Annotated in this window: 52 protein-coding genes (1 of these 52 running past the window's edge); 24 read left to right on the top strand and 28 right to left on the bottom strand. The window is 60.4% G+C overall.

Features of this window, described 5'->3' with window-relative positions; translation table 11 throughout:
* From AACZ55_RS01550 to AACZ55_RS01540, 3 genes are all read right to left on the bottom strand, one after another.
* A protein-coding gene (locus AACZ55_RS01550; protein WP_338607236.1) for a TRAP transporter large permease subunit crosses the window boundary here: on the bottom strand, positions 1-956 show its 5' portion. It extends 430 nt beyond the left edge of the window; the window shows 956 of its 1386 coding nt (coding positions 1-956); it begins with the start codon at positions 954-956; its stop codon lies off the left edge, out of view.
* On the bottom strand, positions 949-1518 hold the full coding sequence (locus AACZ55_RS01545; RefSeq protein WP_338607235.1) for a TRAP transporter small permease subunit: 570 nt from the start codon (positions 1516-1518) through the stop codon (positions 949-951). The genes AACZ55_RS01550 and AACZ55_RS01545 overlap by 8 nt, the downstream gene beginning before the upstream one ends.
* Before the next feature lie 133 nt (positions 1519-1651).
* Positions 1652-2374: a phosphatase PAP2 family protein gene (locus AACZ55_RS01540; RefSeq protein WP_339642288.1), complete on the bottom strand. Its 723-nt coding sequence runs from the start codon at positions 2372-2374 to the stop codon at positions 1652-1654.
* A gap of 170 nt (positions 2375-2544) precedes the next feature.
* Between AACZ55_RS01540 and AACZ55_RS01535 the strand changes: the two genes are divergently transcribed.
* The 7 genes from AACZ55_RS01535 to sulP all read left to right on the top strand — a co-directional run bounded on the left by AACZ55_RS01535 (position 2545) and on the right by sulP (position 8706).
* On the top strand, positions 2545-4419 hold the full coding sequence (locus tag AACZ55_RS01535; RefSeq protein ID WP_339642284.1) for a diguanylate cyclase: 1875 nt from the start codon (positions 2545-2547) through the stop codon (positions 4417-4419).
* A gap of 106 nt (positions 4420-4525) precedes the next feature.
* Complete coding sequence (locus tag AACZ55_RS01530; RefSeq protein ID WP_338607232.1) at positions 4526-5404, top strand: MBL fold metallo-hydrolase; 879 nt, start codon at positions 4526-4528, stop codon at positions 5402-5404.
* Entirely contained in the window at positions 5398-5736 is a 339-nt protein-coding gene (locus AACZ55_RS01525; protein ID WP_339642281.1) for a metalloregulator ArsR/SmtB family transcription factor, read from the top strand. Before AACZ55_RS01530 ends, AACZ55_RS01525 begins: the two co-directional genes overlap by 7 nt.
* 39 nt (positions 5737-5775) lie before the next feature.
* A complete protein-coding gene (locus AACZ55_RS01520) occupies positions 5776-6204 on the top strand; it encodes a YeeE/YedE family protein (RefSeq protein WP_339642278.1) in 429 nt (142 codons plus the stop codon).
* Entirely contained in the window at positions 6204-6647 is a 444-nt protein-coding gene (locus tag AACZ55_RS01515; protein ID WP_339642275.1) for a YeeE/YedE family protein, read from the top strand. Before AACZ55_RS01520 ends, AACZ55_RS01515 begins: the two co-directional genes overlap by 1 nt.
* 5 nt (positions 6648-6652) lie before the next feature.
* Positions 6653-6979, top strand: a complete 327-nt coding sequence (locus AACZ55_RS01510; protein WP_339642272.1) for a TIGR01244 family sulfur transferase — start codon at positions 6653-6655, stop codon at positions 6977-6979.
* 5 nt (positions 6980-6984) lie between these two features.
* The gene (gene sulP, locus AACZ55_RS01505) at positions 6985-8706 is read left to right on the top strand and encodes a sulfate permease (protein WP_339642270.1); all 1722 of its coding nucleotides are present in this window, start codon (positions 6985-6987) and stop codon (positions 8704-8706) included.
* On the opposite strand, the gene cobM is transcribed toward sulP, so the two are convergent.
* The 7 genes from cobM to cobF all read right to left on the bottom strand — a co-directional run bounded on the left by cobM (position 8690) and on the right by cobF (position 14843).
* Positions 8690-9448, bottom strand: a complete 759-nt coding sequence (cobM, locus tag AACZ55_RS01500; RefSeq protein ID WP_339642267.1) for a precorrin-4 C(11)-methyltransferase — start codon at positions 9446-9448, stop codon at positions 8690-8692. The two genes, sulP and cobM, sit on opposite strands and share 17 nt — an antisense overlap.
* Positions 9445-10656, bottom strand: coding sequence for a precorrin-6y C5,15-methyltransferase (decarboxylating) subunit CbiE (gene cbiE, locus AACZ55_RS01495; RefSeq protein ID WP_339642264.1), 1212 nt, complete (start codon positions 10654-10656; stop codon positions 9445-9447). The genes cobM and cbiE overlap by 4 nt, the downstream gene beginning before the upstream one ends.
* Positions 10649-11410, bottom strand: a complete 762-nt coding sequence (gene cobJ / locus AACZ55_RS01490) for a precorrin-3B C(17)-methyltransferase (protein WP_339642261.1) — start codon at positions 11408-11410, stop codon at positions 10649-10651. Before cobJ ends, cbiE begins: the two co-directional genes overlap by 8 nt.
* Positions 11407-12141: a precorrin-2 C(20)-methyltransferase gene (locus AACZ55_RS01485; RefSeq protein ID WP_339642258.1), complete on the bottom strand. Its 735-nt coding sequence runs from the start codon at positions 12139-12141 to the stop codon at positions 11407-11409. The genes cobJ and AACZ55_RS01485 overlap by 4 nt, the downstream gene beginning before the upstream one ends.
* On the bottom strand, positions 12138-12770 hold the full coding sequence (locus AACZ55_RS01480; protein WP_339642255.1) for a precorrin-8X methylmutase: 633 nt from the start codon (positions 12768-12770) through the stop codon (positions 12138-12140). The genes AACZ55_RS01485 and AACZ55_RS01480 overlap by 4 nt, the downstream gene beginning before the upstream one ends.
* Positions 12770-14029, bottom strand: coding sequence for a hypothetical protein (locus AACZ55_RS01475; protein ID WP_339642253.1), 1260 nt, complete (start codon positions 14027-14029; stop codon positions 12770-12772). Before AACZ55_RS01475 ends, AACZ55_RS01480 begins: the two co-directional genes overlap by 1 nt.
* A gap of 64 nt (positions 14030-14093) precedes the next feature.
* Positions 14094-14843, bottom strand: coding sequence for a precorrin-6A synthase (deacetylating) (gene cobF / locus AACZ55_RS01470; RefSeq protein WP_339642250.1), 750 nt, complete (start codon positions 14841-14843; stop codon positions 14094-14096).
* 193 nt (positions 14844-15036) lie between these two features.
* Here cobF and AACZ55_RS01465 point away from each other — a divergent pair, with 193 nt between their 5' ends.
* The 3 genes from AACZ55_RS01465 (at position 15037) to AACZ55_RS01455 (ending at position 18552) form a co-directional block, all read left to right on the top strand.
* On the top strand, positions 15037-16143 hold the full coding sequence (locus AACZ55_RS01465; RefSeq protein WP_339642247.1) for a carboxynorspermidine decarboxylase: 1107 nt from the start codon (positions 15037-15039) through the stop codon (positions 16141-16143).
* Between the two features lie 72 nt (positions 16144-16215).
* Complete coding sequence (locus AACZ55_RS01460; protein ID WP_339642244.1) at positions 16216-17508, top strand: saccharopine dehydrogenase family protein; 1293 nt, start codon at positions 16216-16218, stop codon at positions 17506-17508.
* Between the two features lie 243 nt (positions 17509-17751).
* Positions 17752-18552: an IclR family transcriptional regulator gene (locus AACZ55_RS01455; RefSeq protein ID WP_338607218.1), complete on the top strand. Its 801-nt coding sequence runs from the start codon at positions 17752-17754 to the stop codon at positions 18550-18552.
* 190 nt (positions 18553-18742) lie between these two features.
* On the opposite strand, the gene ggt is transcribed toward AACZ55_RS01455, so the two are convergent.
* Positions 18743-20473: a gamma-glutamyltransferase gene (gene ggt, locus AACZ55_RS01450; protein WP_338607217.1), complete on the bottom strand. Its 1731-nt coding sequence runs from the start codon at positions 20471-20473 to the stop codon at positions 18743-18745.
* A 268-nt stretch (positions 20474-20741) separates the two neighbouring features.
* Here ggt and AACZ55_RS01445 point away from each other — a divergent pair, with 268 nt between their 5' ends.
* The 5 genes from AACZ55_RS01445 to AACZ55_RS01425 all read left to right on the top strand — a co-directional run bounded on the left by AACZ55_RS01445 (position 20742) and on the right by AACZ55_RS01425 (position 27465).
* On the top strand, positions 20742-22238 hold the full coding sequence (locus AACZ55_RS01445; protein WP_339642239.1) for an MDR family MFS transporter: 1497 nt from the start codon (positions 20742-20744) through the stop codon (positions 22236-22238).
* A gap of 266 nt (positions 22239-22504) precedes the next feature.
* The gene (locus tag AACZ55_RS01440; protein ID WP_339642236.1) at positions 22505-23725 is read left to right on the top strand and encodes an NAD-dependent epimerase/dehydratase family protein; all 1221 of its coding nucleotides are present in this window, start codon (positions 22505-22507) and stop codon (positions 23723-23725) included.
* The gene (locus tag AACZ55_RS01435) at positions 23722-25377 is read left to right on the top strand and encodes a hypothetical protein (protein WP_339642233.1); all 1656 of its coding nucleotides are present in this window, start codon (positions 23722-23724) and stop codon (positions 25375-25377) included. Before AACZ55_RS01440 ends, AACZ55_RS01435 begins: the two co-directional genes overlap by 4 nt.
* Positions 25378-25379: 2 nt before the next feature.
* The gene (locus AACZ55_RS01430) at positions 25380-27218 is read left to right on the top strand and encodes a glycosyltransferase family 2 protein (RefSeq protein ID WP_339642230.1); all 1839 of its coding nucleotides are present in this window, start codon (positions 25380-25382) and stop codon (positions 27216-27218) included.
* A gap of 73 nt (positions 27219-27291) precedes the next feature.
* The gene (locus AACZ55_RS01425; RefSeq protein ID WP_338607212.1) at positions 27292-27465 is read left to right on the top strand and encodes a hypothetical protein; all 174 of its coding nucleotides are present in this window, start codon (positions 27292-27294) and stop codon (positions 27463-27465) included.
* Positions 27466-27630: 165 nt separating this feature from the next.
* On the opposite strand, the gene AACZ55_RS01420 is transcribed toward AACZ55_RS01425, so the two are convergent.
* The 5 genes from AACZ55_RS01420 to AACZ55_RS01400 all read right to left on the bottom strand — a co-directional run bounded on the left by AACZ55_RS01420 (position 27631) and on the right by AACZ55_RS01400 (position 40792).
* Complete coding sequence (locus tag AACZ55_RS01420; protein WP_339642228.1) at positions 27631-28332, bottom strand: response regulator transcription factor; 702 nt, start codon at positions 28330-28332, stop codon at positions 27631-27633.
* 136 nt (positions 28333-28468) lie between these two features.
* Positions 28469-29806, bottom strand: a complete 1338-nt coding sequence (locus AACZ55_RS01415) for an HlyD family type I secretion periplasmic adaptor subunit (protein ID WP_338607211.1) — start codon at positions 29804-29806, stop codon at positions 28469-28471.
* Positions 29807-29831: 25 nt separating this feature from the next.
* Entirely contained in the window at positions 29832-31808 is a 1977-nt protein-coding gene (locus AACZ55_RS01410) for a cadherin-like domain-containing protein (protein ID WP_339642225.1), read from the bottom strand.
* A 2-nt stretch (positions 31809-31810) separates the two neighbouring features.
* The gene (locus AACZ55_RS01405) at positions 31811-33523 is read right to left on the bottom strand and encodes a type I secretion system permease/ATPase (RefSeq protein WP_339642327.1); all 1713 of its coding nucleotides are present in this window, start codon (positions 33521-33523) and stop codon (positions 31811-31813) included.
* 156 nt (positions 33524-33679) lie between these two features.
* Positions 33680-40792, bottom strand: a complete 7113-nt coding sequence (locus tag AACZ55_RS01400; RefSeq protein WP_339642222.1) for a peroxidase family protein — start codon at positions 40790-40792, stop codon at positions 33680-33682.
* A 403-nt stretch (positions 40793-41195) separates the two neighbouring features.
* Between AACZ55_RS01400 and AACZ55_RS01395 the strand changes: the two genes are divergently transcribed.
* Entirely contained in the window at positions 41196-42515 is a 1320-nt protein-coding gene (locus AACZ55_RS01395; protein WP_338607208.1) for a histidine kinase, read from the top strand.
* Positions 42508-43158, top strand: a complete 651-nt coding sequence (locus AACZ55_RS01390) for a response regulator transcription factor (RefSeq protein ID WP_338607207.1) — start codon at positions 42508-42510, stop codon at positions 43156-43158. Before AACZ55_RS01395 ends, AACZ55_RS01390 begins: the two co-directional genes overlap by 8 nt.
* Before the next feature lie 56 nt (positions 43159-43214).
* Here AACZ55_RS01390 and AACZ55_RS01385 read toward each other — a convergent pair whose 3' ends face one another.
* The 9 genes from AACZ55_RS01385 to AACZ55_RS01345 all read right to left on the bottom strand — a co-directional run bounded on the left by AACZ55_RS01385 (position 43215) and on the right by AACZ55_RS01345 (position 52406).
* Complete coding sequence (locus tag AACZ55_RS01385) at positions 43215-43604, bottom strand: FCD domain-containing protein (protein WP_338607206.1); 390 nt, start codon at positions 43602-43604, stop codon at positions 43215-43217.
* Positions 43605-43675: 71 nt separating this feature from the next.
* Positions 43676-44896 carry an L-2-hydroxyglutarate oxidase gene (gene lhgO, locus AACZ55_RS01380; protein WP_339642217.1) on the bottom strand — a complete coding sequence of 407 codons (1221 nt, stop codon included), beginning with the start codon at positions 44894-44896 and terminating at the stop codon, positions 43676-43678.
* 270 nt (positions 44897-45166) lie between these two features.
* A complete protein-coding gene (ugpC, locus tag AACZ55_RS01375; protein WP_339642215.1) occupies positions 45167-46219 on the bottom strand; it encodes a sn-glycerol-3-phosphate ABC transporter ATP-binding protein UgpC in 1053 nt (350 codons plus the stop codon).
* A gap of 16 nt (positions 46220-46235) precedes the next feature.
* Positions 46236-46916 (bottom strand): HAD family hydrolase, encoded by a 681-nt coding sequence (locus tag AACZ55_RS01370; protein WP_339642212.1) that lies wholly within the window; start codon positions 46914-46916, stop codon positions 46236-46238.
* Positions 46913-48442: an alkaline phosphatase D family protein gene (locus AACZ55_RS01365; RefSeq protein WP_339642209.1), complete on the bottom strand. Its 1530-nt coding sequence runs from the start codon at positions 48440-48442 to the stop codon at positions 46913-46915. Before AACZ55_RS01365 ends, AACZ55_RS01370 begins: the two co-directional genes overlap by 4 nt.
* 29 nt (positions 48443-48471) lie before the next feature.
* Positions 48472-49215 carry a glycerophosphodiester phosphodiesterase family protein gene (locus AACZ55_RS01360; RefSeq protein WP_339642207.1) on the bottom strand — a complete coding sequence of 248 codons (744 nt, stop codon included), beginning with the start codon at positions 49213-49215 and terminating at the stop codon, positions 48472-48474.
* Positions 49216-49238: 23 nt separating this feature from the next.
* Positions 49239-50162, bottom strand: coding sequence for an ABC transporter permease subunit (locus tag AACZ55_RS01355; protein WP_339642204.1), 924 nt, complete (start codon positions 50160-50162; stop codon positions 49239-49241).
* A gap of 2 nt (positions 50163-50164) precedes the next feature.
* A complete protein-coding gene (locus tag AACZ55_RS01350) occupies positions 50165-51154 on the bottom strand; it encodes an ABC transporter permease subunit (RefSeq protein WP_339642201.1) in 990 nt (329 codons plus the stop codon).
* A complete protein-coding gene (locus tag AACZ55_RS01345; RefSeq protein ID WP_339642324.1) occupies positions 51141-52406 on the bottom strand; it encodes an extracellular solute-binding protein in 1266 nt (421 codons plus the stop codon). Before AACZ55_RS01345 ends, AACZ55_RS01350 begins: the two co-directional genes overlap by 14 nt.
* Before the next feature lie 210 nt (positions 52407-52616).
* Between AACZ55_RS01345 and AACZ55_RS01340 the strand changes: the two genes are divergently transcribed.
* Entirely contained in the window at positions 52617-53570 is a 954-nt protein-coding gene (locus tag AACZ55_RS01340; RefSeq protein ID WP_338607198.1) for a sugar-binding transcriptional regulator, read from the top strand.
* 312 nt (positions 53571-53882) lie between these two features.
* Here the strand turns inward: AACZ55_RS01340 and AACZ55_RS01335 are convergent, their stop codons facing one another.
* The 3 genes from AACZ55_RS01335 to AACZ55_RS01325 are packed head-to-tail and all read right to left on the bottom strand — an operon-like array spanning position 53883 to position 55746.
* Positions 53883-55079, bottom strand: a complete 1197-nt coding sequence (locus AACZ55_RS01335; RefSeq protein ID WP_339642198.1) for a site-specific integrase — start codon at positions 55077-55079, stop codon at positions 53883-53885.
* The gene (locus AACZ55_RS01330) at positions 55076-55252 is read right to left on the bottom strand and encodes a hypothetical protein (RefSeq protein WP_339642195.1); all 177 of its coding nucleotides are present in this window, start codon (positions 55250-55252) and stop codon (positions 55076-55078) included. The genes AACZ55_RS01335 and AACZ55_RS01330 overlap by 4 nt, the downstream gene beginning before the upstream one ends.
* Positions 55253-55260: 8 nt before the next feature.
* Positions 55261-55746 (bottom strand): hypothetical protein, encoded by a 486-nt coding sequence (locus tag AACZ55_RS01325; protein ID WP_339642193.1) that lies wholly within the window; start codon positions 55744-55746, stop codon positions 55261-55263.
* A 115-nt stretch (positions 55747-55861) separates the two neighbouring features.
* Here AACZ55_RS01325 and AACZ55_RS01320 point away from each other — a divergent pair, with 115 nt between their 5' ends.
* The 6 genes from AACZ55_RS01320 to AACZ55_RS01295 form a co-directional block, all read left to right on the top strand.
* Positions 55862-56161: a hypothetical protein gene (locus tag AACZ55_RS01320; protein WP_339642192.1), complete on the top strand. Its 300-nt coding sequence runs from the start codon at positions 55862-55864 to the stop codon at positions 56159-56161.
* Positions 56142-56426, top strand: coding sequence for a hypothetical protein (locus AACZ55_RS01315; RefSeq protein ID WP_339642190.1), 285 nt, complete (start codon positions 56142-56144; stop codon positions 56424-56426). The genes AACZ55_RS01320 and AACZ55_RS01315 overlap by 20 nt, the downstream gene beginning before the upstream one ends.
* Complete coding sequence (locus AACZ55_RS01310; protein ID WP_339642187.1) at positions 56423-56827, top strand: hypothetical protein; 405 nt, start codon at positions 56423-56425, stop codon at positions 56825-56827. Before AACZ55_RS01315 ends, AACZ55_RS01310 begins: the two co-directional genes overlap by 4 nt.
* On the top strand, positions 56820-57023 hold the full coding sequence (locus tag AACZ55_RS01305) for a DNA-binding protein (RefSeq protein WP_339642184.1): 204 nt from the start codon (positions 56820-56822) through the stop codon (positions 57021-57023). The genes AACZ55_RS01310 and AACZ55_RS01305 overlap by 8 nt, the downstream gene beginning before the upstream one ends.
* Positions 57020-57484, top strand: a complete 465-nt coding sequence (locus AACZ55_RS01300) for a hypothetical protein (RefSeq protein WP_339642181.1) — start codon at positions 57020-57022, stop codon at positions 57482-57484. The genes AACZ55_RS01305 and AACZ55_RS01300 overlap by 4 nt, the downstream gene beginning before the upstream one ends.
* The coding region (locus AACZ55_RS01295) for a hypothetical protein (protein WP_339642178.1) at positions 57481-57671 on the top strand (191 nt) is incomplete at its 3' end. The genes AACZ55_RS01300 and AACZ55_RS01295, both read left to right, overlap by 4 nt.

The raw sequence follows: 57671 nt of genomic DNA, 5'->3' as shown, positions 1-57671 counted from the left end.
CCAAACAGGATAATGAAGATCATCGAGGTGATTGTTGCCGTAGCCATGGCGGCATCGCGCAAAACCCTGAATGAAAGCCGCCAGCGCAACGCAGCCAGAATCGTTGCGCCCACAGCCCCCACCGAGCCTGCCTCGGTCGGCGTGGCTATGCCGGTGAGGATGGAGCCGAGCACAAGAAGAATAAGAAGCAGGGGCGGGACCAGCGCAACGACCACATCCTTGACGATGCCCTTGCGGTCTTCCTCGGTCATGGGAGTTGCCGGGCAACTTTCCGGTTCGGTGATCGCCTTATAGATCATAAAGCAGATGTAGAGCCCGACCAGCATCAGGCCGGGAATGAACGCGCCGGCGAAAAGGTCGCCCACGGTTACGGGCACGGGCGCAAAGTTGCCCTGCTCCATCTGCACCTGTGCATTGATCGATGAGAGCATGTCGCCCATGAAGATCAATACGGTCGAGGGCGGAATGATCTGTCCCAGCGTGCCGGACGCGCAGATCACACCCGAAGCAAGCTTGGGGTCATATTTCGCCCGCAGCATGGCCGGCAGCGATATGAGCCCCATGGTGACCACTGTTGCCCCCACGACACCGGTGGAGGCCGCCAGCAATGCGCCTACGACAATGACCGAAATGCCGAGCCCGCCGCGAAGGCGGCCAAACAGCTTGCCCATGGTCAGCAGCAGCTGCTCGGCAATCTTGGACTTCTCAAGCATCACGCCCATGAAGATAAACAGCGGCACCGCCACCAGTACTTCATTGGTCATGTAGCCGATATACCGGCCCATGAGGTTACCCATGTTCGAGAAGTCGAACACGCCGAAGAAATAACCGATCACGCCAAAGATCAGCGATGTGCCCGCCAGCGTGAAGGCTACTGGAAAGCCCAGCAGCAGAAAGCCGATGACGCCGAAAAAGAGGAGGCCCGCGAGAACCTCACCAATCAGAATGCTAGACAACTGGCGTCTCCTCGTCGGTCTCGACCTTGTAGCGGTACAGCGGAGGAAGCAGGTCTTCCTTGTCGGCGAGCACCAGGATGGCGCGCGCGACCATCGCTACTCCTTGCAAACCGACCAGAGCGGCAAAAACCAGAATGAAAGTCTTGAGAACAAACAGTCCCGGCATACCACCGATGTTCTGGGATGCCTCGAAAAAGCTCCAGGAGCGCATCACATAGATCCAGCCCCAGTTCCAGACGACGTACATGAACGGAAGCAGGAAGATGACGACACCGACGATGTCGAGCAGGGCCTTCCGTTTGGTCGAGGCCGGCCGGTAGAAGATATCCACCCTTACGTGATCGTCACGGAACAGTGCGAACCCGGCAATCGCCGTGAACATCGCACCGCTCAGCCAGACATAAAGGTCCTGCATCCACAGAAAGGTCGTGTTGAAAATGTATCGCTGGACAACCACCGCAAAACAGATGGCGACAACGCCAACCGCCAGCCATGAAACGACGGTGCCGACGAGCCGGTTCAAGCCACCAATGGCCTGAACAGCTAAAGCGAGCGCGCGCATTTCGCTCCTCCTCCCACGGAAGGGTTTTGTTTTTATCGATAGTACCGCTAGTTCGCGTGCAGGCAAACAGCAAGCAATCGCCGAACCGGATTCGCAAAAACGGTACTTTTGCCCGTAAAACTGGGTAGCAAGGTCAGACGACACCCCGGCGGCGAAGCAGGGAGGCGAGAGCGGTTGCTGCGAGGGCCCATGCTGCCCCCAGCGCCCAACCGGCGACAACGTCGCTCGGGTAGTGAACGCCCAGAAGGACACGGGAGGTGCCGACCAGTATCGTCAGAACGATGGCGACGCCGTAAAAGAATATCTTTTCCCGCCATCGCTCCGATAGTCTCGCCAGCAGCGCGCCGAGCGTGAGATAGGTTACGGCGGAGATCATCGAGTGCCCGCTGGGAAAACTGGCCGACAATTCCCCCGCCACCGCCGAGAATTCTGGCCTGGGCCGGTCGAAAAATTCCTTGAGCAGATCGGAAAGCAACGCGCCGCTGATGACCGCGCCGGCAACGAGGACCGCCACAGCCGCACGGCGTGTGAGCAGCAGATAGATCACGACGCTGGAAACGACGATCGTCAGAACCGAGAAGCTGCCGAGTGCAGTGATATCGCGCACGGCCTCCTGAAACTGGAATGACCCGATCATCTGGTTGGGGTCGCCCGGAACCCTGAATATCTCGAGAATGGCGATGTCGATCTCGTGGGTTTCTCCATCACTCACTTCATCGGCGACTTCGAGAAACGCAAAGACCAGAGCGGCGGCAATGCCGATGGCGATCAATACCGCCTGCTCGGCGAAAACGAAATCGCGCACGCGCTTAAGCCGGCTGGATGAGAAGTGCTGCTTGAAAAATCCGGGCAACATGGAATCTCCGAAGGGCGGTTGAATGGCCATAAGGGCGTGGCAGCGGTACCGAATTTTTCCGGTCGATCACAGTAAAAACCGGTATTTTAACGATTTGTATAACGCCGGTTGCACGAAGAGCGGGGTAGGGCATAATCACTGAGGGGGCTCCGAGAACGACCGAGAGGTTTGTGCGTAGCGTGTCCGAAATCTGGCAACCCCTCATTGCCAACCTGGCGGTCGTCGCCCTGTTTTCCTCCATTTGGTCTCTGGCGTCCGATTGGCTGGACAAGCAGCGTTGGATCATTCGCAAGCTGTGCATCGGACTTCTGGTCGGCAGCGCAGCCGTTTCCACGATGCTTTTGACCGTCGAGATCGTGCCGGGCGTAGTTTACGACCTCAGGACCTGCGTTGTGGCGGTCGGTGCGTTCTTTAGCGGCCCGGTTGTGGCCATCATTGCCATTCTCATGTCCGGAGCGTTCCGACTGCTGGAAGGCGGGGCAGGGGTCGGGCTGGCCTTTTTCCATCTGGGTACCGCCGCTCTTGTGGGACTTGGCGTTCGTTCAGCGGCGCGCTCTCCTTTGCCCAATCCGTTCTGGATCGTGTTGTTGGCCGCCGCCATGGCCCTGCTTTTGCTGCTGGTTGTTTTCCTGCTGACACGGGTTGTCAGCCTGGAGGAGGCCAGGGATCTTGTTGTGCCTGGTACGGTCCTGACGCTTTTGGCAACCCTCATGATGGGGTTCACCATACTTGCCGCCCGCCGGGCCGGCTACGACCGGTCCATTCTGCGGGCGGCCCTCGCTCAGGCCCCTGAATTCCTCTACGTCAAGGACACCGATGGTCGGTTTCTCACGGTCAACGAAGCGGTGGCCCATCACCATGGATATTCCGAGCCGGCGGAAATGATCGGCAGGTCAGATTTCGATACTACCGATCGGGCGCGGGCTGAAGAACTCCATGAGCAGGAACGCGCCATCATGGAGAGCCGGACCGCACTGCTTGATTTTGAGGAAGAGGTGGTCGACAACTCCGGGCAGTGGCGCTGGTACAAAACCTCGAAGGTCCCCCTGACCGGCAAGGATGGCCGGATTGTCGGGCTGGCGGGGATGACCGTCGATACAACGGCTGTTAAAAAACTCGAACGCGAACTGACCGAAAGTCGCGACCGTCTCTCGCTGGCCATGTCCGAAATGAGCGACGGCCTCGCGCTGTTTGATCGCAACGGGTATCTCGTCTTTTGCAACGACCAGTATCGGGACGCGTTTCCGCGGTCGGCGCATGCACGCGTGCCGGGCAGGCACATCAACGAAATCCTGCTCGAATGCGCACGCGCAGGCGAACAGCTCGGTATTCCCGAAGACGATATCGAGGGTTGGGCCGAACGGGTCGGCAGCCTGCTTCGCGTGCCCAATGTGGTGACCGTCGAACTGTTCAATGGCACCTATCTTCAACTGCGCAACCAGCCGGCCAGCAACGATGCCGCAGTGGTCATTGTTACCGATGTGACGGATCTCAAACTGGCAGAACGCGCTCTCCTCGAAGCCAATGCCGATCTGTCCCGGCAGGCATCGACTGACCCACTGACCGGGCTCGCCAATCGGCGGGTGTTCGATGAGGTGCTGGAGCGCGACATGGCGCGGTGCGGACGCGCCGGGACGCCGCTCAGCCTCGTTCTACTCGATGTGGATCGCTTCAAGCATTTCAACGACGTGTACGGCCATCAGGCTGGCGATCGCTGCCTCATTTTGGTGGCGAACGCCATAAAGACCAGTCTGCTCCGCCCGTCCGACCTTGCCGCGCGGTATGGCGGCGAAGAATTTGCAATCATCCTGCCTGATACCGATCTGACCGGCGCCCGGGCTGTGGCTGAGCGCATTCGCAATGCAATTGCTGAGGCGAGTGCCGACGATCCAGGCGGTGCGGTTACTGCCAGCCTCGGTGTGGCGGAATACGATCTGTCAAAAGGGCCAACGACACCCGAGGGCCTGGTTCGCCGTGCCGATGGCGCCCTTTACTCGGCCAAGGCGGCGGGGCGCAACAAGGTGATGGCGGCGGCAGCTGAATAGGCGAACCGGACCGAAACGTTAAGTTTCAGGTTTTTGATTGCAAAAAAATGCAATCATTATTATCTAGGAGGGTAGTTGATATCTGACCGTCCAGGAAAACCTGCCTATGTCTGCAAGACCCGAAGTCACCGGATTTTTTGAACCGCGCACATTTTCTATCCAGTATGTGGTCGCCGACCCGGAAACCGGGAAGTGCGCCATTATAGATCCGGTTCTCGACTACGATGAAAAATCCGGCTGCACAGGCACCGTTCAGGCCGACAAATTGCTCGCCTTCATCGAGGGCAAGGGGTACGAGCTCGAATGGATACTGGACACCCACCCCCATGCCGATCATTTCTCTGCGGCCCAGTACCTCAAGGAAAAAACTGGCGTAAAAACCGCAATTGGCGAAAAGGTCGTCGATGTCCAGAAGCTCTGGAAGGGTATCTATAACTGGCCCGATTTCAGGGCCGACGGTAGTCAGTGGGACAAGCTGTTCGCCGATGGCGAAGAGTTCACTGTCGGCAACATTTCGGCAAGGGTGATGTTTTCACCGGGACACACATTGGCGTCCATCACCTATGTGATCGGCGATGCCGCTTTTGTTCACGATACGCTGTTCATGCCCGATAGTGGCACGGCCCGGGCCGATTTTCCTGGCGGAAGTTCGCAAGCGCTCTGGAATTCGATCCAGGCCATTCTGGCCCTGCCCGAAGAGACCCGCGTTTTTACTGGCCACGATTACCAGCCCGGTGGCCGTGAACCGCGCTGGGAATCGACGGTAGCAGAGCAGAAGGCCACCAACATTCACATGTCGAAATGCAAGTCCATGGATGCCTTCAAGGCGGTTCGGGACGCTCGCGACAAGACCCTTCCCATGCCAAAACTGATCCTGCACGCCCTGCAGATCAATACCAATGGCGGGCGGCTGCCCGAACCTGAATCGAATGGCAGGCGCTATCTCAAGATCCCGCTCGACGCGTTGGGAGGCGCTCCATGGTGATCGCAACCGGGACACAAGAGCTCGCCTCCCAGACGAGGGTCATAAAGAGCAGGGTCGACGAAGCGACCGCATTTCTCAAGAAACTGGCGAACCGGGACCGTCTGCTCGTTGTATGCGCGCTGGTCGAGGGTGAGCGTAGCGTGCGTGAGCTCGAGGGTCTGCTCGATATCCGGCAGCCCGGCCTTTCCCAGCAACTCGCCGAACTGCGCAGCGCCGGCATGATCGAGGGCCGCAAGGACGGCAAGGCCGTTTTTTACCGGCTGGCCGACCCCAGGGCAAAAGCAATCGTGTCCACCATGTACGACCTGTTCTGCGGGCCGGATGCACAATGATCTTCCTCCCTTTGTCCTAAGTCTATCAAGGTATATTCGATGACCGAATTCACTCCACTGCTCTCGCTGTTTGGCGGGGCGCTGATCGGGCTGGCATCCGTTCTGCTCATGGCGCTCCACGGCCGCGTTGCGGGCATGACCGGCATTCTTTCCGCTGTCATTCCCCCAATGGGCGCCGATTGGGGTTGGCGGGCGGCATTTCTTGGCGGCGCCATTGTCGCCCCGATCACTATCGTTGCCATTTTCGGCGATGTCGTCAGTTTCCATAGCCCGGTCCCCGCGCCCTGGCTGATTGTCGGCGGGCTTATCGTAGGCGTCGGGGTCTATTTCGGCTCTGGCTGCACCTCGGGGCATGGCGTTTGCGGCATTGCCCGTCTCTCGCCACGTTCAATCGTGGCCACCGTCGTTTTTATGGCCTCAACCGCCGCGACGGTATTTGTCATTCGCCACATACTCGGAGGTCTGTGATGCGCAGGATTGTTTTTGCCGGCCTTATTGGGCTGATCTTTGGCTCCGGGATCGCGGTTTCGGGCATGGCCAACCCAGCCAAGGTTCTCAATTTCTTCGACTTTGCCGGTAGTTGGGATCCGTCCCTGGCTCTGGTCATGGGTGGCGCTCTGGCCGTGACCGCCATCGGATACTTCTTCGTCCTCAAGCGACCCGCGCCAGTCTTTGACAAGACCTTCCATCTGCCGACGTCAAGGGAGATCGACCTGCCACTGGTGGCCGGCTCGGTGATCTTCGGCATTGGCTGGGGAATTACGGGGTTTTGTCCCGGAGGCTCGATTCCGGCGCTTGGCCTCGGAGAGCCCGACGCCTTCATTTTCGTTGCCGCGATGATTGGCGGCATCGTGCTGGCGCGCAGCGCGCGCCAGTTTCTGACCAACCGTGAACCCCAGACCGCGAGGTAATTTCCATGAACATCAAGAAGATAGACGACCGTTTTTCAATCACGGGCCAGATTATGCCCGCCGACATCGAAGCGCTCAAGGATATGGGGTTTGTAGGCATCGTGTGCGCTCGTCCCGATGAGGAAGAGCCGGGTCAGCCAAGCTTTGCCCAGATCGAGGCCGCCGCGCGAACCGCAGGACTTGTGGCCTTTCACGTACCGGTATCCGGCCCACTGACGGAGGGCCAGATCATCCGCTTTCACGAGGCAATGGCCAATATCGAGGGGCCTGTTCTCGGCTATTGCCGCTCGGGTGCCCGTGCCGGCAGTCTTTACGCCACGCTCGACCAATAGGGCGCATGGACATGGTTGAAAGATACGTCCCCATTCTCAATTGGGGCAGGCGGTATTCGCGGGACAAGTTCGGTCGTGATTTTCTGGCTGCGGTGATCGTTACGATCATGCTGATCCCACAATCGCTTGCTTACGCGCTGCTGGCCGGATTGCCGCCGGAAGTCGGGCTCTATGCCTCCATCCTGCCGCTTGTGGCCTATGGCGTTTTCGGCTCTTCGACATCGCTGGCCGTCGGCCCTGTCGCTGTCGTCTCGCTAATGACGGCGGCGGCCATCGGGCGCATCGCACAGGAAGGAACTGCCGATTATGCCAGTGCAGCCATAGTGCTCGCTCTGCTCTCTGGCGGCATCCTTACCCTTATGGGACTATTCCGTTTGGGCTTTATCGCCAATTTCCTCTCTCATCCGGTGATCTCCGGCTTCATTACCGCGTCGGGCCTGATCATTGCGACAAGCCAGGTCGGGGGTCTGCTTGGCATTTCCAGCACGGGCCATGCCATGCCCGAATTGCTGGCCTCTCTTGCCGGGCATCTTGAACAGTTCAATCCCTATACATTTGCGGTGGGCGCGGCTTCGCTTGCAGCCTTGGTCTGGGTGCGGACGGGCATGAAGGGGACGCTGGTTTCGGTGGGTCTGCCTTCGACAATCGCTACTCTTGCCGTTCGGGCCGCGCCCGTGGTTGTGGTACTGCTGGCCATTGCAGCCTCCGCGGCCTTCGATCTCGGTACAAAAGGGGTGGCTCTGGTCGGCGAGGTGCCGCAGGGCATCCCCTTGTTGTCGCTTCCCGATCTTGATCTCGATATTGTCAGCGCCCTGATCGTTCCTGCCTTTATCATTTCAATTGTCGGTTTCGTGGAGTCGATTTCGGTAGCCCAGACCCTTGCCGCCAAAAAACGCGAGCGCATCGATCCCGATCAGGAACTTGTGGGGCTTGGCGCAGCCAATATCGCATCGGCCTTCGGTTCGGGATTTCCGGTGACCGGCGGCTTTGCGCGCTCGGTGGTCAACCACGACGCCGGGGCGGTAACCCCGGCGGCTGGAATGTTCACCGCGGTCGGAATTGCCCTTGCAACGCTCTTGCTGACCCCGTTTCTGGCACTCTTGCCCAAGGCGACGCTAGCTGCGACGATTGTCGTGGCGGTGCTGGCGCTGGTCGATTTCTCGATCTTGAAAAAATCCTGGAGCTATTCAAAAGCCGATTTTGCAGCCGTTGCGACAACCCTTGCAGGGACACTGATCTTCGGAGTGGAAACCGGTATCTCCCTTGGTGTTGCGGCCTCGGTGCTGGTGTTTTTCTACCGCAGTTCGCGTCCTCATATGGCGATTGTTGGCCGGGTACCGGGAACCGAGCATTTCCGCAATATCAACCGCCATGACGTTCGGACCGATCCGCATATTCTGGCGCTGCGGGTCGATGAGAGCCTCTATTTTGCCAATGCGCGCTATCTCGAAGAGCGGATTGCACGCGAGATTTCCGGCAGACCGGGCATAACGCAGGTCATCTTGATGTGTCCGGCGGTCAATGCAATCGACATGTCGGCGCTTGAAAGCCTCGAAGCGATCAATATTCGCCTCAAAGAACAAGGCATTGGCCTCAACCTTTCCGAGGTCAAGGGGCCAGTGATGGATCGGCTCAAACGCTCCGATTTCCTCGACCATCTCAACGGCAGGGTTTTCCTGAGCCATCACGACGCCGTGGACGCATTGTCGGTCAGTCCCGTCCCCTGAACCGGCGCTGATAGGCTGGATCATATAGTGCGCTGTCGGAAAATCCTTCTGCGGCAAGGGTTTGGCCAACGAAAATGATCGCTGTCCGCTCTATGGGGTCGGTGGCGACCTTGCCGGCAATATCGCCCAGCGTGCCCCGGACAATTCTTTCGGAATCCCAACTCGCCCAGACGACGATGGCAACCGGGCAATCGGCGCCGTAAAGCGGGGTAAGTTCGGCAACGATGTCATCGAGCGCATGGATGGCCAGATGGATGGCGAGGGTGGCGCCGCTGGCGCCGAAATTGGCAAGCGTTTCCCGCTCCGGCATCGCAGAGGCGCGGCCGGAAACCCGGGTCAGAACAAGGCTTTGCGCGAGCGCCGGCTTCGTCAGTTCCTGGCCCAGCGCCGCTGCTGCCGCGGCAAAGGCCGGAACGCCGGGGGTGAGGGTATAGGGGATGGAACGAGCTTTGAGCCGTCGGATCTGTTCGGCGACGGCGCTCCACATGGACAGATCGCCCGAATGCAGGCGTGCGACGTCGAGACCGGCGGCGTGGGCGGCGAGATATTCGGCCTCGATCTCATCGAGCGACAGGGGGGCGGTATCGACAAGACGGGCGTCTTTGGGGCACCAGTCGAGCAGGTCTTTTGGGACAATCGAACCGGCATAAAGGCATACAGGACAACGGCTTAGGATGTCGCGACCGCGCACCGTGATAAGGTCCGCCGCGCCGGGACCGGCGCCTATGAAATGGACGCTCATTTGACCCACACCCATTGGGTGACCGGCATGGCGGGGCGCCAGCCGCTCATGGTGCCCAGCGGTTCGGCGCGGGCGACCTGGATGCGGGCAAGACTGCCGCCCATCTGCTGATGAAGTAGCGCCAAAAGCGCTTCCATTTCTAAGGTTACTGCGTTGGCGACCAAACGGCCACCGGGTTTGAGAGCCGCGATCGCGGCATCGACGACGCCATCGTCGGTTCCGCCGCCCCCGATAAAAATCGCATCGGGTTGTTCAATTTTTTCAAGGACTTGCGGCGCGCGTCCGACTCTGATTGTCAGCCCCGGAACGCCCATGAGGGCCGCATTGTCCGCAATGCGGGCACTGCGTACGGGATCGGCCTCAATGGCGATGGCTGAAAGCGAGGGGTCCGACAGCATCCATTCGATACCGACCGAACCCGAACCCGCCCCTATATCCCACAACATTTCGCCACGACGCGGCGCAAGGGCGGAAAGGGTCAGTGCCCGGATCTCGCGCTTGGTGATCTGCCCGTCATGGCCGAACCAATCATCGGGCAGGCCGGGCGTGAGCGGAACAATACGCGCATTTTCGTCCGCGAGGATATCTATTGCCAGAACATTGAGTGGACTGATGTTTTCGATATCGAATGACTGCGCGAGGGTGGTGCGAACCCTCTCGTGCGGTCCGCCCAGGGCGTCGAGAACCGTTACCGCGCTGCGGCCAAACCCTGCTTCGGTCAAAAGCCCGGAAATCCGGGCAGGTTCGGTCTCGTCGGAGGTCAGGGCGAGGATTTTCCGGCCCGGATGCAGGTGCGGCAGCACCAGCTCAATTGGGCGTCCATGCAGAGATAATGTGGTCACGTCCTGCAGCGGCCAGCCCATGCGGGCGGCGGCGAGGGAGAACGAGGAAGGGCTTGTAACTACAAGCATTTCTGCCGCCGGAATGCGGCGGGCCAGAGTAGCGCCGATGCCGTAATGAAACGGATCGCCACTGGCCAGCACGCAGACGCGTTTGCGGCCGCGCAACCGGGCGACTTCTTCGATCGAGGTTTCGATCGGGCTTTGCCAGCGGCGCTGTTCGGCAAGGTTCATGTTGCGCACGAGGCGCAGATGCCGCTCGCCGCCAAACACCACTTCCGCATTGGCAATCAACGACTTGGTGAGATCGGTGAGACCGTCGAGCCCGTCTTCTCCTATGCCGACGATGGTGAGCCAGCGGTCAGCCATGTTCGGGCACCCAGCGCGGTGTGTAAACGAGATCGGGCTTTTCGGGGCGCTCGATCACCCGTGTGAGGGCATTGCCGATGATGAGGCAAGTGGACATGTCGATGGTCTCGGCCTTAACCTCGGAGAGCGCCTGATGCCCAATGGACCCTCGGTGCACTCCCACGCCACGCCCAATCGACACCACCGTTTCAGAGGGCAGAACTTCGCGCAGGATTTCAAGCGCCTTGCCCAGTTGCCAGGGCCGCGATTTCGAGATGGGGTTGTAAAATGCGATAGCAAAACCGGCGCCGGCGGCGGCGCGGATGCGCTTTTCGATGATCGCCCACGGCTTGAGATTGTCCGAAAGCGAAATGGCACAAAAATCATTGCCCAACGGAGCGCCGATCCGGGCCGCTGTTGCCAGCATGGCGGTGACGCCGGGGACGATGATAAGTTCGATGCCACGCCACTCGGGTGCGCCTGTGTCGATTGCCTCGCAGACCGCGGCGGCCATTGCAAAGACCCCCGGATCGCCGCCTGAAACCATCGCGACCGTGTTTCCCTCCGTGGCCAGCGCAAGCGCTGCGCGGGCGCGGTCGAGTTCCTCGCGGTTGTCCGAGGGCACGGCGACCTGTTCGGGGGTAAGGTTCAACCGTTCGATATAGGGCTTGTAGCCAAAGAAATGGCTCGATGCGGCAATGGCCGCCTGCGCCTCGAGCGTGATCTGCTCGGGACTGCCCGGACCCGTGCCGATGACGTACAGCGTGCCGCTCATGGGCGCGCCTTCCAGCCGGGAACCAGGATCTGGCTGAAATAGGGGGCGGGGCTATCGTCACGGTCCTTAAGCGGCAGGACGACTGCATTGTCCATGGTGCCGCGCTCGACATAGATGGCGCTGTCGAATTTGCCGGCGGCTTTGAGCGCCTCGCGGATTTTGGGCAGATTGCGGCCGACCTTCATGATGACGGCACTATCGGTCGAGCCGAGACGGGTTTGAAGGTCGGTAAGATCGAGCGTTCCGGGCAGCACGGTGAAAATATCGTCGCCCTGCATGAGCGGCACGCCAGCCTGCGACCAGCAACCCGAAAGCGAGGTGACGCCCGCGATAACCTCTGTGGGGTAGGAGGGGGCAAGGCGCACATGGATGTGCATGTAGGAGCCGTAAAAGAACGGATCGCCTTCCGAGAGCACGGCGACTGTCTTGCCCTGATCGAGATGGTGGGCGATGTGCAGCGCCGCATCGTCAAAGAACGCAGCGATCTGACTCTTGTAGCTTTGATCGTGCCGATGCACTTCGGTGGTCACCGGATATTCCAGCGGCAGTTCGGTGGCATTTTCGGGCCAGTGGGGCGCGACGATGGCGCGGGCATTGCCGGGGCGGCCCCGCTTAAGGAAATGGGCCACGACATCGGCATCGAGAATGGCGCGCACGGCCTTGAGGGTCAAAAGCTCGGGATCACCTGGTCCCGTGCCCACCCCGATCAGTCTGCCTGTGGTCTGGCTCATATGCCGGGCCTCGCAAGCGCATTGAGCGCGGCGGCGGTCATGGCGCTTCCGCCAAGACGGCCTTCGACGATGGCGAAAGGAACGCCGTAGGAATTGTCCTTAAGTGCCTGTTTTGACTCTGCTGCGCCCACGAACCCGACCGGCATACCGATGATGGCAGCAGGTTTGGGCGCACCGTCGCGGAGCAGTTCGAGAAGGTGAAACAGCGCGGTCGGCGCGTTGCCGATGGCAACGACCGAGCCTTCGATACGCGGCAGCCAGATGTGGATGGCGGCAGCGGAGCGGGTGTTACCGTGGTCCTGCGCCAGAAACGGCGTCTCGATATTGTTGATCTCGCAAACCACTTCATTGTCCGCCGGCAGGCGAGCGCGGGTGACGCCGCGCGCCACCATTTCGGCATCGGTGAAAATGGGCTTGCCGCGTTCGAGCGCGCCGCGCGCCGCTTCGACAAAACCGGGGGCGAAATGGAAATGGTTGGCGGCCTCTACCATGCCACAGGCGTGAATCATGCGAACGGCGAGTTCGGCCTCGGCGGGCGAGAAGCGCGAAAGGTCGGCTTCGGTGCGGATGGTGGCGAAGGACTGGCGGTAAATCTCCTGTCCGTCGCGGATATAGTCATATTGCGTCATTACTGCCCCAGCCGGCCAAGAACCGAAAGCGTCGTCTCGCCGGGCTGGCGAGTATCGCGGATTCGATCGGCCAAAGAAACGATGCCGGTTTCAATAGCGGCAGGATCGAGCGTTGCAAGTGGTTTGGCGTCGGGTGCGCGGTAAAGCGTCAATTGGCTGCCATCGAGCACAATGCCCGGACGGCCAGCATGGGGACAGCCCTTGGCACAGGTGGAAACGTGAATGTGGAACGATCCGTCGATCAGTTCAGGTGCGGCGGAATAAAATCCCTGCGCCAGTTCGGCAGCCTGAATGACTCCCGCGTCGGTATCTTCGGCGCCCGAGCAGATCGAGAGTTTCACCCCGGTTGCATCGGGCCGGGTCCAGTAGCCCACGCGGGCAAGGGCCGGAGCGAGGGCGCGCAGGGTCGAGGTATCGAACCCGACAAGAACGAGCGAGCGGTCCGGCGCCGTGCGCGCTTCCGCCACGCCCTGTTCGGCCATGATCTGGGCCAGATCGCGAACCTGGCGCGCGCGCACCTGGCCAAAGGGCAGACCGACGCGCAGCGCCGGGGCATGGTCCGAAAGGCTCAGGGGGCCGACCATGTAGCTCGATGGACGGACGCTGGAATGGTCAAGCGGGCGGAGATTTTTGATTTTTGCTGCAAGCGGGAGAGACGCGATATCGCTGGCCCGGGCCCGCGGGCCTTCGGCCTGAAGCGCTTCGAGGATGACCGCAACGGCGGCGGGAATGTCGGTTTCGTCGAGTTCGCCCAGCGTGTCGGTGCCCAATTCGAGCGCCCACCCGTCGGGGCGGGCGATGAGCCGGATATCGGCTTTGAGGCCATCGAGCAGGACCTGTCCGCCGGTGACAAGCACGATGGAAAGCTTTGGCGAAAGCGAGCCGTGGGCGAGCGCATCGTTGCAGACGGCGCGCAGGGCGCGGGCCAGCGGGCGCGGATCGGCCATGGCCTTGGGATCGTCGCCGGCCAGCGGGGATGTTTCGATGGCAGGCGCGGGCTGGGCGGCGATACCGGCATTGGCAAGCGCGTCGCGAAAGGGAGCGGCCGACGATTCGGAAAGCCCGCGCACCTGCAGATTGCCTCGCGCCGTGACCTCGATCAGCCCGTTGCCGTGCGTGTCCGCCGCGTCGGCCAGCGCCGTGAGCTGGTCGGGCGAAAGCCCTGTTTCAGGGCGAAAGCGGGCGAGCAGGCCATCGGCCACCGCCATGGGGTTTTCTAGGGTCGGGCAGGCGCCGCGCGGTGCTGGAGATGCTGTCATGTGCGTCTCATAGCAAGCGCAGGCGGGGCGAGATAGGGGTTGGCGGGACTTTGCGGCGGCCCTGTCAGGTCCGCCGCAGCAAATAGATGTCCATGATCCAGCCGTGCCGGGCGCGGGCGGCATCGCGGGCCGCCGAAATCTGGTCGCGAACGTCAAGAAGCGGGCCTTCGATGAGGAGCTGGTCGCCCATCCCGGCATAGGCGGCCCAATAGATATGAAGGCCGGTTGGGTCGATGCTGGCATAGGTCTTGTTGCCGTCGAGCATAACAACGACCGTATCGGACCCCTCGGGCCAGCCCGCCGCGAGCTTGCGCCCCGTGGTGATGGTCACTGGGTTGCCGATGGTGTTGAGGGGGATGGTAAAAGCCGCGGTCAGCGCGGCAATTGCCGTGATGCCGGGGATGACCTCGATGGTAAAGGCGAGATCGGACTTTGCCTTGACCGATTCCAGGATGCGCAGCGTACTGTCGTAGAGGCCGGGATCGCCCCAGACCAGGAGGGCGCCGATGGCGTCTTCGGGGGCTTTGGCGAACATTTCGATATAGCTTTGGGCGATCAGATCGTGCCAGTCGAGCACCCGTTGGGTGTAGTCGCCGATGGCCTCGTTGCGGGCCGAAATGGGGTATTCGACAAGTTCGTAAGGGCGCGAGATGTAGCGCTCGCAGATGGTTGTGCGGATCGCGGCCAGCGCCGATTTCTCTTCGCCCTTGGTAGGAATAAAGATCACATCTGTCCGATTGAGCGCTGCGATGGCCTGCATGCTCAGATGCTCGGGATTGCCAGTGCCAATGCCGATAACGAAGAGTTTTCTCATGGCGCGCTATAGACCATGAGATTGCCCGCCGGAAAAGACTCTGAAAATTTTCCGGGTGAGGACTTGTGTCCGGAACCTCCAATCGCTAAATGAGCCGTCTTCCGCGTGTCGTCCGGCGCGGATTTTTTTATGGCCTTAAGGCTGATCGCTTTCATCCCCACCCTTGGGGACCAAGGAGGTTCGAACGCAAGAATTGACGCTACAGACACCTTACTATCTGCTCGACAAATCGGTACTTCTCCGAAATCTGGAAAAAATATCGTATTTGCGTCAGGCTTCCGGCGTCAAATGCGTGCTTGCGCTCAAGGCCTTCGCGACATGGTCGGTGTTCGACATCATGAGCGAACATATGGACGGCACGACCTCCTCATCGCTCAATGAAGTCAAGCTCGGCCGTGAAAAATTCGGCGGGGAGACCCACGCCTATTCGGTGGCCTGGGCCGACCACGAGATCGATGAGGCGATCAACAACTGCGACAAGATCATCTTCAATTCGGTCAACCAGCTCGAACGCTATGCCGACAAGGCAAAGGTGCAGGGCAAGAAGATCGGGCTGCGGCTCAATCCGGGCGTGTCCCATTCTCACTTCATCCTCGCCGATCCGGCGCGGCCGTTTTCGCGGCTGGGCGAGTGGGACATGGAGCGGGTCAACCCCGTGCTCGACCGCATTTCGGGCGTGATGTTCCACTTCAACTGTGAGAACGATGAGTACGACAGCCTTGATATGCTGCTCAAGACCATCGAGGACCGTTACGGCGAAATTCTGCATGATCTGGAATGGGTTAGTCTTGGCGGCGGAATCCGTTTCACAAACCCCGATTATCCGATCGACAAGCTCGCCGCGCGGCTGCGGGAAATGAGCGAGCGCTTTGGTGTCCAGCTCTATCTGGAGCCGGGCGAGGCCTCGGTCACCGGATCGACCACGCTCGAAGTATCCGTGCTGGACGTCGTCTATAACGGCAAGCACGTCGCTATCGTTGACTCGTCGACCGAAGCGCATATGCTCGATCTGCTGACCTATAGCGAATACACGAATGTAGCCCCCAATACGGGGCCCTACACATATATTGTCTGCGGCAAAACTTGCCTTGCCGGAGACATTTTTGGAGAGTTCCAGTTCGAGACCGAACTCAAGGCTGGGGACCGCATCTCGTTCCTCGATGCCGGCGGTTACACCATGGTCAAGAAGAACTGGTTCAACGGGGTCCAGATGCCGTCTATCGCGGTACGTCACCTGGACGGGCAAGTGGAACTTGTAAAAGAGTTCACGTTTGAGGACTACGCGCAGAGCCTGTCGTAACCTGGGGTGAGATCCCGATTTCGAACAGCGTGCGTAGCTTGGTTCAACCTCTGAAAAGGTGTTTCGTGAAAATTGAAAAAGAACGTGCTGATTATCGGTGCTGGAGGTGTGGCGCAGGTCGTCGCCCATAAGGCTGCAATGGCAAATGACGTGCTGGGCGACATCCATATCGCGTCGCGCACGCCGGACAAATGCCAGGCCATCGTTTCGAGCGTGCTCGAAAAGAAGTCCCTCAAAAAGCCCGGTGTTATCGAAGCCCATTGTCTCGATGCGCTCGATATCGACGCGACCAAGGCGCTGATCGCCAAGACACGGTCGCAGATCGTCATCAATGTCGGCTCCGCCTTCATCAACATGAGCGTGCTCGAGGCGTGCATCCAAACGGGTGTGGCCTATATCGACACGGCCATCCATGAAGAGCCCGAAAAGATTTGTGAGACGCCGCCCTGGTACGGCAATTACGAATGGAAGCGGCGCGAGCGGTGCGAGAAGGCCGGCGTGACGGCAATTCTGGGCGCCGGGTTCGATCCCGGTGTCGTCAATGCCTATGCGGCGCTGGCGGTGGACGAGTATTTCGACACTGTCGATTCAATCGATATCATCGACATCAACGCCGGGTCGCACGGCAAGTATTTCGCCACCAATTTCGACCCGGAAATCAACTTCCGCGAATTTACCGGCGTGGTCTATTCCTGGCAGGACAGCCAGTGGCAGACCAACAAGATGTTCGAGGTTTCGCGCACCGACGATCTGCCGGTCGTGGGCTCGCACACCTCTTACCTGTCCGGCCATGACGAGATCCATTCGCTTTCACGCAATCTCGACGTTCCCGATATCCGCTTCTGGATGGGGTTCGGCGAGCACTACATCAACGTCTTTACGGTGCTCAATTCACTCGGCCTGCTCTCCGAGCAGCCTGTGACAACGGCCGAAGGGCTCGAAGTGGTGCCGCTCAAGGTGGTCAAGGCCGTGCTGCCCGATCCGTCATCGCTGGCGCCCAATTACGAGGGCAAGACCTGCATCGGAGATCTGGTGAAGGGCAAGAAAGACGGTGAGGACCGCGAGGTCTTCATCTACAACGTCGCCGACCACAAGGAAGCGTTCAACGAGGTGGGCAGCCAGGGCATTTCCTATACGGCCGGCGTTCCGCCGGTGGCCGCTGCGATCCTTGTCGCCAAGGGCACATGGGATTGCCACAAGATGGTCAATGTCGAGGAACTGCCGCCGCAGCCCTTCCTGGGCCTGCTCAACGAGATGGGGCTTCAGACCTCGATCCGCGACGAGAAGGGCGAACGCGATCTCTCTTTCGATGGCTGGACACCGCCTGCGGCGGCCATTGCCGGCAAGGTTGCCAGCAAGCGCTGACATTGCAAGACGCACGATCGGAAAGGGCTCGCTTCAGCGGGCCCTTTTGGTTTGAAGGGACCAAAGTGCTTTTGCCCAGCTTGAGCGAAGGAGCAGGCCGCTTATGACACCCAGCCGAATGATCGGTTGGGCAAGGGGGGTGTCGCCGCTTGTGACTGGTTGGTGGGCAAAATACGCCTATTGTCGGGGCATCGGGTATTGTGGATGCGATAATGGCAGGCAAATGCTGGAAAGGACGTGGCCATGAATGAAATGGTAACCAGCCCGCCGCCCCGCTCGGGCATCGTGCAGTCGATCGATCGTGCCATGTCCATCCTCGAAGTTCTGGGTGAGGACGAGGAAGGTTACCGGCTGACCGATCTTGCCAAGCGCACCGGCCTTTCGGTTTCCACAGTACACCGGCTTTTGACAACGCTCGAACAGCGCCGCTTTGTGCAGTTCGACCGCTCCGATGGCATGTGGCACGTCGGACGCGGTGCGTTCACCGTCGGCTCGGCGTTCGTGCGCCAGCGCAATTTCGTGGCACCAGCCTTGCCGCTTCTGCGTCGCCTGCGCGACCAGACCCGCGAAACGGTCAATCTCGGCATAGTTGATGACGGGGAGGTCGTGGTGCTGACCCAGGTGGAAAGCCGGGAAATTATGCGCGCCATCACCAGGGTCGGGGGCAGGGCGCCCGTGGTCAATTCAGGCATGGGCAAGGCGATCCTCGCCAGCTATCCCGACGCCGACATCGATGCGGCAATTTCACGACACGGTCTGCACAAGGTGACGGAAAAATCGATAACGCGGCCGGTGCAGTTGCACGCCGACATCGCTGCCATCCGCGAGCGCGGCTATGCGCTGGACGATGAGGAGTTCGTGACCGGGCTCCGATGCGCGGCGGCGGTGGTCTATAACGCACAGGCCGAAGCGCTGTGTGCCATTTCGATTTCAGGGCTTGCGGTGCGCGTCAGTGACGAACGTCTGCATGTGCTTGGACGCTTGATCGCCGAGGCGGCCAAGGAGTTGACAATTACTCTGGGCGGGCAGTCACCGGGACGGTGATATACACGCGACCGGATTTGTTTGGGGCAAAGCCTTGGCTGGGTCCGGCAATAAATGCCGAAATGACAGAATGACATTTGGTTTTGACTGACCGTTTTGCCTCGCCTCCGTCTGTGGCCTCGGGATGACCCGTGGAGAGGCGGCTGACGAAAGCGGCTGGCGGACCAGGGCCCGCCAGCGCTGACAGGGATCAGTCTCCCATCACGACGCCTTCGCGGCGCTTGTCGGCGGCGCCGATCAGGCCCTCATCGGTGAGTTTGATGACGTGCAGGCCGGAGTTGAGGTTGGTGATATTGACCTCATGGCCCAGAGCTTCCAGTCCGCCGGCCAGTTCGGCAGAACCCTCGCCCTCTTCGATATTGGTGCCGCCATTGAAATTGGTCACGTGCGGCAGATCGATTGCCTCCTGCGGATCCATGTCCCAATCAAGCAGTGAGACCAGCGAAAGCGCCGTATAGTGGATAATCGCCGCCCCGCCGGGGCTACCGGTCAGGAGCACCGGCACATCGTTTTCAAGAACAATGGTCGGGGCCATCGAAGAGCGCGGGCGCTTGCCAGGTTCGACCCTGTTGGCGATGGGCGCGCCATCGGCCTCAGGTGCGAACGAAAAGTCGGTGAGCTCGTTGTTGAGCAGATAGCCGCGTGTCATCACCCGGCTACCGAAACCGCTCTCGATTGTCGTTGTCGCCGAAATCGCATTGCCATCGGCATCGACGATGACGAAATGTGAAGTCCCGGCGCGCGGGCGCTCGATATCGGACGCCAAAAGGGCTTCGTCCCATCCCGGAGGAACGCCGGCGGATGCTCTGCCCATGGATGTCTCCGCATCGATCAACGCGCTGCGTTCGGCCAGGTAGGCATCATCGAGATAGCCTTCGGGAATATCGACGAAGTCGCTGTCGCCCAGATAGAGCCCGCGATCGGCGAAGGCCAAACGCGAGGCTTCGGCAAACAGGTGACGGAATTCAACGCCATCTTCCATAGCCGGAATGTCGAACGGTTCGAGCATCCCCATGATCTGGCCGACGGTCAGCGCGCCCGAGGACGGCGGGCCCATGCCGCAGACTTCATAGCCACGATAGTCCATGCAGACGGGATCGCGCATGACCACGTCATAGGCCTCGAAATCCTCCATGGTGAGGATGCCGGGATTGATGTTGGTGTTGAGCGCCGCAACGATGTCCTCGGCGATCTCGCCGGTATAAAAGGGGGCCGCGCCTTCGGCGGCGTAGAGCTTGAGCGTGTCGGCGTACGCCTGGTTGGTCAGCGTCGAGCCTTCGGCAATCGGTTCGCCGCCGGGCAGGAAATACTCGGATGCTTCTACGAACGTATCGAGCCCGGTTGCCCCGGCAACCGAATCCGCCATGCGCTGGGTCACGGTGAAGCCGTTTTCGGCGGTATCTATGGCGGGCTGGAGCAATTCGGCCCAATCCATGGTGCCGTGATCGGAATGGAGGGTTTCGAGCAGCATCGGTGTGCCCGGTACTCCGGCCGAGCGCCCACCGATCACAGCGTCCATGAAGGCCATGGGTTCGCCATTCTCGTCGAGCCAGTAATCGCCATCGGCCGCCAGCGGCGCCTTTTCGCGGGCGTCGTAAGTGGTGAGTTCGCCGCTTGCTGCGTCCCAATAGAGCAGGAACGCGCCGCCGCCCAGCCCTGAACTTTGCGGTTCGACCAGTCCGAGCATGGTTTGGACAGCGACCGCTGCATCGGCCGCTGAACCGCCAGCGGCGAGAACATCGTAACCGGCCTGTGTGGCCAACGGATGGGCCGAGGCGATCATGAAATCCTCTGCCATCACGGATTCGTTATCGGCAATGGCTGTCGTATCTTCTGGTTGGGGAGCGTCCTGTGCCCAGACGGGTACTGACGAAAGGAGAGCGGCGGAAAACAGTGCTCCACCGTGACGTAGAAAATGCATGATAATCCTCATCCTTTGTTTCGAGTCGCTCCAACTCCCCCAAGTCGGCACCGCGGCCCTGTTCTGACAGTGTGGCTGCCCGATGGGCAGCCCGTTCAGTGAAGGCCGATATGGGGGAGAGGGCAAGCGTTATTCGTTCGTCATGCGCGCGGCGAATAAGGGGGGTGAAAGCCGATGGCTTGACTTTCCATTTCAACGGGCTGAAGGAACACGGCCCAATTTTGCGTGCACGCTGGAGCGGCGGGCCCGCCAGACTAAGAGATATCCAATGTCACCGACCGATGTGAACGGCGCATCCGCGCCCCAAGCGCCTTTGGGCGAACCCGACAATACAGCCCGCAACAGGCTCGTCATTGGCCTGTTGCTGGTTTCGGCCTTTGTGGTGATCCTCAACGAAACCATCATGAGCGTGGCCATTCCCCATCTCATGGTGGACCTGGAGATCAGCGCCAGCGCGGCGCAATGGTTGACCTCGGCGTTCATGCTGACCATGGCGGTGGTCATTCCTATTACTGGCTATCTGCTGCAAAGGCTGAACACGCGCCCGGTCTTTATCCTGGCCATGTCCGCGTTTAGCGCCGGCACTCTGCTTTCGGGCATGGCGCCGGGCTTTGAGGTGTTGCTGGTGGGGCGCATCATTCAGGCCTGCGGCACGGCGATCATGATGCCGCTGCTCATGACCACTGTCATGAACCTTGTATCGCCCGAATCGCGGGGCCGCACGATGGGCAATATCTCCATCGTCATATCCGTGGCGCCGGCCCTGGGGCCGACCATAGGCGGTTTCATTCTCGAGCACCTCGAGTGGCGCTGGATGTTCTACCTGGTGCTGCCCATTGCGCTTGCCGCCCTGGCCCTCGGTGCTACCCGGATTCAGAACGTGACGACGCCCTCAAGAGCGCCGCTCGACGTGCTGTCGATCATCCTTTCGGCATTGGGATTCGGCGGGCTGGTTTATGGCTTGAGCAGCCTGGGCGGTGACGCCTCCCATGGCGGCGGTGCGACGGTGTTCCCTGTATGGGTGCCGGTCGTCGTCGGTGTCATCGGGCTCGGCCTGTTCATCGCGCGTCAGTTTGCGCTGCAAAAGCGCGAGGCAGCGCTGCTCGACCTGCGGACCTTCGCGACGCCGGTGTTTACAGTCAGCGTCATCATGATGGGCATCTCAATGATGGCCATGTTCGGTTCACTCATCCTGCTGCCCATCTACATGCAAAACGTGCTGGGGCTCGATGCATCCCAGACCGGGCTGACCCTGCTGCCGGGCGGTCTGGTCATGGGTCTGATGGCGCCCTTCGTTGGCCGTCTTTTCGACAGGTTCGGGCCGACAGTGCTGCTCGTACCTGGAGCCACATTGGTGAGCGGGGTGCTTTGGGGCATGACGACGCTGGATCAGTTCACGTCGATCTATTTCATCCTCGGGCTTCACATCACGCTTAGCCTGGGGCTGGCGCTAATGTTTACCCCGCTGTTCACCTCAAGCCTGGGTTCGCTGCCCCGGCATCTCTATTCCCACGGCAGCGCGGTGATCGGCACCATCCAGCAAGTCGCCGGCGCGGCAGGCATCGCATTGTTCGTTTCGCTTATGACCTTGCGTACTGCCGACCTGGTCGCCGATGGCGCCGAGGCTCTCCCGGCCATGGCGCAGGGAATTCAACTGGCGTTCCTGTGCGGCGCAATCATCTCGATGTTTGCGATCGTGGCGGCATTTTTCATTCGCCGCCCGCCGGCACAACCCATGGGCGCCGAGCCGGTGCCCGGGCACTGATCGGAAGAAACCAGGACTTGAAAAAAAGGCGCTGCCCCAGGGTGGCGCCTTTTTTCTGGCCGACTTTGGCCGATTTGACTGGCTACAAGAACGTACCGTTCACAAAATCCCAACTTGAGTTAAATCGCGTAAGGGTTATCAACGGGGCTGGTTTTGTAAAAGCGCGTACATTGGCCACGAGCCAATAGTCTTGGGGGACAGCTGAAACCGTCAGACGAATTTTCAGTTCGCGGAGTTGAAAGGCTTTGCGAAGGAAGGCCTCTTCTATGTCCAAAACGGTTCTTGTTCTCGGTGGCGATGGCTTTTGTGGCTGGCCGACTTCGCTTCATCTTTCGGCTCTTGGATATGAAGTCGTCATCGTCGACAATTTCGTGCGCCGTACTATTGCGAAAGAACTTGATGCACCGAGTCTGACACCGATCGCCAGCATCGATGAACGTTTGAACACTTGGAAAGATGTCAGCGGGCACGATATCGACGTCGTCGAACTCGACATCGCTCAAGACTATCCCGAACTCCGCCGCTTGCTGGCCTCGGTAAGGCCCGATGCAATCGTGCATTTCGCCGAGCAGCGTGCCGCGCCCTATTCGATGCGTGACGCCGCGCACAAGGCCTATACTGTCGACAATAACGTAAACGGCACCCACAATTTGCTGGCCGCGATGGCCGAATTGGGCCTCGACACCCACCTTGTCCATCTCGGGACGATGGGGGTCTATGGTTACGGGGGCGATGGGCTGGAAATTCCCGAAGGCTATCTCGACGTCACGATCGATGGCCCCGATGGCGCCCGCTATCCACGCAAGATCCTCTATCCCACCAAGCCGGGCAGCATTTATCACCTGACCAAGTCCATGGATCAGTTGATGTTTCAGTTCTATGCCGGCAATGACCATTTGCGGATCACCGATCTGCATCAGGGCATCGTCTGGGGCACCCAGACCGAGGAAACCCGCCTCGCTCCCGCACTCATCAACCGCTTCGACTATGACGGCGATTTCGGTACCGTACTCAATCGCTTTCTGATGCAGGCCGCCGCCGGCCATGCGCTGACCGTCCATGGGACGGGCGGGCAGACCCGTGCCTTCATCAACATTCAGGACACCGTACGCTGCATTGCCCTGGCGCTGGCCAATCCGCCCGCTGCCGGCGAGCAGGTCCGTATCATCAATCAGGTCGCCGAAACCCGCCGCGTGCGCGATCTTGCCGAACTGGTTTCCGAACTCACCGGGGCGGACATCGAATATGTCGATAATCCGCGCGGCGAGGCGGCCGAAAACGATCTGGTCGTCTCCAACGCAACGCTGAAAAACCTGGGCCTCGAGCCGATCCTGTTGCGCGATGCGTTGCTGACCGAGACCGTCGATATTGCCCTGCGCTTTATCGAGCGGGCCAATCTCAACACGATTCCGGCAACGGCGCTGTGGTCCGGCCGGGCCGAGCGTGAAATCTCCCAGCTCGAAGCACCGCGAATCGCCCAGCGATGAAAGACTTTCTGCGGCTGCTGTTTATCGCAGTTCTGAGCTTTATGATCGTCGGCCTCGCGGTGGCTTATACGCGCGATAGCGATGTGCTGGCCCGGCTAACCTCGGCCGTCGACACAGCGGCGCTGCCGCAGCTGGAATTATCGGTCGCGGAGCCCGAATCGGCCGAGCAGGAGTCCGCCACTGAAATCTGGATTCCTCGCCCCCGAGCCGATCAATGGATCGGATTGGCCGGCTTTCCCGATTCGACCGAAATCCGCTTTGCTTTGCCCGCCGGCGTCAATTTTACTGCCGGCGCGCTTCGCCTCGCTTTTGATGTGCAATTGGGCATGCAAGGCGACGGGCGCATGACCATCAACGTTGATGGCGTACGCCGGGGCGAAGTGGTGCTCGATCCGGGACAGTCACGTCACGAAGTCGAAATCGCCCTCGAACAGAACGACTTGCTGTCCGATGTCGTGGTCGTGACATTCGAGGGACGCGGTACGACCAGCACGGGACAGATATGTCCGGCGGATGCCGCCAATTCCGGCGCGGCGGTCACCCTGAGCGATGACAGCGGGCTGGCCCTGTTGACCGACGATCCGGTCGATACAAGGGCTGTCAGGATCGCCACGATGTCCGATCCGGCTTGGTTGGCCCTGGGAGCCGAGACCGGCACACAGGCGCTGGCGATCTGGGCGCGGCAGGATTTCGCCCGCAAGGGTATGGAAGTGCGGTTTGCCGCCAATGACACAGTGCCCGACATCGTCATGGCACAAGGCACCCAGCCAGCTCTCGCGCTCGACGCCGAGGGCCATCTAGCGATAGCTGGGGAAGCGGGGATCGAAGGGGTGCTTGCGGCGCGCATGCCGGCAGCGATACGGCCCGTGCCCGACGCATGGCCAGTAACCGTCGACAAGCTCTCGGCCGAAACCCTGCTCAAGAATTTCCGCGGCTCGCGGCGCTGGACAATCCCTTACGCCCTTGCCGATCTGCCCGACGGCCTGATGCCACGGCGCTTTGCCCTTGAGCTCAAGACTTCGACGCTTGCTCCAGGCAATGACTGGGTGGTGCGCGTTTCGCTCAATGGCAATCTGCTCGAGACCGGGCGCTTTAACGGGCAGGGCGATACCATTTCTCTCGATGTGACATTGCCGTCCGGTATCCAGACCCTGTCGAACACCATTCTTGTCGAACTTATCGACACCACCCCCAATGATTCCATTTGCCGGGTCGGCCCCGATGCCCAGGCCCAATTGCTGCCCACCTCGCGCCTGACCCCGCAAGGTGTCCAGCCTACTGGCGGCTGGCCGCAAATGGTGCGTGCGCTGGCCGCAGAACCGGCCATCGGGCTCGGTGTGACGACCCCGCTGACGCGCGGCGAAGCGCGCACTGCCGCTGCGATGCTGGGACGCTTCCTGCCAGCCGGGAGCGACGCTGTGTTTGGCACGGAACGCGATACCGCGACCGCCAGAATCGAAATCACCACAGCCGATGGCCTGAGATCGGCGCTGCGTCTTGCCGGAGAGTTCGGGGCCGGTGCGCACACGATCTGGCTGGCGGTACCCGATGGGGACAGGGACCCAATCCTGATCGCGATTGCCGACCCGCGCGCCGCTGCGCTGATCGAACGTTTGGATGACAACGCAGCGGTCATTCTGATCGACCTCTGACCATGCTGCAGCGCGCTTCACGGGATCACGACTATTGGTCGGTGGACAGCGCGCCGGCAAAACTGACGCGGCCGCTATCGGTCTGGGCGGCGCCGAGCCTGTTGCTGATTTTCACTGCGATGGCCGCGACTTTGCTGGCCGTTGTCAGCGCCGAACCGTTTGCCACGTTTTTCCCCAATGGCGACGTTGTGTTCTCGCCCTATCTGGGTACCCACTCCATTCCCCTACGCATTTTTATCGTTTCGTTCATCGTCGCCTTTTCGGCTGTGGTTGGCGCCAGAGCACCCCAGCGGCTCCGTTTTTTCCTGGAAGTCACGCTCTATTACATCGTTGTTTGCGCTGCATTCGATCTCATCAACATAGCGGCCTATCGACTGACCGGGTTTGTCTATTCGATCCATGTGGTTGAAATTCTCTCTGGGCTGTTCGGCTTTTATATCTTTTCGATCCGCCTGCTCGACCAGGGAACGATGCCCCGCAGAGCTCCTTTCGCGCCCTTCAGTGCGCGCTTCAAGGCGACGTCGTTCGTCATGATCGTGCTGGCCGTGGGGGCGGCGATTGCAGTTTCGCTGTGGATCGACACGCTTGATCTGCCTCTGGTGGGCGATCTTCGCTCCGTCGCGCTGCTGGGAGGGACGGGACCGGGGGTCTTCCTGTTCCTGCCGGTGCTGTTCTTCCTGCTTTACGTACTCGGGACGATCCGCGCCTTGATACGGAGCAGGCCCAAATATTGTCCTCCGGTGACAGTCATCATTCCTGCCCACAACGAAGCCCACATCCTGCCGCACACGCTGGCCGCGCTTGAGAAAGCGGCCGCCCAATATGACGGCGCCGTGCATGTGTTGGTGCTCGATAACTGCTCGACCGACGGGACCGCCCAAATGGCAGCGCGAACCTTTGCGGAGATGCCGCACCTGCACGGGCGGGTGGTGGACGTGCCGGTGCCAGGCAAGTCGAATGCGCTCAATGCGGGTATCGGCCTGACCGCCACCGAAATCGTCATCCGTATCGATGCCGATACCCAGGTTTCCCCTGCTGCGGTTTGGCGCGCGGTGCGCCATTTCTGGCGCGGCGATGTCGGTGTGGTGGGAGGACTGCCGATTGCTCCGGGGACCGGCAAGTTCGATAGGGCCCGTAATCTCGAAACGCTGCTCAAGCACGGCTATTATCAGGTGGCGCATGGAGCGGTTGACGCCATTGTCGGTGTGCCGGGCATGTTTGCCGTTTATCGGACAGAGGCCGTGCGCGACGCCGGGGGTTTTACCGGCGGCATGAACGGGGAGGACACCGACATGTCGTTGCGCATCGGCGAGATGGGCTTTCGCATCGTCGGCGACCCGACCGTGACCTATGTTTCCGAGGTGCCCGCAAGCTGGAAGCATCTGCGCGAGCAGCGCATGCGCTGGTTCCGCTCGGTCTACCACGTCTCTTCGCGCAACCGCGATTACCTGGACGGCTGGATGCCCTCGGTGCGTGGCAAGATCATCGTGCCCTTCATGCTGCTCAATTCAGGCCGCCGGGCCATGACGGTGCCGTTGGTGATCTTTGGCGTGCTCTATTATTTTGCTGGGTTCAACCCCCTCAGCCCGCTGACCATTCAGGCGGTTGTCGCTGTCGTTCTGGGTGCGCCAGCGCTTATGGCGGCTTTTGCGGCTCTGGCCAATGGCCGGATCGGCGCACTGATCGGGTTGCCCGAATATGTGGTGTTCAGGCTGGTAAGATCCTATCTGACGCTCGAATCCGTACTCTCGATCGCCTTCAGCCAGACGGCTTCACATGAGGGTGCGCTCCTGCTCCCGCCTCCATCTGCAACACAAGATAAAATGCAACCGACTTCTTAAAGCGCCCGTTGGTTCACCAGGGGTCATGATGTTTCCGCTTCATCCCGTTGGATAAAGCCGGAGAACCGGTGCCATGCGCTACCCCCTTTGGGCATTTCTTTTCGTCTTTCTGCTGCCGCCCTTCACGCTGCACGCAGCGCTTGCCGGCAATGCAGGATCAGATCCCTGCCTTGCGCCTGTCGAGCGGTTCGAGACGGCGTTCTTTCCCGAAATCGACCCCGTTCCCCTCCTGCGGCACGCGTTCTAGAGCGTGTCCAGCAAAAGTGGAAACGGTTTTGCGGTTCGGACACGCGCCAAAACAAGGGGTTAGAGCCGAGGATTTGATTCAATCAAATCCTGAACCGCTCGAGGTCTCCGACCGAATGAACAGGCGGCAGGTGTCGGGCGACCAACCCAGATAGAAACAAAGGCCTTACTGCGTGGCGCTGGGGCTTTGGGCCTCTTGCTGGCGGCGCGCGGCGATCACGACTTCCACGCGATTGCGGGCCTTTAGCTTTTGCATGAGGCTGGACATGTAGTGCTTGATCGTCTTCTCACTCAGATTGAGGTGACGAGCGATTTCCTTGTTGGTCTGCGCTTCGAAAAGATGGGCGACGATCTGCTTTTCGCGAAGGTTTAGCCGAACGGCGTCGTTGATCTCACGCCGCTTGCTGCGTTCGCGCAGGCCGGTGAGCACGCTGGATGCGAACTGTCGGCTGATATACAAATCGTTGGAGACCGCGGACCGAAGCGCTTCTGTGAGCTCGGCCATGGGGCCGCCCTTGAGCACAAAACCGATAGCGCCCATGTCCATCGCCTTGACTGCCGACTCCGTGCTGGAGAAAGCCGTATAGATGATGACCTTGGTTTGCGGGTGCCCGCTTGCTATCGACTTGATGGTTCCGAAAACATCCCCCGGCATCGACAGATCCAGGAAGATGACGTCCGGCGCCTGCAGTTTCACGATTTCGAGCGCGTCGTCTGCTGTGACGGCGGTCGCGATCACCTCATATTCGGCATAGTCTTCAAACACGGAAACAAGTCCGCGCAACATTGCCGGGTGATCATCCGCAAATGCCAGCTTTAGACGATGTGTCATCACCGCTCCCCCTTGGTTTTTTCTGCCCCTCCTCATATAGAAAACTATATTTGACCGTAAACAAACAGTAAATAAGCAACCGGAGACCTGTTCCTTGAAAGTTGATTAATTATCGAAAATTAATCTGGACCTTGGACTAGGCCTTTTTGACAAAAATCAAAACTTGATTGTCTTACTCTTCCCGGAAGGCGCGTGTGACCTGATCGGTGAACGGCTTGAGGAAGTAAGCAAGCGCTGTCTGTCGCTCGGTTTCGACGAAAACTTCTACCGGCATGCCGGGTACGAGCTGGCCTGCACCGAGCGCCACTTCGGGGTCCTGGGCATGGACCTGGGCGACGTAAAAGCTTTCGCCGGTCTGGGTGTCCTGCTGGGCGGCGGCGGATATCCTGGTGACCGTGCCTTCGACTTCGGGCGTTGTGCGGTGATTGAAGGCACTGAAGCGCAGTGTCGCCGGCTGATCGACATGGATCTGGTCGATGTCGTTGAGCGCCACGCGGAACTCGATGGTAAGATCGGCATCCTCGGGCACTATCGTCGCAATGCGCTCGGCGGGGGAGATAACGCCGCCGATGGTTGCGATGTTGAGTTCGTTGACCACGCCTGTTGCGGTTGCAAGAATTTCCGTGCGCGCAAACTGGGCTTCGGCGGCTCCCAGGCGCTCCTCGACTTCGGCGATCTGGGCCTCTACGGCGCGCAATTCGCGCTGGGCTTCGGTCTGACGCGTGCCATCGAGATCGAGAATCTGAAGTTCGACATCGGCGATCCGCACACGCGCCCGGGCAATGGACGTATTGAGGTCACCTGTTTGTCCCTGAAGCCTGACCACGTCCCGTTCGGCGGCGGAGACCCGCGCCGTTTCGACAAGGTTGTTTTCGGCCAGTCGACGGAATCGGTCGAGTTCGGCGCGGGCAAGTTCGAGTTCCGAACGGGTGGCGGTGACCTGGAATTCGAGGCCTTCGATCTCCTGGTTGAGCTGATCGATCTGGAGAGCCAGTTGCTCACGCTGAGACTGGTGGCGCGCCAGATTGCCCGTAAAGACCTGTTGCTCGCCTTCAAAGATTTGGGCGACGGCGGGAAAGGCGGTCAGCAATTCTTCAGAAAGCGTCATGTCGGGCGTACTGTTGGCCTCCGCAAAAAGGCGCGCGCGGCGTACCTCGAGTTCCGACAACTGTCCTTGAAGGATTGTGCGCTCGGCGCGGATCTGCGCGTCATCGAGGCGGACAAGCACCTGCCCCTCGGTGACGAAGTCACCCTCGCGGACGGCAATGGATTTGACTACGCCCCCATCGGGATGCTGGACGAGCTTGATGTCCTGATCGACGAGAACGGTGCCGACCCCGATGACAGCGCTCGAGAGCGGGGCGGTAGCCGCCCAGCCACCGACCCCGCCAATGAGAAGAACGCCGAAGATGGTAGCGAACACCACCCGACCCCTGAACGAGTAGCGCTTGTCGTCAGCGCCGCTTCTGGCGCGCCGATGATTGAGGTTGGCGATTTCGATGGCACTCATGATCTGGCTCCTGGGTACGCGTTACTCATGCCGAAAGGGTGTCGTTGGCGTAGTTGAGATGAAGACCGAAAATGTTGAGGGTGAAGTCCATGACCGCATCTCCATTGATGTCGGCTGCCACGACCGTCACGTCGGTTCCATCGACCTGGTCGTGGGTGACGAGCAGCGGGAACTCCGAGCGCAACCAGTTGTCGTCATCATCGCCATAGACCGTGCGGAACATGTCACGCTCTGTGGCGCGGACGTCCCGGCTGATGTCGTAATCACGCACCCGCACCCGATCGCCGACAACGAAATCCAAAATGTCATGAACCAGATCGTCGCTCATGATGGGGCTGTCGTCGGTAACCTCGAAAACGAACGTATCCCGACCGCGACCACCGGATAGCACATGCGCCGATCCGGTGATCACGAACAGATCGTCGCCGGCTCCTCCGGTAATTTCCTCAAAGCCGTTGAACTCATCGTCGCCGATGGAATCGCCACTCGCCTGGCCCGTTCCTGTGTGAATAAGCAGGTCTTCGGCGCTTTCGGAATAATCGAGGACATCATAGCCCTCACCACCGGCATTGGTGTCGTCTCCGGCCCCTCCGATAACGACATCGTCGCCTTGGCCGGCCTCGACAACGTCATCGCCCGCGCCTGCGCGCAGGACATCGTTTCCGATGCCGCCTTCGAGGCGGTCATTGCCGGTGCCCGCATCGAGCACGTCATCACCGTCATTTCCGTGCAAACGATCGTTGCCGGCCCCTCCGACGAGGACGTCGTGGCCCGTGCCGCCGGAAAGAAAATCGTGCCCGGCGCCGCCTTCGAGAATATCGTCGCCCTCGCCGCCATCGAGATAATCGTCGCCGTCTTCGCCATAGAGGGTGTCGTCGCCCTGATCGCCGAAAAGACGGTCGGCGCCATGGCCGCCGTAAAGGATGTCGTCGCCCTCGCCGCCGAACATCATATCGTTGCCCGTTCCGCCATATAGAACGTCATCGCCCGCGCCGGCCATGATGTGATCATGGCCGGAGCCCCCGACCACGAGATCATTGCCGCCCATGGCGTCGATGATGTCGTCACCGGCCAGGGCGTCGATGTCATCGTCGAAAGGGGATCCGACAAAAAGATCATTGCCCGGCGTAAGGGTCTGGGTCTTGCGCACGATATCGAAACGGGCCGTTTGCCAGACCACGGCTTCACCATCCGTGATGGAATAGGTCAGCGTCACCGGGCCAAGCATGCCAGGCTCAGTCGTCACGCGCCAACCACCCTCGACGGCCTCGAGCGAGAGGGCATCTGCACTGACATCTCCGACGGCGAGCTGATCTCCGTCGGGATCGGTTGCCCCCCAAAGCAGGTGGTAGAGACTGAACAGGACAGCCTGACCGGCAAAGACATCGTTGAGCCGCACGGGGCCGTCGAGCCTCGGGGCGCGATTGGGCTTTGTGGCCTCGGGCGGGTCGGTGTTCTCGTCGCCGGGCTCGTTCCGATCGCGTCCGGGACCGGCGGCGGTTGGAAATGGGACCACATTACCGGGCGATGGCGTCTGCCGGTTATCGTTGGACGACACGATGCCGTAGGCTGACGGAAATGCTGAAAGTCCGGCAATCTCGAATGAAAAATGAGTGAACTGGAACGGGGTGGTTATGTCTGCGAGCAGGACGTTGGGCGACCAGTCGATCGTGTGACTGGAGTCGTCCTTGCCGAAATCAGCGACCCGCCCGGCCCGCGAGGATCCATCCCGATCCGAGTGGTCACGCTCGTTGGTGTGTTCCCGCATTCTGTGCTCATCGGGCTCCGGTTCGGGTTTGTTTTTTGCCCCAGAGGGTTCCGCTGCGCTCCTTGTCACCGCGGTGTCGAAAAAGCTGCGGACATAGAGTGCCATCATGATGATGACGGCCCCGGCATGAACCGGGAGCATTGTCAGGCGCCGCTTTGGATTGAAGAAATCGAATTTTTCCGAAGGCGGCTGGGCCTGTGTTTCCGATCGTGTTCCCTTGACCTCGATTGTCATGATCAACCCGCCGTTTTGAGAGGTTGCGTGGCCCTGACAGGATCGGAGGCCGGTTCGTCGGTCCGGACAGCGCGTGGCCCGCCGATCACTTTCTCCTTGGCACCAAAATTGGAGAGCTTGCCGTTCTGAATGACGGCAACGAGCCCGACTTCGGCCAGCACACTTGGTCGATGCGCGATGACGATGGCGATGCCACCGCGTTCGCGTACGCTGCGCACAGCAGTGTTGAGCGCGGCTTCGCCCTCGGCATCGAGGAAGGCGTTGGGCTCATCGAGCACGACTATGAACGGTTTGCCGTAGAGCGCGCGTGCCAGCCCGATCCGTTGGCGCTGGCCGGCCGAAAGGGCGGTGCCCATAGGGCCGAGTTGGGTATCGTAGCCGTCGGCAAGGCGTACGATCATATCGTGCACGCCGGCGGCCTGTGCTGCCTCGACGATGGCCTTGGAATCGCGTTCGGGGGCGAAGCGCGAGATATTTTCAAACACCGTGCCATCGAGCAACGACACTTCCTGGGGCAGGTAGCCGATCTGGTGTCCGAGAACTTCTTCATCCCACTGGCCCAGTTCCGCGCCGTCGATGCGAACGCCGCCGCGCAGGGTCGGCCAGATGCCCACGATGGCCTTGGCCAGAGTGGATTTACCTCCGCCGCTGGGGCCGATAATGCCGAGTGCTTGTCCGGCCTGGATGTTAAACGAAACCTCCGAGAGCAGGATCTGGCCGGTGGTTGGGGCGGCTACGGTGATCTTTTCGACCGAAAGCGCCATCGATGGGGCTGGCAGATCAAGAGGCTTGTCCGCCGTATCGAGCGCGATCATGGTGTCGCGCAGCCGGCTGAACGCCTGGCGCGCGGCAACGATGCCCTTCCAGTTGCCGATGGTCATGTCGATGGGCGCCAGCGCCCGTCCGGACGCAACCGAAACGGCGATGATGGCGCCGGCCGACATCTGCCCCTGGATGGTGAAATAGGCGCCGAGCCCCAAAAGGGCCGATTGCAGCAGCATGCGCGCCACCCGCGAGAAGGCGCTGAAGGTCCCAACGACATCGCTCGCCCGGGTCTGAAGGTCCAGATGCTGGTCGTTGGCCGCATTGAAGCGTGCCACCGCACGCCCGGAAAATCCCATCGCCCTGATGACATCTGCATTGCGGGCGTTGGAATCGGCAATGGTGTTGCGCGTGACGGCCGCCTGTTGAGCCGTTCGGGTGAGTTTGCGCGATTTGAGTTCAGTCAGCGCGGTGAGCAGGGCAAGAAAGACGATGCCGCCAAGCGTCACGTTGCCCAGCATGGGATGGAGGAAATACACAAACACCAGATAGAGCGGCACCCAGGGCAGGTCGAACAGTGCGCCGGGCCCCTGCGTGCCCATGAAACTGCGGACCGTATCGACATCACGCCCGCGTTCGAGGGCTTCGGACGTGGAGAATCCGAAGCGGGGCATGTCCACGCTCACCTTGTGAGCTATCGGCGCCAGCATCTTGTCGAACCGGGCGCCCATGCGCACGAGAATCTGGCTGCGGATGGCGTCGAACATGCCTTGAAAGAGGTACAGCCCGATGGCAAGCACCGACAAAGCGACAAGGGTCGGTATCGAACCGCTCGTCAACGCCCGGTCATAGATCTGAAGCATGTAGAACGAGCCGGTCAACGCCAGGACGTTGATTATGCCCGATATCCAGAACACGAAAACGCCGATGCCCTTGAATCGGCTCTTGAGCATGTCGTCTCCGCGATGCTCGGCGAGTTGGTTGTCGGCTTTGGACTTGGCCATCGCAATTCCCCCTTCTTGATGGAGCCGCTGCTGTTCGATCAGCAACGCGGCCCGGCATTGGTTGCTGTGTCCGGGGTGGGTGCTCCCACCCCGGGCAGGGACGTGCTAGATGTTGAAGTCCGAGGCCGTGAGCGCGTGATTTCCGGTCAGCTCGATCCGGAATTCGGGGTCCTCATCGCCGCCGGTGTTGCCTGAGACGATTGTGAAGTCGCCGTCTTCGCGGCTTTCATGACTGACGGTCAGCTGTCCAGGAGCACTGGCCTGGCCAGAAACCAGCGTGAAGCTCTGTACCCCGGCGAGGCCACCATTCGCGTCTATTCCAGAGAGGTCGAGCCGGTCGCCGGCCTCGAAGCCCACAATGGTGTCACCGTCTGCCGCGGCAATGGAGCTGAAGACGAAGATGTCTTCACCCGATCCGCCGTCCATCACGTTGACGGCCGTGCTGGCGGTGATCGTGTCGCTGCCCGAACCCGTTGTCACATTCTCGATGCCATAGAGGGTATCGGTGCCCGAGTTGGTGCCGACAACGCTGCCGCGGCCACCGGTCCCGGTTCCCAGGTCAACGCTGAGATTGCCCGTCATCGAACCCATGTCCAGCGTATCCGAGCCGGCGCCGCCATCGTAGTGGTCGTCGCCGTCACCATTTCTGGCGATGAACATGTCAGTGCCGCCGCCGCCAAACACGGTGTCGTCGCCCATGCCGCCATCGAGCATGTCGTGGCCGGCGTCGCCTGAGATCCAATCGTCTCCATCCTCGCCATAGAGGGCGTCATCGCCGCCGCCGCCGAACACATCGTCGTCGTCGTCACCGGCAAAGACCACGTCTCGTCCTTCTTCGGCGTAGATGAAATCGTCGCCCTCATCGCCGCGGATCGTGTCGGCATCGGTGCCAGCGACGATATAGTCGACGCCGCCCAGGCCAAAGATCAGATCCTTGCCCATCGTGCCGACGAGCACGTCCGCAGAAGCGCTGCCGACAATTGGTGCTGCAGCGACCTGCGGCGTTCCGGCATCGGGGGTCTGGATGGCGTCATCGTCGTCGGAATTGCAGTCGTCGTCGCTATGGTCGTCTTCTTCTGCATCCTCATGGCCCGTTGCCGTGCGTACCTCCGGATCACCATCTGTCGGCGTTGCAAAGGTGACGGTGTTTTCGCCGAAGCTGATCGTGGTGACGCCATCCGCGGTTGATGATGTGTGCTCGGTTGTCCCTTCGGGCAGTTCGATGACGTCCTGGGGCCGCAGTGCGCCCACGATGGTGTCATTGCCCCCATTGGACCGGAACACGATGCGGTGCTCGGACTGGAGAGAGGTGATATCGACAATGTCGTTTCCGGCCATGCCATCGATCGTGATGGTGCTGAAGTCGAGGCTGGTCGGGTTGAAATTGCCCACCACCTGGATGATGTCGCCGCCATTGCCCCCCGTGTCGAGCCCGCCATTGTTGTTGTCTACGGTGACATTGAGAGTGTTGACCCGAACTTCTTCGATGTTGTCGAGTTCGGCGATAAGCGTTTCGACCCCGCCAACGGTCCGGGTTACGACGATTTCTGTTCCGGCTGCGAACGAGACGCCCAGCGAAGTGGACAGCGCTGCGGCTATGGCCGCGTTCTGCGCACCGGTTACCGCATAGATGCGGAAGGTTTCTGAACCCGCGACACCGTTCAGGACATAATTGTCCGTCCCGGCACCGCCGTTGATGCGGTCGCGACCGTCCGTGCTGGTCTGGGTGATGGTATCGGTACCAGCACCACCATTGATGATGTCGTCTCCGGCACCGCCGTTGATGGCATCATTGCCACCGAGGCCGTTGAGCACATCATTGCCGCCATTGCCATTGAGGGTGTCGTTGCCACCCAAAGTAAAGAACCCGAAGTTCTGCGGATTGACGCCATCGGCGATATCGTCGCCCGCCGTGCCATCGAAGGTGTTGTTGAACAGCGGCGTGCCGTCCCAGTCCTCGCCGACAACCGCCGTCGCTTGCGACACCAGCACTTCGGGATTGCCCAGAGCGTCGGTGAAGCTGACCTGGACGCGGAGAATGTCTCCGACTTGGCCACCCAGTCCGAACAGGCCGTTATTGGGAGCAAATTGCGCCGACGTTCCCCCGACGACGGCGGAGATGTTCTGCCAGCTGGTGCCGCCATCGTCCGAGACCTGCCATTGATAGCTCAGCGCTCCCAGCCCGTTGGCATCTGCGATCGATGAGGTATCGACAGTGAGAACCTGACCTTCGGTCGGTGTCGTGTCGCTGATGACCGGCAAGCCCGTCGCCGGACTGTTGGGTGGCGGCAGCAACTGGTCGATGGTGAAGGTGCCGTCCGCAAATCGCAGTTGTTCGATGTTGAACAGGCGGTCGGTGCCTTCGGCTTCGAGGTTGCGGCCCGAGGCCGGATCGATGGCCCCTGCGGTCTGTTCCACGTGGTTGACGGTTATGCTGCCGTCGTCGTTGCGGGTGATCTCGTAGTTCTCGAGAACGTCCCAATAGACGGCCGTATCGATGTCGCCCTGCTGTCCGCCGTCGAGAATTTCCCGTTTGGCCTCCAGCTGCGAGGGACGGATCTCGCGGGAAAAGAGAAGGGATGCCAGCGTCTGCCCTTCAAAGAGCACATTGCCGGTCAGATCATGAACCTGACCCGTAAGCCGCGAAGCCGTTGCGAACTCGACGCCGTTTTCGTCGCTGATGGCGATCCGAACGCTGAGCCATTTATCGCCATCGATGATGTCGTTGCCGGCCATGCCGCGGATTTCATCCGAGCCACCACCGCCAAGCAGAATGTCCGAGCCGTCCGATGTGTCCATGACTGCGGTCTCATGGAGGCCGTTCGGGTCGATCACAGTGGGCACGGCCCCGTCATCGGCCTCTTCGTCGGTGGGTATGTCGAGATTGTGGGGGTTCCAGACCTCGAAGCGTTCGAGATGGGCGACAAGATCGGCCAGCCCGTCGATGAGGTGCAGGTTCTTTTCCAGCAATGCGTTAGAGAAGCTTTCGATCGGGGCGTCCGGGTCGACCTGGGCGGCATTGCCAAAGGCGTCATAAGCCCCGGTCACCACTTCGCGTCCGGTGAGCTTATCATCGTGGTCCCAGCCCGAAAGTCCTTCGACCAGATCGTAGCGATCGCGAAGGATGTTGTTCTGCTGGTTGACGAAGATCGACACGTTCATGTCCGCATCGGCGGCGTAGTTGTTGTCCTGGAACGTTGTCCAGTCGAAGCCCGCCATGCCGTTGCTGCGGTTGATGCCGATGCCCTGAACCATGATGTCGTCGCCGGATTCGGCATCGAAATCGGTATCGTTTTCGCCCGAGAGCATGATGTCGTGACCGATGACGCGCGAATTGAAGAACAGTTCGGAATTGTCCCCGGACAGGGTGTTCATATTGCCCTGACCTTCCATCCAGTCGCTGCCCTCGTTGCCAAAGATCACCCCGCCGCCGCCGGACGCGGAGCGGATGAAATCGTCGCCCTGGCCCCCAAAAATGGCCTTGTCTTCAGAGCCGCCGGAGAGAACGTCCTGGCCATCGCCGCCAAAGATCAGGTCGAGACCCATGCCGCCATTGATGACGTCATCGCCGCCTTCACCCTTGATCACATCGGCATCGCCGATATCGGTGCCGCTGTCAGTGATGATGTCGTCGCCGTCACCGCCATGGATGTGGTCGACGCCATATCCGCCCTCGATGGTGTCGTTTCCGCCTTCACCCCAGATGGTGTCGTCGCCGGCCCCGCCGATGATCGAATCGTCCTCATTGGTGCCGCCGATAACGACGTGTTCTCCGCCGGTGTACTGGATGAAGTCGATATCGCCGTCATTGTCGAGATCACGGCGAACGACCAGGGAATCGGTACCTGTAACGGCCGAGATGACGTCGGTTTCGCGCGTCGGATCGGCCGTGCCCAGCCCCTCGTTGTATTGCTTGGACTGGTCCATTTCGATGACGTAGTCGGCCGTCTGGAAGGCGGAGCCATTGATATGCAGGCCCGTATCTTCGGTGTCCGTGTTACGCCGGATCAGGTCGGCAAAACTGTCGCTTTCCAGTTCGGTCAGCAGATTGAGGCCCTGGGTGCGGCTGAGATAGTAGAAGCGGTCCCCGTTCTGCAGGTTCTGGATCTGCAGTTCGAACACGAACGTGAAGGTCGAGCCGAGCATTCCGCCAAACGGCATCAGCGCTTCGGCCAGGCCCCCGATCCAGAAATCGACGGCATTGAGGCCGGTTTCCTGGGTCGCCCATGCTCCCGTGGAATTGAGGAAGTCCAGCCGATCGGCCGGCGCGCCTTCTTCGCCGAACACCAGCGCCCATGCGGCATCACGCTTTTCCTCGGCCGTCGTCGCGTCAAGAATGGACGTATGGGTGCCGTATGCGGCGATGAAATTGACGATCGAGAGGGGATTCTTGATGTTCTGGGCATAGTCGGCCCAGCTTGAATAGGGCTTGAGATAGGAATCATTGGTCTGCGAATAGATCTGACGCCGCGCTTCATTGAGCGATGGAATGCCGGTTTCCCGTGCGCGGGCAATATTGAGTGCCGCGAGATCGAGTGGCAGGCCGACAAGATTGTTGCGCAGCGCGCCGGTCATGAACTCGTCGATTTCGTTGCCGGCCTGACGGGTCATACCCCGCAGGATCGCACCCGCAGCTTCTTCGGCGGAGGCTCCCGCTTCGGCAAAGGCCATCGGGTTGAGGAAGGCGTCGATCAGGCCCATCTCTTCGGGCGATGCGGCGCCACCGGCGAATTTGAGCATCTCGACGTTCTCTGCGAGCATCGAGTGGCCGAAACGGTAAACGACCTGGGCAAACTCCTCATAGATGGCCGCATCGATCTCGACGCTGTTGGAGAACACGAAGGGATCGATCTGCGGTGCGATCGCCCGGACGAACTCTTCAAACACAAGGTGCTGGTAGACCATTTCGGTCGAGAACCGCGAGGCCTGGAAAAGTCTCTCGCCATCCCAGACGAGCGACGAAAGATCGGCCGGAACTTCGGTAACTTCGACAAGTAGCCACTCGTTGAGGAAAGCAAGATCGCCTTCTGCAATCACGCTGGCCTTGATGGCATCGACCTGGCGATTGTGCTCGCCATGAAACATCGTGTGCACTGCAGTCAGCACGATGTTTTCATTGCCCCGCCCGTCGCCGACGATGAAATGCTTGTCGAGCAATTCGTCGTCATATGTGGCGTTGCCGCCAAACATGTTGGGAATGATCTCGTTGCCGATCTCATCATCGGGATCAGCTGTCTTGGTGCCGGTGACGGTGCCGCCAGCTCCCTGGCTGACCGTATAGGATCCCGGCACCGCATTGTGCGCGATGTCGTTGAGGAAGGCCCGTCCGGCGCTCAGGCTGTCCAGCGCGTCGATGGGTGCATCAAGATTGCCTTCGACCAGGCCGTTCGCCGTTACGATCTGGGGTAACCCGTTGGCCCCGCGCAGGAATTCACCATAGAGATCGGTGGCGAGCAGGGGAACGCTGTGAACGTTGAGGTCATCGAGCGCGATACCCAGCATTTCACGGGCCTGCTCCTTGATATCGGCCCAGGTCGGGGGTCCACCCGCTTCGCCCTCGAGCATGAGACCGGTTGCGACAGGCTTTCCATCGACCATGACATACTCGCGCAGGAAAACCTGGTGCGACGGGTTTGAGGTATAGACCTGATTGAGATCCGTCCATGGTGTGGTTTCGTTGCGGTGGTCGCGGACGTCATCCCCAGTGCCCACAACGCCATCGGCGCCCGGCTCGTTGGTGGCGCGGGTCAGAACCATGAAATTGGTAAAGCTTTCCGGATCGTAGAGCGGGTCATCGGGGTGCAGCGGAATGTAAACCGTGCCCGATCCGCCTTTGGCAGTGAGGTCGAGGCCATGGTCAAAGAACTGGCCGAATATCGTCATGAAGCCATTGAAGGAAGCTGTGTCGCCCAGGTCGGCGGCGATGTTCTTGATGAACACGTTGGCCTCATCCATGCTGACGCCGTGTTCGGTCAATTCGGCAATCGTGGCGGCATCGGCCGCATCGGCGGCGGCCTCGGCGGCTGCGGTTGCGGCTTCGCCAAGGGGAACAGCGTCGCGTGCGGCGGTTGCGGTCGCCACGGCTTCATCTGCCTGTTCGAGAGTCTCGGTGGCGGCCTGAAGCGCTGTATTGGCCAGATCGAGCTGCGCCTGGACCGATTGCGCATTGGCCTCGGCCAGATCCACATCCACCTCGAGCTGCTGAAGCTCTGTAAGTGCATCCTGCACCGCATTTACTGCCGCCGTGTGCTCGGCCTGTGCCGCAAGCAGGGCAGCATCGGCGTCCTCGTCGGCCTCGACAGCCAGTCCGTGGGCCAGGGCCGCGTCTTCGCGGACGTCGACTGCCGCGGCATAGGCGTTGGCGTTGGCCACCGTGGGATCGGCCTGGAATGTCGCCAAGGCCGCAGCCTCGATCGCCTGGGCGGATGCAAGCTGCGCAGCAGCCAGCGTTACCGCGTCCTGGGTGGTCGCCGCCATTGTTTGGGCGGTCTGCATCGTAGCAAGCTTGGCGACCGCATCGGCTTGGGCCGAGGTCACCGTGGGAAGATGGGCGTCCCGCGCGGCGATGGTCGATGTCAGCGCGGCGCCGGCACCGTCGGCACCAGACTGCGCAGCAGCGTGATCTGCGACGGCCTGATCGTAAGCCGCCAGCGCGTCTGCCTGGGCCGTAATCGCGGCCGTGAGCGCCGCGTCTGCGGCATCGTACGCCGCTTGCGCATCGGCTTGCGCATCGCCGATGGCGGCGCGCAGCGCGAGGGCCTCGGCGCGCAGCGCCATGACCGATCCTGTGATCTGCAGGGCCTCGGCCCCCGTGATGCCGACCGAGGCGAGAGCTGCGGTTATGGCGGCAGGGTTGTCGATCGATTGATCGGCAATGATATTGGAAATGACGCGCGGCTGACTGTCGTAAACCGAGCCGTCGAACTGCTCATAGCTGGTGGGCTGGCCGGTGCGCGGGTTGGCTTCGGCGGGATTGTAATCGGGTGTCAACAGCCGTGTCATGGCTTCGTCGCCCGCACCGAACTGAATCATGTCGGGCTGGAAATTGTTGAAGCTGCCATCAACCGTGCGGAGCCCGAAGGGCAGCAACGGGCTTGAGACCAGTTGCTCAAGGGCTTCGCGCGGATCGACACCTTGTTCGATCAGCGCCGAATGTTCTTCGGCGATCTTGATTTGTTTGAGAATGAAGTCGAGGTCGTTCCGATCGAGCTTAGCCATTTCAGTTCCCTGTCCTTTGTCGTGGTTGCACCACGCCCAAATTGTTCATCTTGGACTGGATGTTCGCTGAAATGGCGGCCTTAGGTAATGACAGATGGTCTGACGGAGTAGGGGGGCTTAGGTCCGAAATTATACTGGACCTTGGTCCAGCGTTCCAGGTTTCACTTGCGTTTTGTCAAGGAATGTTTGCCTGCGGTGGTAAAACTGAAGTAATTCTGTAGTTGGAGGATGTACCATTCAGACGGCATCGAGCGGCTTGACGGGAGTGAGGGAGGATTTGGAACACGCACAAACCGTGGCGAGACCGCCGGGCTCGTGGCACAGGCTTTGGCTCGGTTTGTGGGGCCGGCGCAGCCTGATTGAGCAGTTCAGCCTGGCGGGCGGCGCTGTGATGATTGTGGTCATGATCATCACTGGAACGGTCATAGCAAACTTCGTGCGCTCGAACGCGCTTTATCATCGGGCAGTGGCGACGGCTCTGTTCGTCGACAGTTCCATCGTCAGTCATCTGGGGGAGTTGCGGAGTGGGGGAGACATCACTGACGAGGCGCATGCCCAACTCGACAGTCTGTTCGATACGAGCGCATTTGCCGATCGGGTTCCTTATCTGGACATTTGGCGCGCCGACGGGACGGTGCTCTATTCCAATTCCGAAGGTCTGATCGGTGAGCAGTTCGAATTGCCGCCCGGCGCCGTGCGGGCCTTCAATGGCATGGTGGTCGCGCTTGAGACCGACCTTTCGGCACAAGAGCACGTCTCGCGTGGATTCCAGCGCACATATACTGAAATCTACACCCCGATACACGGTGCGGATGGAGAGATTATTGCCGTGTCGGAAATTCACGAAGCCTCGAGCGATATCGGGGAGACACTGGCCGCCGCTTCGATTCGCAGTTGGGCCGCGGTGGGCTTTGCCTGTCTTGCCTTCTATCTGGCGCTGTTCGCGCTGGTCTGGCGCGCTTCCCAAAGGCTCGAGCGGCAGGAAAAATCCCTGTCTGCGCAATTGGTGCAAACCCAGATTCTTGCCGACCGCAACCAGGCTCTGCGCGAACAGGCCCTTTCAGCCTCTCGTCTGCTGACCGAACACAATGACCATTTTCTCAGCGCGCTGGGAGCCGATCTTCACGATGGGCCCAGTCAGTTGATCAGCTACGCGGTTCTCAAGGTCGAAAAGGCCCGAAGGGCAAAAACTCGGGAGGCTCTGTATTCGGAGCTTGGTGAAATCGAAACCAATCTGACGTCGGCCCTCAACGATGTGCGCAATATCGCCCACGGTCTGGTCTTGCCCCAGATCGAGGAAGGGACATTGGCGGATGCGGTTGCTCACGCAATTCATATCCACAAGGACAGGACAAACATGACCGTAGAGGCCGATCTGGCATTGGGTGACGCACGGCCGGACCGGTCGAGCCGATCCAACCGGTCGATCAATATCTGTGTGTTTCGATTTGTTCAGGAGGGGCTCAACAATGCCTATCGTCACGGCGTCGGCGACAACGCGCGGGTAGAGGCAACCCTGGATGCCCGGGATATGTTGGATATCCGGGTGGTGTCTTATGGACGCAAGTCAACACCGGGGTCGGTTTCCCTGCCGGGGATCGGCCTCAAGGGGCTCAAGGCCCGGATCAACGCGCTTGGTGGCGAACTGCGCTTTTCGCGCCTGGACGAGGTCAGTGTGCTCGAGATGTCGATTGATTTGCGGGGACAGGCGGCTCATGTCTAAGCGGCGTATCGTCATTGTCGACGATCATCCGATCTTCCGGTCGGGATTGACACAGACACTCGAACTCGAGCCAGATTTCGATGTGGTCGCGCAAGGCGAAGACGGCACCGAGGCAGTTACGCTTGCTGGGCGCCATCGGCCCGATATGCTCCTGCTGGACGTGGCCATGATAACAGGTGGCGTAGATGCCATTGCCGACGTGCTTAAGGTCAGTCCCAACACGCTGGTTGTCATGCTAACGGCATCGGCAAGGGTCAATGACGTTTCCCGTTCGCTCGATCTGGGTGCCGTTAGCTATCTGCTCAAGGGCACCACGGCGAACGAGTTGCTCCATGCCATAAAGGAGATCTTTGACGGTCGCGTGCAGATATCGCCTCGGCTGCTTGGCGATCTCATGAGCCAGCAACAGATCCATGCCCTCTCGCCCGAGCAGGAGGCTATTGCCAAGCTGACCGATCAGGAGGCCCGGGTGCTCCGGCTCGTCAGCCAGGGCTTCAGCAACGCCGAGATCGGCAAGACCCTCGAGGTGCAGGAAAAGACGGTCAAGTTCCACCTCTCGAACATTTTTGACAAGCTGGAGGTACGCAATCGCGTGGAAGCGGCCCTGCTAGCCCAACGTGCATGGCGCGACACAGGCAGGTGAGGCGGGTCGTCCCACAGGATGTGTCAGTGGCTGATGGCGTAAACAGATAGCTGCAATCAGATTTCGAGATATTCAGGATATTGCTGGCCGACCCAATCAAGCATTGAAAGCGTTTTGGAGAGGTGTTCCCGCATGGCCTCGATGGCGGCCGCCGGGTCTTCGGCAGCAATGCCGTCGATGATTTTTTCATGCAGGGCGACGACACGTTCCATGCCGATATTGGGCAGATTGAGCATGCGCAGGCGGTCGAGATGGCCACTGTGGCGGCGCAGGATCGGCCAGAGTTCGAGGATATCGGCGTGACGGAAGATCGCGTGGTGGAACTCGCGGTCTGCGATCAGGAACGCAGCGTGTTCCTTCTGATTGGCTCTGTCGCGGACATCGGCATTGGCGGCGCGCAGGTCAGCAACGGCTGCTTTGTTTGCGGTTTCCGCGAGAACGCGCACATTAGTGTATCTGAAGCAAGTGCGTGCTGAATTTCTGTGCGGTAGCACCTTTGACAAGCAGAGAAGCGCTCTTATCGGCGTGAGGTGGCGGTAGGACGGTCGGCCTGTAGTCGGTCGACAATCATGTCGGCGATCGGCAAGGCCGATGTTGCGGCCGGGGAGGGCGCGTTGCAGACATGAAGCTGTCGTGGGCTGTCGAGAAAAAGAAAATCATGGATGAGCGTTCCGTCTGTCGCTACTGCTTGTGCCCGGATTCCCGCGCTCATCGGCTGCAGGTCGTCCAGATCAAGAGAGGGGCAGTATTTCTGGCAGGCGCGCAGATAGCGCGCCTTGAAAACCGAATCCATCATTTCGGCGACACCGGATTTCAGGTTTGCCCTGATTGAGCGCCAGAAGCCGGGAAAACTGGCATATGAAGCGATGTCACGGATCGAGACCGAAAATTTCGGATAGCCTTCGCGCGCAAATCCCAGCACGGCATTTGGGCCGACCGTGAGACGTCCATTGATCATCGGGGTAAGGTGGATGCCCAGAAACGGCAGGTCGGGATCGGGAACGGGGTAAATCATGGCGTGGCAAAGGTCGGAGCGCTCCTGACGGACTTTATAGTACTCGCCTCTGAACGGCACGATCTGGTGGGTCGGATTGAGCCCTGCCATTCTGGCAAGGCGATCCGATTGCAGGCCTGCGCAAGCGACCAACTTCTTCGCCCGAATTGTCCGGTCGTTGAGCTCCACCCGAACCGCATCGTCATCCTCTGATATGGCCATAACGGAGTTGTTGAGCAGGAGCGAGCCGCCCATTTTGACAAAGGCTTCGGCCAGCTTTCTCACCACCTCGAGATAGTCGACGATCGCCGCGGCGGGAACAAACAGGGCCTTTGTGCCCGCGATATGAGGTTCGCGCTCGGCGATGTCACCTGCCGATAGAGATTCAGTCACGATACCGTTCAGCTTGGCGCGGTGCCAAAGGGCATCGAGGCGCTGTTCTTCGAGAGAAGTTGTTGCGACAATCAGCTTGCCGCGCTCTTCGAATGCGATGCCGTGTTCACGGCAAAACGCTTTGGTCCGGCGCTCGCCTTCCGCACACAGTCTGGCTTTCAGACTCCCTGGCGCGTAGTAGATTCCGGAATGTATGACCCCGCTATTGTGTCCGGTCTGGTGCCGGCCGAGTTCGGCCTCCTTTTCCACAAGAACCACGCCCGCATCGGGAAAACGATCGGCCAGCGCATGGGCCGTTGCCACCCCCACAATGCCGCCACCAATGACGCAATAGTCATAGTCGATGCCCAAGAATATCTCCGTGAAACTGGTCCCTGTGTCGGACCAGAATTATTGGAAAGCTCGCGTCACGCAACTCCCTGATGCCGCAGCAGCGGCGATCGGAGTGAATTGCCGGGGCCTTCTCCGAAGAGAGCGACCGCGTGTTCAATTGCTCTGACTGATCCGAAGCCCGCCATATCGGCAAAAAATCCTCGACGTATTTCAGGTGAGGACGCTTGCGTGCCCTATGCTGCGCCTTGGTGGCCGCGATCAAAGCCCCAACCAGATCGATGGCCTCACCTAACGCGCATCGAAACGCTCACCGGAGTCAGTGTCGAACAGATGGAGGTGAGCATAGGGCAGATGAAGTGTCGCTGTTGCCCCGGTGTGCCATCGACTGCCAACAGCCCTCACGGTAACCAGATCCTCCATCCCGCCCAGGGCCAAATAGACCAGTGATTCCTTGCCGAGTATTTCCACGGCCTCGACTCGGCCGTTCAGAGCCAGTCCTGCTTCGGTCTCGTCGTCGAGCAAGATGTCTTCAGGGCGGATGCCGATGGTGCAGCCCGATTGAGGGAGAAAATCGGGTAGTCGGAACCCTTGCGCGGCAAGCGCCGCCGAATTGAGCAGGTTCATGCCCGGTGAGCCGATGAAGCGCGCAACGAAGGTCGTGCGGGGCCGTTCATAGAGTTCGGTGGGTGTGCCGACCTGCTCGATGTTTCCCCCGTTCATGACAACGAGGCGATCGGCCAGGGTCATGGCCTCGAGCTGGTCGTGGGTGACGTAGATCGCCGTCGTATCGAGTGTTTTTTGCAACCGGCGGATTTCAACCCGCATCTGGCCGCGCAGCTTGGCGTCGAGATTGGAGAGGGGCTCGTCAAACAGGAAGGCGCGGGGCTTGCGAACAATGGCACGACCCATGGCGACGCGCTGGCGTTGCCCGCCGGATAGCGCTGCCGGGCGGCGCTCGAGATAGGGTTCGAGTTCGAGGATGCGGGCGGCCTCGGCCACGAGCGCCTGACGGTCCTGCTTGCCGACACCGCGGTTCTTCAATCCGTATTCGAGATTGCCGCGCACGCTCATATGCGGATAGAGCGCGTAATTCTGGAACACCATGGCAATGTCGCGGGCGGCAGGTTCGACCGTATTGACCACGCGCCCGTCAATGGCGATCGTCCCGCTGGTGATGGTTTCAAGACCGGCAATCATGCGCAGAAGTGTCGATTTTCCGCAGCCTGACGGGCCGACCAAAACCATGAGCTCCCCTGGCTCGACGGCAAGGTCGATGCCGTGCAGGGCCGTGACATTGCCCGAATAGACTTTCCGGGCCTGATTGATTGCAATGCTCGCCATTTTGCAGTTTCCGTCTTTAAAGGGTGGAGGGCGCCAGATCGGCGATGATCAGTGCAGCCAGATCCTGCGCGCCCACGGCCACGCCGGCGGCGCCGGCCGCAAGCAGCACTTCGCGCCGGTCGGGGCGCGGATCGTTGGGATCGACAAAACCGATGGCCTTGACCCCGGCGGCGCAGGCGGCCTGGATGCCGTGGTGGCTGTCATCGATCATGATCGAGCGTTCGGGGCGCGCGCCGAAGGTGGCGAGGCAATGAAGAACCAGATCAGGCGCCGGTTTGGGCCTGGCGACCATTTCGGCACTGAAGATATGAGGGGCAAAAATATCCCATAGCTCAAGCAGTCCGAGGCTCCTTTCGAGGCGTGCGATTGTGCTGTTCGAGGCAACGCATTTGGGGACATCGAGGGCCCGCAGCAGCGGCTCTATTCCGGCCATCGCCCGCAATTCCCGCGCAAACGCCGCGTACAGATCGGAATGCCAGCTCGAAAACAGGGTATCGAGCGCGCCGATGCCCGCCGCCTTGAAATGGAAGCGCAAATCGCTTTCGGACTTGCCGGTGAAGGTGCGATGGGCCTCTTCGGCGGTCATTGAAAGGCCGGCGGCGCTGAGGGACCGGGCCAGCGTGCGGCTGGCGATCGGCTCGCTGTCGATGAGCACGCCGTCGCAATCGAAAATGACGAGATCGAGTGGCCGGGTCATAGGCGGTTCACTCCCGCCATTCCGTCCAGCACGGCAAAGCTTTGAAAGATCGCAGCGCTGGCGTTGGGGTCCTTGCGATCGGACACCGCGATGAAATCGGCCTGCGCCAGTTTGGGTGAGAGCGAGAGAATGGAATAGCCATGCTCGCGGCTGCTGGCGAATTTGAGGTGCGGGTTTTCGGCCAGCGCCGTTGCAATGCTTGCTTCGGAAGGCCCATCGGAGGTGATCGACCCGGTCACAAATTCGGTGGCGAGGGTGGAGCTGTCAGGGTTTTCGAAATCCTCTTTGACGTCGGCGGCGTAAAACGCATGCAGATCGCCACCGATGACCAGCGGATTGGCCGCCCCCGAGGCGCGCACCGAGTCGAGAAGTCGGGTGCGGGCCGAGCGGTATCCGTCCCAGCCATCGAGATTATAGCCGGTTGCGTCTCCTGCCTTGGTGTCGCGTTCGGAGAGCAGCGTCTGCTGGGCGATGACCGTCCATTTGGCCCGCGAGGCCTCAAGGGTGGCATCGAACCATGCTTCCTGCGCGTCACCGAGCATGGTGCGCTCGGGCGCATCATCGGAGCCTTCAAGCGGTGCTGAGCGATATTGGCGGGTGTCGAGCATGGCGATATCGAGCAAGCGCCCGAACCCGTGCCGGCCATAGATTGTGAAATTGGAAAAGTCGCGGCCAGCAATGGGTGGAACGGGCATATGCTCGTACCAGGCCTGATACGCCGCAGCCCGCTGGCGCAGGAATTTTTCGCCTCCGATGACATTGGGGGCGTCGTCATCGGCGTAATTGTTGATGACCTCATGGTCGTCCCAGACGGCCAGCCAGGGGAAATTGGCGTGGGCGGCCTGCAAGTCGGGATCGGACTTGTACTGGGCGTGTCGGTCCCGGTATTCGTTTAGAAGGGTTGGCGGCCATCCATTGCCGTGCCGGCGCACCAGATGGGTGCCGTAGCTGACCTCGTAGATATAATCGCCCAGATGGACGACGAGATCGAGGTCGCGTTGGGCCATGTCGCGATAGGCGCTGTAATAGCCCTGCTCATATTGCTGGCACGACGCGAAGGCGAAGGTGAAACGGTCATTGGTCGCGTCGGCGGCGGGCGCAGTGCGGGTGCGCCCGACCCCGCTTTCGGCATTGCCGCAGCGGAAGCGATAGAAATACCAGCGGTCGGCCTCAAGTCCGGTCACTGCCACATGGACCGAATGCCCCCATTTCTGAACCGCCCGGTAGATGCCGGAGCGCACCGGCCGCGAAAACGATTCATCCTCGGCCACTTCCCAGAAAACATCCATGGGGGGGATGGCGACTTCAGGGATCGGCGCGAAGGGATCGGCAAGCGGGACCGCCTCGACCGGAAAAGCCAGCCGCGTCCAGAGGATGACGCCGTCGGGCGTCGGGCGGCCGGACGCCACGCCGAGCGTAAACGGATCGGTATCGAAAGTCTGCGCACGCGCGCTTCCAAGGCTGGGCCAAACAGCGGCGGCGGCCAGGCCGGTGCCGAGAAAAAGGCGGCGGTTCAATAAAGGCACGAAGGTCTCCACACAATTGCTGTCGGCGATCAGGCCGAAAGGGCAAGCCGGTCTCTGACGGACAGGGCGAGCACAGGATCGTCCGAGGTTAGATAGCCGGTGCGGCGCTCGAGCCAGAACCCGATATCCTCTTCGCTATTGGGCACCCAGGCGCCGAGTTGCTCGAGCGGCAATATGGCGAGAACCGCGTCCCAGTGTTCGGCGAGCAGGGATTTTTCGATGGCAATGATGTCGGCGCGATCTAGAGCCGCTCGCAGCGTTTGCTCGAGGCCGAGCGCTTGGGCCGATTTGTGGTTGACCGAACAGAGCCGCGGAATGGCTGGCGCGGCAGCCTTGCAGGCCTCCAGCACCTCGAGGTTGAAGCTGGTCATATGGCTCCTGCCGGCCAGTCCGAACCGGATGAGGGTTGCAGCCACCCGCTCGGGGAGACCGGGGTAGGGGGTGCCCGTTTCGTCGGATTTGAGCTCGACATGGAGATGGCAACTGCCTTCGGCGAGCACTTCGAGCACCTCGGCCAGGGTCGGCAGGGTGTCGGGGCTGTCCTTCAGGCGCAGCGCGCGGCGCTGTTCGGGGGTGACGAGCCGCACCGGACCGGTGCCCTCCGCCGTGCGGTCCAGCGTCGCGTCGTGGATCACCAGAAGTTCGCCGGCATCGGAGAGATGAACGTCGAATTCGACAGCGTCGACCCCTGTTCCGAGCACGTTGCGAAAGCCGGTCAGCGAATTTTCCGGCCAGAGATTGCGGCCACCGCGATGGCCTACGATCTGAGTCATTTTTGAGAACCTTTGGGTTGAGATTATTTTCCCGAATCCACCAGCCCTCTGGCGAACCAGCGCTGAAGAACGAGAATGACGACGGTGGGCGGGAGCATGACGACGAACGAGGCGGCCATTGCATAGCTCCACCAGGCAGCCGGATCGTTTGGTCCGGGCATCAGGCCTTTGAGGGCGATGATGACGGTCATCATGTCCTTTTGCGTCGTGAACAGCAGGGGCCAGAGATACTGGTTCCAGCCATAGACAAAGAGGATGATGGCCAGCGCGGCGATGTTGGGCAGCGAGAGAGGCAGTAGGATATCACGCAGGAATTTCATGGGCGTGGTACCGTCGAGCTTGGCGGCCTCGCACAGATCTTCGGGCACAGTCATGAAAAATTGCCGGAACAGGAACACCGCCGTTGCCGAGGCGATGAGCGGCAGGGTCAGGCCCGGATAGGTGTTGACCAGGTTCCAGTTAAAGCGCGCATCGATTGTGTATCCGGTCAGCATTTCGATCAGAAACGAGATGCCGGTGATGTCCATCAGCCAGCGGATCGGCCCGGCCACGTCGGCTACCGATTCATAGGTGGGCAGGATGCGCACCTCGACCGGCAGCATGAGCGACATGAAAATCAGCCAGAAGGCCGTCAGCCGGAAGGGAAACCGGAAATAGGTGATGGCAAAGCCGGCAAGGATCGAAAGGACGATCTTGCCCACCACGATGCCGCTGGTAACGATCAGCGTGTTGAGGAAAGACTGCCCGAAATCGGCAGTTTCCCAGGCAATCGCCAGATTTTCAAAAAACATCTCCCCCGGCACCATCGGCATGGGCACCTGCTGGATGGCCTGCCCGGTGTGCGAGCCCGCCACAAAGGCGAAATAAAGCGGCGCGCAAACTATGATCGCGCCGACGATCAGGATGATGTGGCAAACGACGGTGAGGATGGGACTACGCTCGATCATGGCTATACCTGGTAGTTGACCTTACGGTCCATGGCGCGGAACTGCAGCACGGTGAAGGTGACGGCGAGGATCATCAGGATGACCGACTGGGCGGCCGAAGAGCCCAGATTGAGCATGACGAAGCCGTCCTGATAGACCTTGTAGACCAGCGTTGTGGTCGAGCCTGCGGGGCCGCCGCTGGTCACCGCATCGATGATCGGGAAGGTGTCGAACAGACCGTAGACCATGTTGATGATGAACAGATACATGATCGTGGGCGTGATGAGGGGCAGCGAGATCGTGAAGAACCGCTTGAGTTGGCCGGCGCCGTCAATGGCGGCTGCCTCGCGCAGGGATTGCGGCACGGCCAGCATGGCCGCCACGAGGAATATGTAATCGTAACAGATATGCTTCCAGACCGCCGAAATGGTGATCAGGATGAGCGCGTCGCCCGAGCGCAGGTTCGGGTCCCAGGGCAGGCCCATGGCGTGGATGCCCATGGCGACGGGGCCGACGGTCGGGTTGAACAGATAGGCCCAGATGGCGCCCGAGATCACCGGCGCGATGGCGTAGGGCAGTAACAGGATGCTGCGATAGGCGAAGCGGCCGCGAATGATGTGGTCGGTGGCGAACGCCAATGCGCCGGCCAGTGCAAGCGTTGCGATGTTCTGGACGATGGTGAACCAGAAGGTCAGCCAGGCGCTATTCCGGTAGGATTCGCTCGCGAACAGCTCGGTAAAATTGCGCCAGCCGACAAACAGCGATTTGCCGCCAAACGGGTCGACCTGGACGAAAGCGAGTGAGAGTGCTTTCCAGGAGGGAATGAAAAAGAAGAACAAAAGGATGATCAGTTGCGGCGAGAGCAGCGCCGCAGCGATCCAGTGGTTCTTGAAGTGCGCGCGCTTGAGGCCGTCTTCGCTGGACCGCGTGAGCCTTTCGAACAGGCGGCGGCCGTCGAAGAGAGGGGTGCCTTTCGGCACCCCTGCAGGGATGAGGACGTCAGCTGCCGGCATGGAGCTGCTCGAACTGGCGCAGGATTTCGTTGCCACGGGCAACCGAGCTGTCCAGCGCGTCTTGTGCAGACTTCTGGTCGGTCCAGACCGCTTCGAGTTCCTCGAGCAGCACGGCCCACCATTGATTGGAATTGCCAAACCGCATGCCGCGCGAGTTTTCGGTCGGTTCGTGACGGGTGAGCTGGAGCAACGCGATTTCGCGGGTCGGATATTCCTCGAAAAAGCCCTGATCGGCCATCAGCTCGTAGGCCGCGTTGGTGACTGGGACATAGCCGGTCTGTTCGCTCCACCAGGCCTGGGTTTCGGGCTGGGCAACGAAGTCGATGAAGGCTGCAGCTGCTGCATATTCTTCGTCTGCCTTGCCTTGGAGAACCCAGAGGGCCGCGCCGCCGATGTTGGAATTGTGCGGTTCGACGCCAGCTTCGTGCGGCTGAAGGGTGGCGCTCCAGTTGAACTGGGCTTCGGCCTCGACGCCGGCATGGGAAGCGGTGGAGGCCGACCATGTCGAGCAGGTGCCCGAATTGAACAGCTGGGCGGGCGACATGCCATTGCCCGAGAGCTGGATGATACCGTCATCGATCCAGCGCTTGAGGCCCTCGACCTGCTGGACCACCGGGGTGGTGTTATAGACATATTCGGTGCCAAGCCCGTCAAAGCCGTTGGCTTCGGTCCCGAAGGGGTAGTCGTTGATTGTCGAATAGCCTTCGAGCAGGCTCCAGGGGAAATCTGAGTTCAGCACCATGCCGCATTCGGAAATGCCCTGGTCCTTAATCGCGTAGAGCTGTTCTTCGAATTCATCCCAGGTTTCGGCCGGCTTGTCGAACCCGGCTGCCTCGAAATGATCGGCATTGAACCACATGATGCCGGTCGAGGAGTTGAACGGCAGCGCGGCTGGCGCGCCATCGACCACGTAGAAATCGGCGACCGGGGCAATAAAATCGCTCCAGTCGGTATCATAGCCCTGCTCGGCCATAAGCTGGTTCACCGGAACCGCGGCGTCCGAATAGAGCATCGTGAGAAAGCTGCGTTCGGTGGCCTGGATGATGGTGGGATGCTGGCCAACGCGATAGGCAGCGATCATGGCGGCGAAGGTTTCTTCGTAATTGCCCTTGCGGACACCGACGACTTCATAATCGTCCTGACTGGTGTTGAAGTCGGCAATCATTTCCTGAATGGCCTCTTCGATGCGGCCGCCATTGGCGTACCACCATTCGATGGTCGTCTTGTCCTGAGCCAGTGCGGGCAGCGCCATCACGGCAAGCGATCCCGCGAGGGCCGTCAGAGCGGCGCCCTTGAAAATCGTGTTCATCGTCCTTGTCCTTGTTTCGATCCGTCCCTGAATGAAACGGGTTGAATTTTTCGCCGTTCACGGCAATTGAACTCATGCCGCCTTGCGGTCGCTCGATACCGTTACGTTACATATGTTACGGTCGCGTGACATATGTAACAAAGAGGGATGACGATGCAGGACGAGAGCGAAGATCTCATGGTTCAGGCGGCGTGGTATTACCATGTCGAGGGAATGACCCAGGCGGGCATCGCCGAGCGGCTGAATCTGACGCGCAGGCGCGTCAACGAAATGCTGGCGCAGGCGCACGAGACGGGCCTGGTCTCTGTGCATTTCAACTCTCCGCTCAGCCTGTGCGCCGAACTCGAAGCGCGGCTGTGCAACCGGTTCGGGCTGGAGGCCGCGGTCGTTGTGCCCACCCCGTCCGAACCGACGCTCGTGCACAAGGTTTTGGGCAAGGCAACTGCCGACTATCTCACGCGGCTGATCAATGCCCGCAAACCGCACGCCATTGGCCTTGGCTGGGGGACCACCCTTCGCGAGACCATAATGTCGGCCCGGCCGCAGAACTTCGAAGGCCTCGAAGTCTATTCGATAATGGGCGGGTTGACCCACGGCACCGAGATCAACACCTTTGAGATCGTGCGCAGCTTTGCCGAACGTTTTGGAGCCAGCGGCAATTACCTGGTCGCCCCGATCTATATGGACAGCGCCGAGGCGCGCGAGGCCATCGTTGCCCAGAGCAGCTTCCGCAAGGCTCTCCAGGCAATCTGCAATGCCGATGTGGGACTGGTCAGCGTCGGTGATGTTTCGGACAAGTCGCTACAGGTCCGTTACGGCCTTCCCGACGGTGTCAGCCCCCATGATCTGGTGAGCTCCGGCGCCGTAGGCGATGTTATCGGCCGCTATGTCGATAGCGAAGGGCGGCAGATCGACCACCCGCTCAACCATCAGGTCATGTCACCGGAACTCGACGATTTCAGGAAAATCCCCACCCGCATCGTCGCCTCGGGCGGGCAGCATAAGCACGCCATCATGCGCGCGGTCGTTGCCGCCGGGCATGTCAATGTCGTAATCACAGATGCAGCCTGCGCAACTCACCTTCTTGATGATCGGGCAGAAGTCTGACGGATCCGGAGGACGCGCAGTCGACAAAAGCGCCTCGGCCCGTTCCCGCCTGCACAATCAGAGTTATGGCCAACTCTGCACGAGTTGCAGCGAGGTCGCGGGGCGCGGCAGCAGCTATTCCCATGGCCAAACCGGTGGAAAATCACGCGATTCGGCCAGCGAGAGTTGGCGCTAACTTGTTGGGAACGTTTAGTTTTCTGGAAAGTTTTGGCTGGGGAACCTGGATTCGAACCAGGACTAACGGAGTCAGAGTGTTTGAATGGGCCCCGGAAACCGGGAGGTTCTGGCTTTCATGTGCCATCCTTGTGCCATTCAGGTGGCGCGCGCCGCAAAGATTGCCTGTTCTGCCTGTGCCATCGCGGCCCCTTCGTCGACGACCGGGAACAGGTGCGAATATACATCGAGCGTCATCTGGACCGAGCTATGGCCCATGCGCTCCTGGACCTGTTTGGCAGTAAGACCGAGCCCGCCATCGGCAGGGCGATTGATCAGCCATGACGCATACCAATGGCGCAGGGCATGAAGGCCGGTGTATTTCGCTTTGGCCTCAAAATTCCCGTCTGGAAGTTTGACGTTGAGAGCCACGCCCGCCGCGATCAGGGTAGGGTGCAAACCGCGCTTCACGATATTGGCGTGATACTCGACGCCGCCGGCACCGGTCGGGAACACCAGGTTCAATTCGCCCTTGGGGCAGGCCAATTTCCATTCTCGAAGCGCGTTCACGGCCATCGGGGGCAGGGGGATTGTTCGCACCCCAGCAGCGCTCTTGGGCGGGCCGATCTGGTTATGAGCATCCGCACGCTGGCGCACGTGCACGAGAGCGTTGTCGAGATCGACATCGGACCATGGCAGACCCCGCAATTCACTGGCGCGCAGTCCGGTAAAGATGGCGACGATCAGGAACGGGCGCCAGCGGCCCGCTGCGGCTTCGACGATGGCCCTGATCTCTTCGGTGGTGGGGATATCAACGCCAACCTTCACACGCGGCTTCTGGCGCTTCTGTGTGGCCGTTGAACCCTTCCGGCGCCTCGACATCTCCTGAACCGCGTTGCGGACGCTCAGGCCCCTATCCTGCGCATCCGAGAGGATCGAGCCCAGCGATACCGTGACCCGCCGCACCATGGCTTCGGATCGGCCATTGTCGCGCAAGTCGTCCTGAAACGAGCGCACAGTCGGCACAGTGATCTTGTTGAGCTTGGTATCCCCGAGATAGGGGGTGATGTGTAGGATAAGGTGCTGCTTATACTGCGCGATGGTGGTGGCTTCGAGCCCGGCAGCGGCGCATGATTTCAACCATAGTTCCCCAGCCTTGGACACGGTGACGGTCTCGCCATCGGGGACGTGCACCCCTGATCGGACCTCGCCCTTGGCACCATCGAGAAACGCCTGGGCTTCCTTTTTGAGCTTGAAGTTCTTGCGTCTACGCTTGCCCTGCGCGTCGACATAATCGCACTGCCACGCCGACTGCTCGACCCCGTTGGTGGCCCATGTACGCTTACGAATGCTCAAAGCGTTGGCTCCCTGATCGGCCCAAAATCAGGTCGCTTGGAAGGCTCGCGCACAACCACTTCCAACTGTTCGCCATCAAACGACACGCTTGAAACCGAAAGACCACACGACTGGACCGCCTTGATCATGCGGACAACTTCGTCATGGTGAATTCGAGCCTTGGTGCGCGCCATAGGGCCTCCTAAAAGGGGATGTCGTCGTCCATACCACCTGGCTCGAACGCGGGAGCGCTGGGCGGCCTGGGCGGAATTTCGGAAATAAACCCGGTCCCGAAAGTCGTTCCCTCTCGCGTTTTCCAGTACAGCGTGTCGCCATCTGGATCTTTGATGTTCACCAATCCCTTATCGGAGATCGTGACGTGAAATCCATCGGAGCTGTGGAATGTCACGGACTGACTGTCGAAACCTAATCCGGTAATGAGGGGGTGGCCTACCAAGACATCCTTGGCGATTTCTGAGGCTAGTCGGAGGTTTTCTAACCTCGCCATAAATCTATTGATTACGTCTGCCACGCTGTCTCGGTTCTTGAGCGCTTCATCGAGAAACCTCCGCACCGCCTCTACCTCAGACGGCAACGCCTTATCTTCTTGGTAGGCGACGATACGTTCGACCAAGTCAGTGGGAAGGACGTACACACGGCGCTGTGTGTTCTCTTTGGCAGCCGCCATGGCAATAATCCAAAAGTAGTGGAAACTCCCGCGCACAATTCGCACGCCACTTGACCTATCGTCAATTGAAATGCAAATTGACAGTGCAATGTCAACGCATCACGGTGAACGAACTATGAACAATGTGTACTCCCGTGTCAGCGATACGGACCGCCGCGCGAACAGGGTGGTGGTATTGCTGACATCGGAAGAGTTGGACGCTTTGGACCAATGGGCGGCGCCAGCCGGCTTCCCGAGCAGGTCGGCTGCAATTCGCGAGGTGCTTTTCGGAAGAAACGAGAAGACCGAAACAGTGACGGGGGCAGCTTTGGACGGCGACACCCCCGCCACTGTCGATCAGAACGCCGCTGAGACCAGCGGCAATTCCGTCAACTCAGGCAATGGAGATGCCCAAGATGACCATCAAGGAGAATAACACGGACCGCACCGAGGCGCTAGACGGTGCTCCCGGTGATCGCATCCCGGAATTGGCCACGCGCTGCATGCGCAAGACCGCGCATACGGGCAGCTCGATCAAAGAACTCACCTATGAGATTCGGGACAGCCTAATGGCCCTGGACCCCGATATCACCGGCATCTGGTGCACGTTCGATTGGGACGCGAATGGCGAGGACCGCCTCCGTGGCATCGTCATCGATCGCAAAAGCCAGCCGGTGCGGGCGCGTGGGGGTGAGCAATGATGAAGCGCAGAGACATCCTTAAAGCCCTGCCGTTCGCGGCTGGTGCCGTCGCACTGCCCACAGCGGCTTTGTCCACATCTGTGGACATCGAAGATCCTTGGGTCAAAGCCGATCGGCTGGCCCATGAGCTGACCGAAGCTCTCGCTCAGATCGAAAACGGCCGGTGGTCTGCCCGCATCTATGGCGATGGAAGGGCCATGAACGTGGTTTTCCGCAATGAGTTGACGGATCGCCGTCCGGTTTATGATTGCGTCGAACTCGAAGCACTCCACCACGCAAAGAAGCTCAATGACGCCATGCAGGAAATATGTCCCGGCGAATGGCGCACGGTGGTCGACCACCAACACGGATTTGCTCTTGTGGTCAACGATGCTCACAAGCCGGGAGGTGCCCGTGCCTGACACCTCCAAACCTCAGCCCCACCAGCCCCTCGATCTTGTCTGGGGCGCCGCGAACATCGGCAAGGTCATCAACCGGACCCCGCGTCAGGCATGGGAGGCTTTGCACAAGGGCGAACTACCGGCCCGGCAGGTCAACCGCAAGTGGGTCGCCTCCCGCCGCAAGCTCGTCGAGTTCTTCGAGGAGGTGGCGCAATGATGGACGAGGATGATCTCAAAGACCTCGAAGCCCGCGTCCGCGCCCTCTGGCCCGACATCGACAAACCCCGTGAACGTCTCGACGAAGAAGCCAAGGCCGTTGCCACCAAGCTCATGGGGAAGAGCCGGGCCGAGCGTCTGGCTCGTGGTGACAAGCCCTTCCGATATCGCCCGAGAATGGTCAGGGCCGAATATCACTATGTTCCCCCGCTGTTTGAGGCTTGCCAGCCATCTATCAGCAATGGTGGCTTTTGGGCCGTCGATGTCATTGAGGACGGCAGGCGTCGTCGCTTTGGCTACGGCAGTTGGGAGCGGTGTCGCTTCATCATCAAGGCGATGGAGGCGCAGCGGATCACCGTCGATTTCGTCGGCGGGCATGTCCCCAAGGTCAAGCCCAAGGTCGATCTCGAACAATCAAGTCGCAAGGAGTTGCTCTATCGGGCCGGGATGGTGCGCCCATGATCAAATCCAACACACGACAGGCGGGGTGGCGGAAACGCCATCCCCTCAAATATTTGGCTCACCTCTATGTCGATAACGCCATCCGCATCGGCCTGATCAAGCGCCAACCGTGCGAGGTATGCGGGGCCGAGAAGGTCGACGCGCACCACGACGACTATTCCAAGCCCCTTCTGGTCCGCTGGCTTTG

Origin of the sequence: uncultured Pelagibacterium sp., from assembly GCF_963972885.1 — a bacterium.
In the GTDB taxonomy this organism is placed as follows: domain Bacteria; phylum Pseudomonadota; class Alphaproteobacteria; order Rhizobiales; family Devosiaceae; genus Pelagibacterium; species Pelagibacterium nitratireducens.
Note: the sequence above shows the minus strand (reverse complement) of the source record. Positions and strands in the feature narration are given on the sequence as shown.

What these genes read in the sequence shown, in the direction of transcription:
- AACZ55_RS01545 (WP_338607235.1), bottom strand. Translation starts at nt 1,518, where the DNA reads ATGCGCGCGCTCGCTTTAGCTGTTCAGGCCATTGGTGGCTTGAACCGG.
- AACZ55_RS01540 (WP_339642288.1), bottom strand. Translation starts at nt 2,374, where the DNA reads ATGTTGCCCGGATTTTTCAAGCAGCACTTCTCATCCAGCCGGCTTAAG.
- AACZ55_RS01530 (WP_338607232.1), top strand. Translation starts at nt 4,526, where the DNA reads ATGTCTGCAAGACCCGAAGTCACCGGATTTTTTGAACCGCGCACATTT.
- AACZ55_RS01525 (WP_339642281.1), top strand. Translation starts at nt 5,398, where the DNA reads ATGGTGATCGCAACCGGGACACAAGAGCTCGCCTCCCAGACGAGGGTC.
- AACZ55_RS01520 (WP_339642278.1), top strand. Translation starts at nt 5,776, where the DNA reads ATGACCGAATTCACTCCACTGCTCTCGCTGTTTGGCGGGGCGCTGATC.
- AACZ55_RS01515 (WP_339642275.1), top strand. Translation starts at nt 6,204, where the DNA reads ATGCGCAGGATTGTTTTTGCCGGCCTTATTGGGCTGATCTTTGGCTCC.
- AACZ55_RS01510 (WP_339642272.1), top strand. Translation starts at nt 6,653, where the DNA reads ATGAACATCAAGAAGATAGACGACCGTTTTTCAATCACGGGCCAGATT.
- sulP (WP_339642270.1), top strand. Translation starts at nt 6,985, where the DNA reads ATGGACATGGTTGAAAGATACGTCCCCATTCTCAATTGGGGCAGGCGG.
- cobM (WP_339642267.1), bottom strand. Translation starts at nt 9,448, where the DNA reads ATGAGCGTCCATTTCATAGGCGCCGGTCCCGGCGCGGCGGACCTTATC.
- cbiE (WP_339642264.1), bottom strand. Translation starts at nt 10,656, where the DNA reads ATGGCTGACCGCTGGCTCACCATCGTCGGCATAGGAGAAGACGGGCTC.
- cobJ (WP_339642261.1), bottom strand. Translation starts at nt 11,410, where the DNA reads ATGAGCGGCACGCTGTACGTCATCGGCACGGGTCCGGGCAGTCCCGAG.
- AACZ55_RS01485 (WP_339642258.1), bottom strand. Translation starts at nt 12,141, where the DNA reads ATGAGCCAGACCACAGGCAGACTGATCGGGGTGGGCACGGGACCAGGT.
- AACZ55_RS01480 (WP_339642255.1), bottom strand. Translation starts at nt 12,770, where the DNA reads ATGACGCAATATGACTATATCCGCGACGGACAGGAGATTTACCGCCAG.
- AACZ55_RS01475 (WP_339642253.1), bottom strand. Translation starts at nt 14,029, where the DNA reads ATGACAGCATCTCCAGCACCGCGCGGCGCCTGCCCGACCCTAGAAAAC.
- cobF (WP_339642250.1), bottom strand. Translation starts at nt 14,843, where the DNA reads ATGAGAAAACTCTTCGTTATCGGCATTGGCACTGGCAATCCCGAGCAT.
- AACZ55_RS01455 (WP_338607218.1), top strand. Translation starts at nt 17,752, where the DNA reads ATGAATGAAATGGTAACCAGCCCGCCGCCCCGCTCGGGCATCGTGCAG.
- ggt (WP_338607217.1), bottom strand. Translation starts at nt 20,473, where the DNA reads ATGCATTTTCTACGTCACGGTGGAGCACTGTTTTCCGCCGCTCTCCTT.
- AACZ55_RS01445 (WP_339642239.1), top strand. Translation starts at nt 20,742, where the DNA reads ATGTCACCGACCGATGTGAACGGCGCATCCGCGCCCCAAGCGCCTTTG.
- AACZ55_RS01440 (WP_339642236.1), top strand. Translation starts at nt 22,505, where the DNA reads ATGTCCAAAACGGTTCTTGTTCTCGGTGGCGATGGCTTTTGTGGCTGG.
- AACZ55_RS01435 (WP_339642233.1), top strand. Translation starts at nt 23,722, where the DNA reads ATGAAAGACTTTCTGCGGCTGCTGTTTATCGCAGTTCTGAGCTTTATG.
- AACZ55_RS01430 (WP_339642230.1), top strand. Translation starts at nt 25,380, where the DNA reads ATGCTGCAGCGCGCTTCACGGGATCACGACTATTGGTCGGTGGACAGC.
- AACZ55_RS01425 (WP_338607212.1), top strand. Translation starts at nt 27,292, where the DNA reads ATGCGCTACCCCCTTTGGGCATTTCTTTTCGTCTTTCTGCTGCCGCCC.
- AACZ55_RS01420 (WP_339642228.1), bottom strand. Translation starts at nt 28,332, where the DNA reads ATGAGGAGGGGCAGAAAAAACCAAGGGGGAGCGGTGATGACACATCGT.
- AACZ55_RS01415 (WP_338607211.1), bottom strand. Translation starts at nt 29,806, where the DNA reads ATGAGTGCCATCGAAATCGCCAACCTCAATCATCGGCGCGCCAGAAGC.
- AACZ55_RS01410 (WP_339642225.1), bottom strand. Translation starts at nt 31,808, where the DNA reads ATGACAATCGAGGTCAAGGGAACACGATCGGAAACACAGGCCCAGCCG.
- AACZ55_RS01405 (WP_339642327.1), bottom strand. Translation starts at nt 33,523, where the DNA reads ATGCTCAAGAGCCGATTCAAGGGCATCGGCGTTTTCGTGTTCTGGATA.
- AACZ55_RS01400 (WP_339642222.1), bottom strand. Translation starts at nt 40,792, where the DNA reads ATGGCTAAGCTCGATCGGAACGACCTCGACTTCATTCTCAAACAAATC.
- AACZ55_RS01395 (WP_338607208.1), top strand. Translation starts at nt 41,196, where the DNA reads ATGATCATCACTGGAACGGTCATAGCAAACTTCGTGCGCTCGAACGCG.
- AACZ55_RS01390 (WP_338607207.1), top strand. Translation starts at nt 42,508, where the DNA reads ATGTCTAAGCGGCGTATCGTCATTGTCGACGATCATCCGATCTTCCGG.
- ugpC (WP_339642215.1), bottom strand. Translation starts at nt 46,219, where the DNA reads ATGGCGAGCATTGCAATCAATCAGGCCCGGAAAGTCTATTCGGGCAAT.
- AACZ55_RS01370 (WP_339642212.1), bottom strand. Translation starts at nt 46,916, where the DNA reads ATGACCCGGCCACTCGATCTCGTCATTTTCGATTGCGACGGCGTGCTC.
- AACZ55_RS01360 (WP_339642207.1), bottom strand. Translation starts at nt 49,215, where the DNA reads ATGACTCAGATCGTAGGCCATCGCGGTGGCCGCAATCTCTGGCCGGAA.
- AACZ55_RS01355 (WP_339642204.1), bottom strand. Translation starts at nt 50,162, where the DNA reads ATGATCGAGCGTAGTCCCATCCTCACCGTCGTTTGCCACATCATCCTG.
- AACZ55_RS01350 (WP_339642201.1), bottom strand. Translation starts at nt 51,154, where the DNA reads ATGCCGGCAGCTGACGTCCTCATCCCTGCAGGGGTGCCGAAAGGCACC.
- AACZ55_RS01345 (WP_339642324.1), bottom strand. Translation starts at nt 52,406, where the DNA reads ATGGCGCTGCCCGCACTGGCTCAGGACAAGACGACCATCGAATGGTGG.
- AACZ55_RS01340 (WP_338607198.1), top strand. Translation starts at nt 52,617, where the DNA reads ATGCAGGACGAGAGCGAAGATCTCATGGTTCAGGCGGCGTGGTATTAC.
- AACZ55_RS01330 (WP_339642195.1), bottom strand. Translation starts at nt 55,252, where the DNA reads ATGGCGCGCACCAAGGCTCGAATTCACCATGACGAAGTTGTCCGCATG.
- AACZ55_RS01325 (WP_339642193.1), bottom strand. Translation starts at nt 55,746, where the DNA reads ATGGCGGCTGCCAAAGAGAACACACAGCGCCGTGTGTACGTCCTTCCC.
- AACZ55_RS01320 (WP_339642192.1), top strand. Translation starts at nt 55,862, where the DNA reads ATGAACAATGTGTACTCCCGTGTCAGCGATACGGACCGCCGCGCGAAC.
- AACZ55_RS01315 (WP_339642190.1), top strand. Translation starts at nt 56,142, where the DNA reads ATGACCATCAAGGAGAATAACACGGACCGCACCGAGGCGCTAGACGGT.
- AACZ55_RS01310 (WP_339642187.1), top strand. Translation starts at nt 56,423, where the DNA reads ATGATGAAGCGCAGAGACATCCTTAAAGCCCTGCCGTTCGCGGCTGGT.
- AACZ55_RS01300 (WP_339642181.1), top strand. Translation starts at nt 57,020, where the DNA reads ATGATGGACGAGGATGATCTCAAAGACCTCGAAGCCCGCGTCCGCGCC.